Origin of the sequence: Microcoleus sp. K4-B3 (genome assembly GCF_036704615.1) — a bacterium.
Classification (GTDB): Bacteria; Cyanobacteriota; Cyanobacteriia; order Cyanobacteriales; family Microcoleaceae; genus Microcoleus.
The window spans coordinates 1-44623 of sequence record NZ_JAUBSF010000059.1; the positions used below are offsets into that span (position 1 = coordinate 1).

34 protein-coding genes, 1 other RNA gene and 1 pseudogene are annotated in these 44623 nt (G+C 44.0%); 25 read left to right on the plus strand and 11 right to left on the minus strand.

The annotated features are described in order from the left end of the window. Window positions 1–111 precede the first annotated feature (111 nt). Window positions 112–360 (minus strand): hypothetical protein, encoded by a 249-nt coding sequence (locus QUA78_RS21740; RefSeq protein ID WP_333301683.1) that lies wholly within the window; start codon window positions 358–360, stop codon window positions 112–114. Window positions 361–1079: 719 nt separating this feature from the next. Here QUA78_RS21740 and QUA78_RS21745 point away from each other — a divergent pair. Both QUA78_RS21745 and QUA78_RS21750 read left to right on the plus strand, forming a co-directional pair. Further along, window positions 1080–2345 (plus strand): alpha-amylase family glycosyl hydrolase, encoded by a 1266-nt coding sequence (locus QUA78_RS21745; RefSeq protein ID WP_333301682.1) that lies wholly within the window; start codon window positions 1080–1082, stop codon window positions 2343–2345. Window positions 2346–2375: 30 nt separating this feature from the next. Continuing rightward, window positions 2376–2615 carry an alpha amylase C-terminal domain-containing protein gene (locus QUA78_RS21750; RefSeq protein WP_333301685.1) on the plus strand — a complete coding sequence of 80 codons (240 nt, stop codon included), beginning with the start codon at window positions 2376–2378 and terminating at the stop codon, window positions 2613–2615. Window positions 2616–2677: 62 nt separating this feature from the next. Here the strand turns inward: QUA78_RS21750 and QUA78_RS21755 are convergent, their stop codons facing one another. After that, entirely contained in the window at window positions 2678–2830 is a 153-nt protein-coding gene (locus QUA78_RS21755) for a hypothetical protein (protein WP_333301681.1), read from the minus strand. 50 nt (window positions 2831–2880) lie between these two features. Between QUA78_RS21755 and QUA78_RS21760 the strand changes: the two genes are divergently transcribed. Next, window positions 2881–3258 (plus strand): BON domain-containing protein, encoded by a 378-nt coding sequence (locus QUA78_RS21760; protein ID WP_333301680.1) that lies wholly within the window; start codon window positions 2881–2883, stop codon window positions 3256–3258. A gap of 317 nt (window positions 3259–3575) precedes the next feature. After that, window positions 3576–4016 (plus strand): DUF2294 domain-containing protein, encoded by a 441-nt coding sequence (locus tag QUA78_RS21765; RefSeq protein WP_333301679.1) that lies wholly within the window; start codon window positions 3576–3578, stop codon window positions 4014–4016. On the opposite strand, the gene QUA78_RS21770 is transcribed toward QUA78_RS21765, so the two are convergent. Then, window positions 3985–4512 (minus strand): response regulator, encoded by a 528-nt coding sequence (locus tag QUA78_RS21770; protein ID WP_333399012.1) that lies wholly within the window; start codon window positions 4510–4512, stop codon window positions 3985–3987. The genes QUA78_RS21765 and QUA78_RS21770 overlap by 32 nt on opposite strands. A 490-nt stretch (window positions 4513–5002) precedes the next feature. On the opposite strand from QUA78_RS21770, the gene QUA78_RS21775 reads away from it, so the two are divergent. Next, window positions 5003–5809, plus strand: a complete 807-nt coding sequence (locus QUA78_RS21775; RefSeq protein WP_333301677.1) for a DUF2267 domain-containing protein — start codon at window positions 5003–5005, stop codon at window positions 5807–5809. Window positions 5810–6211: 402 nt separating this feature from the next. Next, on the plus strand, window positions 6212–8860 hold the full coding sequence (locus tag QUA78_RS21780; protein ID WP_445302346.1) for an EAL domain-containing protein: 2649 nt from the start codon (window positions 6212–6214) through the stop codon (window positions 8858–8860). Window positions 8861–9087: 227 nt separating this feature from the next. Here QUA78_RS21780 and QUA78_RS21785 read toward each other — a convergent pair whose 3' ends face one another. After that, window positions 9088–10740 (minus strand): alpha-amylase family glycosyl hydrolase, encoded by a 1653-nt coding sequence (locus tag QUA78_RS21785; RefSeq protein WP_333301674.1) that lies wholly within the window; start codon window positions 10738–10740, stop codon window positions 9088–9090. 486 nt (window positions 10741–11226) lie between these two features. After that, window positions 11227–11946, minus strand: a complete 720-nt coding sequence (locus QUA78_RS21790) for a response regulator transcription factor (protein ID WP_333301673.1) — start codon at window positions 11944–11946, stop codon at window positions 11227–11229. 398 nt (window positions 11947–12344) lie between these two features. Here QUA78_RS21790 and QUA78_RS21795 point away from each other — a divergent pair, with 398 nt between their 5' ends. Further along, the gene (locus QUA78_RS21795) at window positions 12345–14213 is read left to right on the plus strand and encodes an ATP-binding protein (RefSeq protein ID WP_333301672.1); all 1869 of its coding nucleotides are present in this window, start codon (window positions 12345–12347) and stop codon (window positions 14211–14213) included. Window positions 14214–14676: 463 nt separating this feature from the next. Here QUA78_RS21795 and QUA78_RS21800 read toward each other — a convergent pair whose 3' ends face one another. Further along, window positions 14677–15204 (minus strand): orange carotenoid protein N-terminal domain-containing protein, encoded by a 528-nt coding sequence (locus QUA78_RS21800; RefSeq protein ID WP_333301671.1) that lies wholly within the window; start codon window positions 15202–15204, stop codon window positions 14677–14679. 328 nt (window positions 15205–15532) lie between these two features. Here QUA78_RS21800 and QUA78_RS21805 point away from each other — a divergent pair, with 328 nt between their 5' ends. After that, window positions 15533–15898, plus strand: a complete 366-nt coding sequence (locus tag QUA78_RS21805; RefSeq protein ID WP_333301670.1) for a hypothetical protein — start codon at window positions 15533–15535, stop codon at window positions 15896–15898. 232 nt (window positions 15899–16130) lie between these two features. On the opposite strand, the gene QUA78_RS21810 is transcribed toward QUA78_RS21805, so the two are convergent. Together QUA78_RS21810 and QUA78_RS21815 are read right to left on the minus strand one after the other, a co-directional pair. Next, window positions 16131–17357 carry a glycerate kinase gene (locus tag QUA78_RS21810; protein ID WP_333301669.1) on the minus strand — a complete coding sequence of 409 codons (1227 nt, stop codon included), beginning with the start codon at window positions 17355–17357 and terminating at the stop codon, window positions 16131–16133. Window positions 17358–17453: 96 nt separating this feature from the next. Further along, window positions 17454–17786, minus strand: a complete 333-nt coding sequence (locus tag QUA78_RS21815; RefSeq protein ID WP_333301668.1) for a DUF565 domain-containing protein — start codon at window positions 17784–17786, stop codon at window positions 17454–17456. Between the two features lie 361 nt (window positions 17787–18147). Here QUA78_RS21815 and QUA78_RS21820 point away from each other — a divergent pair, with 361 nt between their 5' ends. The 13 genes from QUA78_RS21820 (at window position 18148) to nuoK (ending at window position 29514) form a co-directional block, all read left to right on the plus strand. Next, window positions 18148–18726: a hypothetical protein gene (locus QUA78_RS21820; protein ID WP_333301667.1), complete on the plus strand. Its 579-nt coding sequence runs from the start codon at window positions 18148–18150 to the stop codon at window positions 18724–18726. Between the two features lie 260 nt (window positions 18727–18986). Then, a complete protein-coding gene (locus QUA78_RS21825; RefSeq protein ID WP_333301666.1) occupies window positions 18987–20981 on the plus strand; it encodes a glycosyltransferase family 39 protein in 1995 nt (664 codons plus the stop codon). 42 nt (window positions 20982–21023) lie between these two features. Next, window positions 21024–21551, plus strand: a complete 528-nt coding sequence (locus QUA78_RS21830; protein ID WP_333301665.1) for a GNAT family N-acetyltransferase — start codon at window positions 21024–21026, stop codon at window positions 21549–21551. Window positions 21552–21688: 137 nt separating this feature from the next. Beyond that, complete coding sequence (locus QUA78_RS21835) at window positions 21689–21991, plus strand: hypothetical protein (RefSeq protein ID WP_333301664.1); 303 nt, start codon at window positions 21689–21691, stop codon at window positions 21989–21991. Window positions 21992–22150: 159 nt separating this feature from the next. Further along, window positions 22151–22810, plus strand: a complete 660-nt coding sequence (locus tag QUA78_RS21840; RefSeq protein ID WP_333301663.1) for a serine protease — start codon at window positions 22151–22153, stop codon at window positions 22808–22810. 2 nt (window positions 22811–22812) lie between these two features. Further along, the gene (locus tag QUA78_RS21845) at window positions 22813–23394 is read left to right on the plus strand and encodes a hypothetical protein (RefSeq protein WP_333301662.1); all 582 of its coding nucleotides are present in this window, start codon (window positions 22813–22815) and stop codon (window positions 23392–23394) included. After that, window positions 23391–23654, plus strand: coding sequence for a Txe/YoeB family addiction module toxin (locus QUA78_RS21850; RefSeq protein WP_006632711.1), 264 nt, complete (start codon window positions 23391–23393; stop codon window positions 23652–23654). The genes QUA78_RS21845 and QUA78_RS21850 overlap by 4 nt, the downstream gene beginning before the upstream one ends. A 117-nt stretch (window positions 23655–23771) precedes the next feature. Beyond that, window positions 23772–25562 carry a serine/threonine-protein kinase gene (locus QUA78_RS21855; RefSeq protein WP_333301661.1) on the plus strand — a complete coding sequence of 597 codons (1791 nt, stop codon included), beginning with the start codon at window positions 23772–23774 and terminating at the stop codon, window positions 25560–25562. 175 nt (window positions 25563–25737) lie between these two features. Next, window positions 25738–26129: a transfer-messenger RNA gene (gene ssrA / locus QUA78_RS21860) on the plus strand. A 381-nt stretch (window positions 26130–26510) separates the two neighbouring features. Beyond that, window positions 26511–27629, plus strand: coding sequence for an NADH-quinone oxidoreductase subunit NuoH (nuoH, locus tag QUA78_RS21865; RefSeq protein ID WP_333301660.1), 1119 nt, complete (start codon window positions 26511–26513; stop codon window positions 27627–27629). Between the two features lie 101 nt (window positions 27630–27730). Then, window positions 27731–28306, plus strand: a complete 576-nt coding sequence (ndhI, locus tag QUA78_RS21870) for an NAD(P)H-quinone oxidoreductase subunit I (protein ID WP_333192843.1) — start codon at window positions 27731–27733, stop codon at window positions 28304–28306. A 197-nt stretch (window positions 28307–28503) separates the two neighbouring features. Further along, the gene (locus QUA78_RS21875) at window positions 28504–29130 is read left to right on the plus strand and encodes an NADH-quinone oxidoreductase subunit J (protein WP_333301659.1); all 627 of its coding nucleotides are present in this window, start codon (window positions 28504–28506) and stop codon (window positions 29128–29130) included. Between the two features lie 78 nt (window positions 29131–29208). Beyond that, window positions 29209–29514, plus strand: coding sequence for an NADH-quinone oxidoreductase subunit NuoK (gene nuoK / locus QUA78_RS21880; RefSeq protein ID WP_333130637.1), 306 nt, complete (start codon window positions 29209–29211; stop codon window positions 29512–29514). A gap of 119 nt (window positions 29515–29633) precedes the next feature. On the opposite strand, the gene folB is transcribed toward nuoK, so the two are convergent. Both folB and QUA78_RS21890 read right to left on the minus strand, forming a co-directional pair. Then, on the minus strand, window positions 29634–29990 hold the full coding sequence (folB, locus tag QUA78_RS21885; protein ID WP_172190257.1) for a dihydroneopterin aldolase: 357 nt from the start codon (window positions 29988–29990) through the stop codon (window positions 29634–29636). Between the two features lie 152 nt (window positions 29991–30142). Further along, the gene (locus QUA78_RS21890; protein WP_333301658.1) at window positions 30143–31507 is read right to left on the minus strand and encodes a serine/threonine-protein kinase; all 1365 of its coding nucleotides are present in this window, start codon (window positions 31505–31507) and stop codon (window positions 30143–30145) included. 1127 nt (window positions 31508–32634) lie between these two features. Here QUA78_RS21890 and QUA78_RS21895 point away from each other — a divergent pair. Then, on the plus strand, window positions 32635–35529 hold the full coding sequence (locus tag QUA78_RS21895; protein ID WP_333301657.1) for an ATP-binding protein: 2895 nt from the start codon (window positions 32635–32637) through the stop codon (window positions 35527–35529). Next, the gene (locus QUA78_RS21900) at window positions 35526–37343 is read left to right on the plus strand and encodes an EAL domain-containing protein (RefSeq protein WP_333399013.1); all 1818 of its coding nucleotides are present in this window, start codon (window positions 35526–35528) and stop codon (window positions 37341–37343) included. Before QUA78_RS21895 ends, QUA78_RS21900 begins: the two co-directional genes overlap by 4 nt. Before the next feature lie 16 nt (window positions 37344–37359). Here the strand turns inward: QUA78_RS21900 and QUA78_RS21905 are convergent, their stop codons facing one another. Then, window positions 37360–40572 (minus strand): PAS domain-containing protein, encoded by a 3213-nt coding sequence (locus tag QUA78_RS21905; RefSeq protein WP_333301656.1) that lies wholly within the window; start codon window positions 40570–40572, stop codon window positions 37360–37362. Window positions 40573–40921: 349 nt separating this feature from the next. Between QUA78_RS21905 and QUA78_RS21910 the strand changes: the two genes are divergently transcribed. Together QUA78_RS21910 and QUA78_RS21915 are read left to right on the plus strand one after the other, a co-directional pair. Next, window positions 40922–42307: a response regulator gene (locus QUA78_RS21910; RefSeq protein ID WP_333301655.1), complete on the plus strand. Its 1386-nt coding sequence runs from the start codon at window positions 40922–40924 to the stop codon at window positions 42305–42307. An 847-nt stretch (window positions 42308–43154) separates the two neighbouring features. Next, window positions 43155–44249: pseudogene (locus QUA78_RS21915) on the plus strand (ISAs1 family transposase); the annotation flags it as partial. Window positions 44250–44623 lie beyond the last annotated feature (374 nt).

Below are 44623 nucleotides of genomic sequence, written 5' to 3' on the forward strand. Positions count from 1 at the left end.
TATTTAGTTATACTAACCAGTGGGTTAGGTTAACCGTCCCTGGATATTTCTATCCATTTAGATTAAACGAATCGCACTACCTCTTCTTTTATTCCTGCGGTTTCTGGTTTTTTAAGCACTTTTCTGTTCGCCAAAACTTGACTGCTGCCCTTCTTCAGTCGATATTAAATTCCACCCTTGAGTTTTCAGCTTCTGAAATGTTGCCCATCCGTTAGAACCGCCCGGTTCCCGGTAGTCGGGTGCAGCGTACTGCGGAAAAGCTGTATAAGGCCGCCACGCTTGACGGGCTTCGGTGCGCAAGTGCAATATCTTTTCTCCATTTCCTCCCAATCTGGGCAACCAACACATTTGTTTTAGCATTTTTAACACTCCAGAGTTTTACAGTAACGGTAATTTGCCAACATCCCCAATTAAACTTTTAGAACCCTAGAGACGCTGCTCGGAATATCTAACGGGTAACAGGGACGGATGAGATTTTCACCGATTACCAATTACTGAGGTAGCAGCAGTCATTAAAGCTGATTTTGGTTCTACAAAGTTTGCTAGTCAAAAACTACAAAACAAGAGCTGCCAAGACATAAGCAAAAATAATCCTTGCTATTCTCGGCTCAAACTTGACTGAAAGTCGATCGCGCGAAAATCCAGTTGAATAAAGCATTCATTTTTCTGGTTTCCCTTGCCTTCCAATTACAAGCCGATCCTCCCCTTTTCCGCCTAAAATGACATCTTTCTACAGTATTAGCTCTGTCAGCGAAAAAATGTTCCTTTAGTTACAAATATTAAATTTTTATCACAATTTATCTAGTTATCAAAAGTTAAATTACTTTTCATAAACAGCGCTTAATATTTTTTAGTTACTTTAACTACATTTTTGATTGATTTAAATCGGGCCTCCGGGTGCTTAGCGGCGCACCTTACTCAATCGCTAGGGTGCGTACTACTAAATCCTCGGGGTGCGCTCCTGGGCACCTTACAACATAAGAGTTACAGGTTTAACTCTTAAGAACGATTGCGACAGATTTGCAAAATGGTAAAAATGAATACTAATCACATTTATAAGTTCTGCAAACAAAGTATTCATGGCCGCTGCAATTGAATTTAAACTCTTCGCTCCCAACAACAAAGCAGCTACGCTGCTCGGCTCCTTTTCCTTATGGGAAGAAATTGCCTTAGAAAAAGATGACAGAGGTTATTTCCGCACTAAAATTCAGTTAGAAGACGGTATTTATCAATACAAATTCCGAGTTCAATCGCAAAGTCCCTGTTTTGAACCCGACGAATGGGTAGAAGTCAACGATCCCTACGCTACTGAAATTGACCGCACTACTCATACAAGTACAATTCGCATCAAAGCAGGCGCGCGAATTATTGATAGCTATGTTTGGCAGCACGACGACAAAAAGCTCCCAGAAAATGAAGAATTAGTTATTTACGAACTGCACGTTGCTGATTTTTCCGGCCCCGATGGTTCCGAAAGTGGCGGTAAATTCCAGCAGGCGATCGAGAAATTAGATTATCTGTGCGATTTGGGGATAAATGCGATCGAACTAATGCCAGTTAATGAATATCCGGGCGATTATAGCTGGGGCTACCAAGTCCGCGATTTCTTTGCCGTAGAGTCCAGCTACGGTGCAACCGCAGATTTGAAGCAATTGATTGACGAATGCCACGGACGGGGCATTCGGGTGATTCTGGACGAGATTTACAACCACTGCGATGAAGAATGTCCCTTATTGCTCATCGATCGCAATTATTGGTACTACCGCGACAAACACTATCCCGAAGATCCGGCTAACTACTGGGGCCCGAAGTTTAACTACGATAACTTCGACTCAAAACACTGGATAACTCGCGAAGCAAAAAAAACCGCCGGCGACAAGCCATTTTACAACATAGCAGAACACATTCCCGAACTTACCGAACTCGTGGCTGCGGACGGGCCGATGGACGGTTGCTGGCACGAAAGTTTTCGCATTTTTGCCATAGAAATTCTCGCGGGGGATCGTTTCGAGCTCGAAAAGCTCAAGCAAGCTCTGGATGCCAAACAACAAGGCTATCAAAAAACAACTAATGTTATCAATTATTTAGCCAGTCACCACCGCGACCACTTGCTGGCGGAAGCAAGCTTTCGGACTCTCGACCGAGAAGCTGCTTTTAAACGAGCTAAATTGGGAGCGGTTTTGTTAGTAACAGCAGTAGGAATACCGATGCTGTGGATGGGGGAAGAGTTTGGAGAGTCCACTCGGGAAACTCCCAACCAGCCGAATAAACTGCAATGGTCTTTGTTGGAAAATCAGCCAAATCATGAGTTGTTGGAATACTACAAACACATGATTCGGCTGTGACAAAAATTTCCGGCACTTTACACGGAAAATATTGAATTTTTCCACGAAAATGCCGAAGCCAAAGTCCTCGCTTACTACCGCTGGAGCGATGAGGGAACGCGAGCAGTAGTTGTGACCAATTTTTCGGATACTTATCTATCTGGTTACTGCATTCCTAACTTTCCGGCTGCGGGAACTTGGCACGAGTGGATGTACAACAAAATTGTAGAAGTTGGGGAAGAAGGGTTTAAGTTTGATTTGCCGGAATGGTCAGCGCAGGTATTTGTTTGAGCGCCGGAGAATTTATGTCTCCAGGCAGATGATCGGCGAAGTTGTACAACAGTAAATTGTATTTACGAGTTGCGCACCAAACTCAACAAACCGGGTTTTTCTACCGGGGCGGATGGCTGGAAGATAGTTTTTTGTAGAAAAATCCGCTTTCTGCGTCCCAGAGTGCGATCGTAATTCCTGGTATTGAGAATAACAATTGCACCGCGACGTGCCACCTGTCAATTAACACGTCAATTAACACAAACTTTGTGGGAGGACAAACTCTATGGGTTGGCTAAAAAGATTGTTTGGTTTAGAAAAACTTGAAAATCAAGAAACTGTTGACGCTCCTGCTTACCAAGCACCTGTAGCTCAAGCTCAAGCTCAAGCTCAACCTGCTGCGAGCGCTCAGACAATTCCGCCGGAACGCATGGGATTGAATGGAGAATACGATCAAAGCGGTTTAGCTAAACGGGTGGCTCAGGCTTTCGATGCAAATCCAGATGTTGCGGATATTGAGACTGTTTATGTGGCTCAACATGGCACTACGGTGGTTCTCAAAGGTACAGTTCCCGATCAGGGAATTGTCAACAAGTTGGTGACAATTGCTAAAGGTGTTAAGGGTGCAACTGGCGTGGAAACCGATCAAGTTACTGTAGGCTAGCGCGACGGTTGTTGCTAACAGTTAACAGTTAACTTATAGCAGTTAACTGTTAACTGTTATAAGCTGTTCTGCATCTTGTGTTGTATTTTTCGGGCGGGCGAGATACCCCACAATAATTTCATGTAACTTGACTGTAAAATTTAGATGCGCCTGGGCTTAGCAATCGTCCTGACGATTAGGACGTTCTTCATTGCTGAAACACGAGCTCTTATATTGCTTGTGACTTCTTCCATCCGTTACCTCCCGTACATTGCTCGTTGCCGAACTTCCTTCTTCTCTAACTGTTTTTTTGACTTATCTTGGTCTCACTAAAAAATATGACCCGGGAAACCTTAGAACCTACTCGCGGGAAATTAGAACGGAGTCTTTCGCAGGGGATTCAAGCTTTGTACCGTTCTCAACTCGGACAACAAACGAGCCAACCGCTATGCCATCTTTTGGATGACAAATTGATAATTGTGATCGAAAATGGGGTTACTCAACCAGAAAAACTGCTGGCTGAGAACGGTCAGCAAGATTTGGCTTTGCAGGTGCGAACGCAATTAGAATCAGTCCTAGAATGGCAACTGAAAGAATTAATCAAAGAGGTTTTGGGTGTGGGAGTAACTGATTTGCTCTGCGATGCGACCTTGGAGACTGGCCGCACCGGAAAGATCGCAATTTTGGAGTCTGCACCTAAAGTTCGCGATTCTAGTTCCCAGTCAAAAACTCAACCTAAAACTCAACCTAAAACTCAACCAGTAACATCTGAGAGTTGAGGTGCTGGCGGATAATTATTTCTAAATCCTTGATGTTAAAAGGTTTAGAAATGTATTCAACACAGCCGGCGTTGAGAATCCGATCGCGGTCTTCTGCTTTTGCTAGTGCTGTGACCGCCACAATCGGAATATGTCTGAGTTCCGGGTTTTGTTGGATGCGCTTTACTACTTCTATACCGTCTATATCCGGCAGGCAAATGTCGAGTACGATTAGGTCGGGAGGTCGATCGACTGCTGCTGAAATAGCTGCGTACCCATCCACGGCTCCCACGCACTCGCAGCCGAATAAATCGAGTATTTGTGTCAGCAGCTCTAAGTTGTCGTGATTGTCGTCTACAGCCAACACTAAAGGACGCTTGTCAACCGCCGATGGGTCGCTATCTAAAAACGAGGATTCCAAATTATTTGTCCAAGTAGGGTAGTTCATAAATGCCGATCGAAAAACGATCGAAAAAGGATCAAAAAACTTTTCCCCGAGGCATTCTTCAAGTGGCACTCGGGCACTTGAAACAGATTGGCTCGTATTTGTAGCTCTCAGATGGCTAGTTTCCGGTATAACCAGATTGTACAATATCGCTACAAGCTGGGGCAAAGACGGCCACAGTCGATCGAGCACATAGCATCTGCTTAATTGTACCTATCCCAGCGCCAATTACCAACTTAGGCGCTACAGGTACGTCAGCCTTGGTAACAACACGCAATAAATACGGAAAATATTACCAATAAAGCATCCTAGCTTAATAGCATTGAAGAGTGGCGGCAGCTTTTCAGGATACTCACAAGACTAAACCTGGGTTCCCCTACATGGATCTACCTAGAGGAAGATTCTAGCGGACACTTAAGTTTCACAACTTCCACCTGCTGAGAGATACTTATTACTCTAGTTTAGACTTCAATATTTTTAAGTAGTAATCATCACATTTTTAGCAAGTAAAAAAAATCAGTTTTTACTTGATCTTTACCGGATATTAACCTAGGAGGTTTTGATGACAATTGCAATTAGAGACGACCTGACTTACATTTTGCTCAAAAAAATTGCCAGCACCGAAGCCAGCAAGGGAGAGTCGGAAATTAGGAACGCAGCCGAAGAATATGTCGGTCGAGAGGTGCCGGAAGCGGAATTGCTCGGTCATTTGGACTACCTCAACCAAAGGGAATTTATCAAAGCGGAGTTTAGTGGAGAGCCTTACGGAGGACTTGAGTTATTGCCGCCTTTAGTGGCATTTCAAGAAGCTGATTTAACAGAAAAAGGCCGCAAACTGTTACAGAAAATGGAGACAAATCCTCCGAAGTCGCTCCACCAGGAAGGATCGGCAGTTCCTATCGCTTCAAAGGATATGCCGTTTTTGGAAAAAGTGATGGTAAAAGGTCACTTGGAGGATATTTTTGATGCCCGGGACATTACCGAATTGGTGTACCGGATCATGCGCGATGTGATGACAACAGAAGCCAGCGATCGCGTGGAAGCTGAACTGCACAAAGAAGTTTTGCCTACGGACGACAAAACCCTGCAAAAAGAAATAGCAGACCTCTGGAAAGATATGAATCCGCTGGTGGGATTGCTGAGCCGGGTGCGTCAACCTTTGACCGGCGAGCCTGCACCTTTGGGGATCGATGGCAATTTGTTTGCACGGAGGGTGGAACTAGAAGGCGCACTTCCTTCAGGAGTAAAACCGGAAACTGCGATCGCCGCTGTATTCTCGGCAACGAAGGATGAGCTGTCCGAGGAGCGAATTCAGGAAATAGCGGGCTTTTTGCCGGACAGAATTCGGGGAATTTGGGAGTCGGCTTAACGCAATATTTCCGGGTATAAATACTTACACGCCGGGTTGACCTAACAGCATTCTGCGCTCTTGAGCCAGAATGCTGTTAGGTCAACCCGGTTTCTCTAGATCTCTTGCCTTGTAATTCAGAAAGTATTTTGTAGTCAGGACTTCCGTCCCGATCCAACTCGATCGAGCTTTCGTCCTCACTACTTGTCCGATCGCTCATTCCTTCTCCTCTAACTGCTGTGAGAAACGCGGTTTCTCAGCGAAATATGTCGGGAAACCAGACATATCCCCACAAACCAAGTTTCTGGCTCCCGGGTTGGCTAAATCGAATAGATGTGGCGAAAGTGTTGTATTCTATAATACATGGCAAGTGAAGACTGTGGCTCGCAAAAATGCTGTCAACAGCCCTGGAGCTCAAAAGAGATGGCCCGCACAAAAGTTAGACAAATGTCACAATCGACTTTAGAACAAGAGATTTTACTGAATCGAATTACCAATCGCATCCGCAACTCTTTAGAACTGCAAGAGATTTTGACGACAACCACCCGAGAAATCCGCAGCTTTTTAGAGAGCGATCGGGTAAAAGTTTATCGCTTTGAGTCCGACGGTAGCGGTGAGGTCATTGCTGAGTCCATCAACGGCGACAGCTTGTCATCTCTGCTGGGTTTGCGCTTTCCACCAGGCGACATTCCCAATAGTGCCCGGGAAATGTTTCTTAAAGCGCGGCAGCGAGTGATTGTAGATGTGGAATTGAAGCATCAAATAATTAATCGCTTAGATTCTCTCGAAACCGGCAAAACTTTAGCAGTTGAAGATATTAGCTATCGTCCTGTAGACCCCTGTCACGCTGAATATCTGAAGGCTATGGGGGCACGTTCTTCTCTGACGGTGCCGATTTTGCATCAAAATCAGCTTTGGGGGCTGTTGGTTTCTCACCACAGCCAACCGAAACGGTTTAGCGATCGAGAATTGAAAATGGTGCAGTTGCTTGTGGATCAACTTTCAATTGCGATCGCCCAATCCTTTCTGCTCAGTCAAGCTCGACAGCAAGCGCGCGACGAAGCCGTTGTCAACCAAATTACCAGTTTGCTGCACTCTCCTCTAGAACTAACCGAAATTCGGCAAGCAGTTCTCGAACAAACTGTCAAGCATTTGCATGGTTCGGGAGGGCGACTGTACATTGCAGCCGAGTTTGGCGATCGGCCGGCTTTACTTTATACCTGCGGCCAGCAGCCCCGGGACATCGACCTTGAACTCAGCCCGTTTTGGCAGCAGATCATGGGGTGTGCCAACCAAGACGATCGAGCAACAACTCCTGATACCAGCCAATTAGGTTTTTTCCAAAATGTATATTCCCAGCATTACAGTTCAATTGACAAAAATATTTCCAGTTTAATTGTACCCCACTTGTACGCGATTTCCGATATTTCTAAAGAACCTCAAATCAAATTTTTATCTGCCAATTTTCTCGAAGCTTCCATTCACTCATTTTTGGCAGTACCGCTGCAATACGGTCAACAGTGCATCGGCTGTCTCACAATTTTTCGCAGCCCTATAGAAACCGAAATTATGTGGGCGGGCCGTTGCAGTTCCGACGCCCGGAGCGATCGTCCCCGACAGTCATTTGCAGCTTGGAAAGAAATCAAAACTGGCGAAACTAAAAATTGGAGCAGCGAGGAACAGAAGCTAGCAAAATCTTTAGGAACTCACCTGTACATGGCTGCAATGCAGAGGCGCGTCGAGGCGATGATCCGACATCAAGCTTCTCACGACTCATTAACCGGTTTACCTAATAGATTGCTGTTTAATGAAAGGCTGTCTTTAGCTTTAGCTAGCGCTCACCAAAACGCAGAAATGCTGGCGGTGATCTTTCTAGATTTGGATAGATTTAAAAATGTTAACGATACTCTCGGACACCCAGTGGGCGATTTGTTGCTGCAAAGTGTATCTCGGCGTTTGACTAACTGTTTGCGCGCGGGAGATTCCATTGCCCGTTGGGGCGGGGATGAATTTACTGTGCTGCTGTACAATCTCAACAGCCGTGAGGAAGCAACTAAGATTTGCCAGTTAATTATCCAGAGTTTAAGCAGTCCTTTTGATTTTGACGGTCTAGAACTTTATACTAAGGCTAGCTTGGGAATTGCTTTGGCTCCTTACGACGGAGAAGATGCAGAAACGTTGCTGAAAAATGCTGATGCTGCGATGTACAAAGCTAAACAGAAAGGTCGGAATAATTATCAGTTTTACACGCGGGCGATCGGCAGTAAAGTCTCCGAGGATCTTAACTTAGAAAATCATCTTTACAAAGCTCTGAAAAACTCTGAGTTTGTGCTGCACTATCAACCGCAAATAAACTTAAATACTGGCCAAATAGTCGGCATGGAAGCTCTGATTCGCTGGCAGCATCCCGAACGCGGTTTGATTTCTCCCGATCGATTTATTCCCTTAGCTGAGGAAACAGGATTAATCTGCCAAATGGACGAATGGGTGATGCGGACTGCTTGCTTGCAAAATCGAGCGTGGCAGTTACTGGGATTGCCACCGATGCGGATAGCTGTGAATTTATCAGCCCGGCAGTTTCTGCAAGCTAACACGGTAAAAACCATCGCTGAAATTTTATCAGAAACCAAGTTAAATCATGAGTATTTAGAAATAGAAATTACCGAAAGCATTGCCATGACAGATGTGAATTTTACGGTGTCGGTATTGCAGCAGTTGCAGGAAATGGGAATTCAAATTTCTCTGGACGATTTTGGCACCGGTTATTCTTCGCTGTGGTCTCTGAAAAACTTTCCGCTGAATAATTTAAAAATAGACAAATCCTTTGTGGCTGATTTGGTGAACGGCAGCAGCGGTGCTACTATTGTGAAACTGGCGATCGCCTTGGGACAGGGCCTGAATTTACAGGTGATTGCTGAGGGAGTAGAAACAGCAGAACAGTTGGCTTTTTTGCAGTCGCATCAATGCAATATGGGCCAGGGTTACTTCTTTAGCAAACCAATACCGGCGGCGGCTATAACTAAATTGTGCCTAGAAAATCAACCTGCTGGGAAAATAAGTAGTTTAAATTAACAATCAGGAAGCGGAACAAAAAAGAGTTTCTGTTTTGAGTTGTGAATTACATCAGAGCCTGTCAAATAACCCTTATAAGTTTGTAGTGAGGACATCCGTTCTAGGAGTTTGGGGGAATTAAGAAAAAACTCAAGTCCTTACTACAAACAGTTTTTTGAGGGTTGGTAGTTAGGACTTTAGTCCTCATATTTTTTAAGGGCGAATCTGTGCTTTCGACGCCTGAAAGCTTACTGCCAAACAAACACTTTTGCTTCGTATTCCGGCAAGTCGATCATAATATTATGATCGCCCGATTCAATATCATAATTGCCCGTCCATTCGTGCCAAGTTCCGTTTGCCGGGAAGTGGGGAACGCTGTAACCAGCTAGATAATTTTCAGACCAATTCACCACTACAACAACTCTCGAACCTTCATCGTTCCAGCGAGTGTAAGCAAAAACTTTCGAGTCGGGGTCTTCGTGGAAAAACTCGATGTTTTCTGTGTAAAGTGCTTGGTTATTTTTGCGCAGGTGAATCAAGCCTTTGTAGTATTCCCACAAACCTTTATTCATGTCATTTCCTAGCAGCGTCCAGTCAATTTTAGATTGCTCGATTGTTTTGGCTTTGTATTCGCCAAATTCTTCGCCCATCCAAATCAGCGGTACGCCAACTGCTGTCATTAACAGCACGGTTCCCAACTTCGCCCGCTTGAATGCTGCTTCATCCAAAATTCCGCGATCGCCCAATTCGGCAAAAACGCGATCGTGATCGTGATTACTCAAATAATTGACTACATTCGTAGCACCCAAGTAACCTTGCCGCTTGCAGTCGATTACCTCTTTGAGGCGTTCTAAATCAAAATTGTCCCCGCAGAGTTGTGGAATTATGGAGTGATAGAAACTGTCGTGCCAGCAGCCGTCCATCGGCCCGTCTAGATTGGTGATGCTGGGCTCGTCGGGAATGTATTCGGCAACGGTGTAAAACGGTTTGGGGCCGGCGGCATTTTTGGCTTCTTGAACTACCCAGTGCATGAAATCGTAGTTGGCAATTTGTCGCGCCGCGTCGAAACGAATGCCGTCGAGATGATATTCTTGAATCCAGAAGCGGACTGTATCGCCAGCAAATCTGCGCGCGGGGAAAGTTCCTAAGTTTTCGTCGTAGAATTCGTAGTTAAATTCCGGGCCCCAATTGTTGTCTGGATCGCGGGGTTCGTGGTGGTACCAATAATCGTGATCGATTTGAGTGAGGGGGCTCGAAGCTTCCGAGTGGTTGTAAATCCCGTCCATGATGACGCGAATCCCGCGCCCGTGACACTCGTCTATCAGGTTTTTGAGTTCTTCTGTGGTTCCGTAGCTGGACTCGGCAGCGAAGAAGTAGCGGGGGTTGTAGCCCCAACTGTAGTCGCCCGGGTATTCTTTGAGGGGCATGAGTTCGATCGCGTTGATGCCGAGTTCGACTAGGTAATCGAGTTTTTCGACAACGTGCTTGTACTGGCCGCGGGCCAGAGGATCGGCTTCACCGCCGGAAAAGTCGGCAACGTGCATTTCGTAAATCACTAATTCCCGATCGGCAGGCAGCGGTTTGTCGTCGTGTTTCCACACGTAGGTATCGACAATGCGATCGCCATCTTTGATCCGAACCAGGCCGTTTTGAGTGGGATCGTCGATGTCAGTAGCGTAAGGATCGACCACATCTACCCACTGATCGGCTTCCAGAAACCAGCTTTTGGACTGAACGCGGAATTTGTATTGATAAACGCCATCCTCCAACTCAACTCGCGTGCGAAAATAACCTTCTTCGTCCTTTTCCATCGGGATCTCTTCCCAATTAGAAAAAGAGCCAATCAAGGCAGCTCCTTTGTTGTAAGGAGCAAATAACTTGAATTCAATTGGAGCGACCATAGTACCTCTTTCTAGGATATTCCAGTAGCAGTTGATACTTTTAATCTCGCAAATTTAAGCGAACTCAGGCATCACTCTGCGGATATAATTTCTTTAACTGGTTAACTATTCCTAAAAGTATGAGTATCTGGCTCCAGCCGCTGCCTTTTATGAAGTGAAATCGCGCAATATCGGCAGTGCGATCGGAATGTATCTAACTTGTTATTACTTGACAATAACTAATACTAACCTGACAATTATTTCGCATCTATCTTAAGGTGTATTTACTCATACAAATATTATTTAAAATATCTGCACTGGGATAGATGCAATTTAAAATTATAGCCTTTCTTAACAGGAAGCAATTCGCCGATTGGTGCGCGCTGCGCACCTTACATTTTCGGCAACAATTAGTCAGCCGGTGCTCCGTGCGCCTCCTACATTTTCGGCGGTAAGGTGCGCACTGCGCACCCTACTTTTAACTTGATTTGGCCTGATGATAACGCTTCATCCAACCAAGCCAGAACGCAGGGCGAGAACGGCTGCTTGAGTGCGGTCATCAGCGCACAGCTTGTTCAGAATATTGCGGACATGAGTCTTGACTGTACCGACAGTAATGTACAGTTTTTCGGCGATTGCAGCATTGCTGTAACCCTGCACGATCAGTTCCAAAACCTCTAATTCCCGCTCGGTTAAAGGGTAAGTCTCAATAATGTGACTGAACTCGGGTTCGGCAGCCTTAATTGTGACTCTTTTGCCCTCAGCCTTCGGTTCTTCCGGCGCTGACTCCTTAGTGCGAGCTTGTTTCAGGACGATGCGGGCGATCGCCGGATCGATCCAAGAGTTACCTTCGTGAGTTACTTTTACTACATCCAACAACTGATCGAAGCTGATATCTTTCATGCAGTAAGAGTCAGCTCCGGCGGCAAAAGCTGCCAGAACTTCTTCTTCATTGTCCTGAAAAGTCAGAATCAAAATTTTGGTATCCGGATCGGACTCGGCTACCGATTTTTTAAACTTTTGTGTCAGTTCAATGCCGTCAAAATCCGGCAAGCCAATGTCTACAATTGCCACGTCAGGTTTTGAAGACTGAAGCAGTTTCAATCCGTCTGTAGCGTTAGCGGCATCCCCGACAACTTCTATCGTGTCACGCTGTTGTAAAGCTGTGCGGATGCCGACTCTTGTCAGGTCGTGGTCTTCTATCAAAGCAACGCGAATTTTACTCATCTTTTTTCCAATAGTCCGCTAAACTTTAAAAATATCGTCAATTGACTCAGCTTAACTGAGCAAATTTGAGAATGTGTCCGGATTTAGGGTTTGACAGGCCGCACATCATTTTTAAGCATACTCATGCAGCCGCCAAGAAAGCAAGTTAATTTTCAACTTATTTTGCGGCGATCGCCTGCACGAGTCCGATCGGGACAGGTAAGCTCTCAATGTTTTTATAGTTTAACTGAATAATGCCATTGTCCGCCCCTTGATAGAGGTAAAGAGATCCTTACCCAGATAGATTTAAAGTATAAAAAATTTTGATGCACTTGGGTCGTCAAAATCAATAAAGCTAGCAGCACGAGTCTTGAGCCGGTGTTAGGGCTCAAGTTCAATGCTTATTGATAAAACCTCTTATGAGTCACTCTCACGGCAATAACTTTTTTCGCTCGGAGTTTTCCGGCGCGGAAATATTAGAGGAAGTATCTGATATAATCTCCCCCCTAAAGCAAGTTGGCGACAGCGAAACTCAGGACGATCGCCTGTTACAGGCAATTCCTGACATTGTTTGGAAAGCAAATGCCAACGGCTGGGCGACTTATTTAGGTCAGCGCTGGGAGGAGTACACGGGGGTACCAGCAGCAGTAGCTTTGGGTTTCGGCTATTTGGCGCGTGTTCACCCTGAAGACCGCGCTCGTCTGTTGGCGCGAGCGCGCACTTCTGAGTTTCCGCCGGAAAGTTACGAAATTCTATTTCGCCTGCAAACGCGAGAGGGCACTTACCGCTGGAACCTAGCCAGAGGAGCGCCCGCTAACCCAGACAATCATGAAATTGTGGAGTGGGTGGGAACCTACATAGATATGGACGCGATCGAACAAACTCAAGCTGAGCCGCAAGCAGAACCAGAATTTTGGCGCCATCAAGCGGGATCGGAAGCTAAGTTCAAAGCAGAAAAGTTGTCCGAAGCCCAGACGCGAATGGAAGCTGGGCAGGATTTGCAGGCGATAGAGCGATTTATCAATGTGTTGAGCCAGCGCGCGGGTAACTTGTGCCAGTTGTTGCAAGGCATCGCGGACGCGACTGTGGAGGCGATCGCCGGAGCTGAATTTTGCCTGGTTGCCCTCCCGGAGAGCGATTGCAACGGCCTGAAACTCAGGGCTGTCGGGGGCGCGGAAAACTTTGCACGTGCCGGCAAAACTCCGCACGTGCAAAACAAGCTGCTGTGGAAAGCATTTGCGACGGGAGAGTCTCTACTGTGGCGGTCGGAGTCCGGCGGCTGGCTGCCGGCGGCGGTCTGTGCAGCGGCGATCGAGTCGGGGGAAAACGGGCGTTTGGGCGTGTTGGCGATCGGCAACGGGAAAGACAGCACGGCTATTGACGGGGAAACTCAGCAACTGCTGGCGGTGATGGGAAAACAAGCTGCGATCGCGATTAACAGCGCGCGGGCGATCGAAAAATTAAAAAAGCAGGAACAGCTTTTAGACTTGCAAAACGAGCTGCTAATTCGCCAGCAGGAAGAACTGGAAAATCAGGGTCGGCGCATTCAACAGCAAAAATTGCAACTGCTAGAAGCAGCCAAGTTAAAATCGCAATTTTTGGGCACCATGTCCCACGAATTGCTAACTCCCATGAATGGGATTATCGGCTTTTCCCAATTGCTGCTGCGCCAGCACAAACAACTGCTGACCCCCAAGCAAACAGATATGGTGGGGCGCATTTTACATAACGGCAAAAACCTGCTAGTGCTGATTAACGATATCCTCGACCTCTCCAAAATCGAGAGCGGCGGCACAGAATTAGAAATAGAAGAATTTGATTTAGCGCATTTAGTAATCAATGTCGCCCTGGAATTTGGAAATCAAGCCACGGACAAAAATGTGGCAATGTTTGTCAGCGTGTGCTTGGAGAATCAGCTTATAGTTAATGACAAGTGGCGGCTGCGGCAAGTTTTGGTCAATCTCATTTCCAACGCGGTTAAATTCACGCATCGGGGCAGCATTTTCATTGATGCGCGGGAATTAAAAGGCGATCGGCTAACTATCACCGTTCGGGATACAGGAATCGGCATCTGTGAAACCGAGCTGCCCCACATTTTCGACAAATTTCATCAAGCCGACCAAAGCACAACCCGTCAATATCCAGGCACCGGTTTAGGACTAGCGATTAGTGCCTCTTTACTCAAAATGATGAACGGCACAATTACGGTCGAAAGTCAACCCAAAAAAGGTTCGACATTTCGGATAGAATTTCCGCGAAAAATTAACCCTAATCCACTCCAGTCCTGACTGCAAACATTTTTTATACTAACATCTAAAAAATAGGGCAATATATAGATTCTACGCGAGCGACTGTAGGGAAACGACAACCCTTAAGTCCAGCGCGGGGTTCTGCGACTTTTAATAATTGGTATAAGATTGATAATTGTAGCAAGACTTTTTTAAACTGGTACTATATTTACAGCAGATTGGTGACCTCAAGAGTGATGTAATTGCTGCGAGCGATAGCAAAGCAATCGCGATCGCTGGCAATGACATACTACAGCCGTGCAAATAAAAAAAGCAAGTATTAAAACCGGATTTAGTATAGATACCTGCGGACATAATGAGGTTTATTTATGCCCGCTAATTATAGAAAATCTGGTTTTAATCCCTCCTTTATTCTTCAGTCTGCGGAGGACGATCGGCGAAGCTCAGTCGAGCCGCAGGCTGCGTTTGACTCTATGCAGCGGTTTGAACCGCCAAGTCCGATCTAAAGACTAGAAGTTTTCCCTACTTCTGCCTGAGTATCAATTGGTTTAACATCGGTGTAGCCCATATTATTAGCTACGTCGCGCAGCACCGAAATTTGCTGTTCAAACTCAAGACCTTCAATTTGACCCAACACGCCATTGACAGCCTCAGTTGCCTCATATCCTTCGGGGATATCGACAATTTTTTCCCCCATACCAATAGCCCAAGCATACCAAACAAGCAACTGATTGTTAGCAGTTAAAGCTCCGTAAGCGTGAGAATACGGCGTGTCGTCGCGGTTGACAATACCTCTCATTATATTCAGTTGTTGGTCGTGGGAAAGCTTGTAAAAATCATCGAGCAGCACGGGAGCTAATTCTGGTTCAGCGGCGGCGGGAGCGGCTGGTGTAATTGAATCTCCCATTTTTTCATAAACAAAGTAGAGCAGCGCCAGTTTTTCATCTGTACCCAACCCGTTGATTGTCTGAACGATGTTTTGAGTGTCGTTGGAAAGAGAGTGAGGATTGGTCGCGGCTGGTGAGTTCATAAATCAAATTCCTTAAAAGTGCTTCCAGAATATATGAATATCAATATTTGTAAGTGCAAGTCACCATCCCCGAGAGGTAATACGATTTGAGATTTGAGATTTGAGATTTGAGATTAAACAATGGAAAATAGCTGATTATGTATGGGTTTGGAGCTTGCCTAAAGTTGCATTTTTTTTCGGAAACTGATGTAATGTTGAGCCGCTACCCTAGAATAAATCATCCTTAAGATACAAGCCAGCGATACATCTGCGGGTAGATGAAAAAGCCTGGGATTTAAGTAAAGATAAATAAAGTAAATTGTTAAATAAAACTAGCAAGGAGTCGGCTATGTCTGAAATCAATACAGAACCAAATAACACTGAAAGCTTTGACGCTGCTCAGATCGCTGAAAGCGCGGAAGCTGGAGAACAAAAGTTGCCAACTGTTGATGTATCAGCAGACTACGAAGCTTCAAAAGAATTTACCGTTAGTGAAATAGATCGCACGGGTGCCGGCGCTGAAGCTGCCGCCGCTGCAACAGCACCTAAATTTGCTATTCCCGCTCCTAAAGAGATCGCAAAGCCGGCTGATTCCAGCAGCAATCCCGCTGATTTTCGTTCGATGGCTCAGGAAGTTAATCCCGCAGGTGTACCGGGCGAGGTAACCGACGATTTGATCCAGAAAGCGATCGATCTTGGTACTCCCGGCAGTTAATTTAGAAATTCTCCATCCTCGATGCAAAACCTCTGTATTGTAGAGTGCTTATGGCGCGCCTTACCCATATAATTCGCGCGTCAAACCACTTTTTTCATAAGTCCTGAATTCTCAATTGAATGCACGATAAGCTGCAATACAGTAGGGAGAGAACATTGCTGTGTCCTTAAAGGCTGCAATAAGGTAGGGACACAACAATGTTGTGTCCTTAAAGCGTTAATTTTAAGTCTTTCTAATCGCTTAATTTTAAGTCGATCGCCCGACTAATTTTGCCGACAGTGCGATCGCTCAAAACTTCAATTACTAAATCCACCCGATCGCTCTCCTCAACCATCGACTTAATAAATAACTCGGGATGCAGCGCTTTCCAGAAATATTCGACAAACCGATGAATTTCGGCCTCTGACATTCCCGACTTCCCCGCAGCCATCATTTCCTGTTCCGCCTGATTGCGCCACACTTGAGAAATGCGATAATCTTGGGGATACAAAACCATCAACCGATCTAATCGGTTCCACAGCGGCATATAGTCGTGCAGTTTCGCATTCATATCGCGCGCCAACTGACAGTCGCCCTCTGTGGAAATCGGAAACGGTGCACCCGCCAAAAACTCGTTCAATTTGGCATCAACCACCGGATTCACGCCGACAAACCAACCTTCAAAAAGTACAATATCCGCACCGGAAATTATTTCGGGTTGACTTCTATCTCCTGCACCTCCGCAGGCAGATTTGTCAAACCTGGGAATTTCTATTATATTTTTAATTAGATCCGGTTTTAGGAAATCAGATTTTGGATTGTCAACTGCTGCTAAATCGGGAGTTTGAGAACGGCGCAACTTGTCTAAAACTGCGATGCCCAAATCAATATCGTGAGTGCCGGGGGGGCCGCGCCAAATTAAACGCGGGTCGGCTTTTTGGAGTTTTTGGCGATCGGCATAAGTCTTGTAAAGATCGTCTAAAGAAAGGCTGACAGTAGAATATCCCAATTTTCCTAGAATCAGCCTCAAAACTTGGCATAAAGTAGTTTTTCCCGTTCCTTGCCCTCCTAAAATTCCTTGAATTAAAGGACGGTTTAAACTTTGTTTTTCAGTCGATAATTGCATTGCCAGCGGCAGCCAAAGATTCCACAAAGTTTCGAGAAAAACAGTTGATTTTAGCGACAAAGTATGCAGTTCATCAAGAAGAGAAAAGAATAAATCGGTTTTGCAGCGGACAACATCGGCTGCATTGTCGGAAGTAATGCCAAAAGCGCGCGATCGCACATCATCCGCAAGTTCCCAACTTGCCAGGATCTCGAAGTCGCGAGCAATCCTCTTCGAGGGCTTTCCTTCGGATCGCAACGCTTTCGCTAACGGGCGATCCTCTTCGTTGGCGTAGCCCCCGTAGGGGCGGGCTTCGCTAACGCCCGCTTGCCACCGGTGTAAAATGTCAACAGGGGTTACAGTCGATCGATTCATCAGCTCAAAACTCTCTAGGCGGGGGCTGGTTTTGTACAAATACTATCCGCAACTGACAAATATTTCATCCTAAACCCGCGCCGATTCAAAAAGTTTTTAAGATCCTAGTTTGAAAGCCTCCACAAATAAATTGTAAGTCAGGCCAATTTTCAGAGCATGGAGCATCTCCACCCAAAAAGAACGGGCTACAGGCCGCGGGCCGCCGTAAACCAGCCAGTTCGCCAACTCCGTCAACAACACCAACAGCCCGGCCGCGATAATATCCCAATCAGCAGCTTGTCCGGCGATCGTCGAAATAGCTGTTCCCAAAAAAGTGCCGAACAGCAGACTGATTAGCAGGAGGGAAATCCGCCGCCAAGGATTGCTCAGCCAGCCTCGGAATCGCTCGCCCAGAACATCAATCAATCTGTTAATTCGGGTATTCTGCATAAAAGTTATACAATTTGAGATTCGAGATTCGAGATTTTCGATTGGGAATGACTAATGACTATTGAGGTTTGGATCGCGGGTCTATAGTTGTATTTTGTTTTAAAACTGGTATTAAAAGTTATACCGATGAGTCAAAAAATGCCGTTCCCGACAAAATCCAAATCGTTACCGGGGTCAGTATGTCCCAATCTAAAATCTAAAATTTAACATCTAAAATGGTATTGAGCGATCGCCGAATTATAGCCGAGAACGGTCAATTACTTAAGTGTAACTGTATCTTGTTGTACAGCAGCCCCTGGTTCTACATTAAAAATAGTTATGACTAATTGGGCGTGCAGTCTATCCTTTAAGCCTAAAATTTATGAAACTTAAAATTTACCAGATCGTAATTGCAGTGTCGATCGTCCTATTTACAGGAATGTTTCTAGGACGTTTTGAAATCACGATCTCCAACGGTTCAAATCGGCCGAGCGATTTGCCCTCCCCAGCCACCGCACTCCCCCCAACACCCCCCGTTTCCCGAGTCGCGACAGCTTCGACAGACACAGCCAAAAAGCCCAAACCCGACTCAATACCAACCCCCCCAGAGTCAGAGGAGGAATTGCTGTCTTCAATCCCTGCAAATATTAATGCCACCGGCAGTCTGCGTGTCAGCAACCGCAGCGAACACCCAGTGCGAGTGGCGCTGCTGTCGAAACGGCAAGCCGAGAAATCCTACGGCAAACCGGCGCACTGGGATTTTGCGCCCGGGGAAGGCGGGGGCAAGGGACTGATGCTATCGCTGCCGGAGGGCAAGCTACAAATCAAACAGGGAGACATTTTGGTTGTTTTTGCTCAGGATGGTTCTCGCCGCTACTGGGGGCCTTACGTCGCCGGGGAGACAGCCTCGCCCGCTTGGAACAGCACAGCCGGAGAATGGCAATTAATTTTGCAGCCTTGAATCCTTAGCTGCAGGTGCGGAGATTTTGGTCGAGAAAGCCGATTGAGTCGGTCTTGTTGAGAATAGTGGCAGATTTGAGTTTAACCTGACATCTTGAACCGTTCTCGCTTAACGGGCTCTTCGGCCCGTTCCACAAAGAGTGAATTTTCTTGTGGGGTGGGCCCGAAAGCCTATTAAGGGAGAATGGTGCAAGATGTGAGTTGAACCCGATTCGATCGAATTGGGAGTTTCGAGAATGCGAATCTTTCGGTAGACTCTCTATGCGAGCTACAATTTTAAATCTAAAATCGCAGGAAGTTTGGGTGAAGGAAGTTATTAAAAATTTGTCAGAGTTTAGGAATCGCCCGTTAGCGAAGCCCTCGAAGAGGATCGCACCAAAGTTGCTGTCGCTGTTGTGGCTGTGCGCGATCGCCTCGGTGGCTTTTTTGTGGAATCTCGGCAACATCGGCTTAGTTGACGAAACCGAACCGTTGTTTGCCGAAGCCGCCCGTCAAATGACGGTGACAGGGGATTTCATCACTCCTTATTTCAACGGCGAAACCAGGTTTGACAAGCCGCCGTTGATTTACTGGCTGATGGCGGTGGCTTACCGCACTCTGGGCGTTAACGAATGGGCCGTGCGTCTTCCGTCGGCTTTGTGCGCGATCGGTCTGACTTGCCTCGGATTCTATACCCTACAACAGTTCACTCACTCGCAGGAAGAAAGAAGTTCGGCAACGGATTCTGCAACGGATTTAACGGATGTCAGTAAGAAGGAAGAAGTCCGATGGAAGCTGGAAGAAGAAACAGAGAATAACAACTCAAAACTCAAAACTCCCCGTCTCCCACTCTTTCTTTCTACTCCTTGGATTGGTGCGGCCGTAATAGCTTTAAATCCCCAAACTATTGCCTGGGGAAGGACTGGCGTTTCAGATATGCTTTTGAGCGGCTGTATGTGTTCGGCACTGCTCGCATTTTTCCTCGGTTACACCCTCGAAGAACAGAGAGAAAAAACAGAATTTTATACCGTTTCCGCTTCCCGATTTCCCAATAAGTGGTATCTGACTTTTTACGTACTAATTGCCTTAGCAATTCTGGCTAAGGGGCCTGTGGGAATTGTCGTGCCAGCGCTGATTGTTGGCTGCTTCGGGCTTTATTTGGGAAATTTTCGGCAACTTTGGCGCGAAATGCGTCCGGTGTCGGGAATCTTAATTATTCTGGCGATCGCCCTGCCCTGGTACATTTTGGTTATTTTAGCCAACGGTCAAACTTATATTGACAGCTTTTTTGGCTATCACAATTTCCAGCGTTTTACTGGGGTAGTCAACAAGCACTCGGCGCCTTGGTATTTTTACTTTTTTGTAGTGCTAGTTGGTTTTGCACCTTGGTCGATTTATTTGCCCGTGGCGATCGCCCGCACCCGTTTTTGGCAGCGCAGTTACTGGCGTCGTCAACCGCGATCGGCTCAGTTGAGTTTATTTGCCCTATTTTGGTTCGGCTGCATCTTTGGCTTTTTTACGATCGCCGTGACCAAATTGCCCAGTTATGTATTGCCTTTAATCCCCGCCGCTGCGATTTTGGTAACGCTGCTGTGGAGCGATATTATTGCAGGCAATGAACCCCAAAACAAGCGGATAAAGTTAGAAAAAAAACCTAATTATTTACCGCGAGGGCTGTTAGTTACATACATTGTCAATGTCGTATTTTTATTAATTGTAGCCGGAGCAACTTTCTACTGCTACAACTGGCTCGGAGACGACCCGGCAATGCCGAATTTTCCCCAAGCAATTCAGCAGTCGGGATTGCTGATAGTCGGCGGTGCAATTTGGATAACTACAGCGGTGGCGATCGCTATTTTACTCTGGCAACGGCAACAACGCTGGATTTTGGTTGCTAACCTCATCGGGTTAGTAGCATTTATCATCTTTGGTCTGACTCCCGCCTACAAAGTGGTTGATATCAACCGCCAGTTACCTCTGAGACAGTTAGCGCAGGTTGCGGTTCAACAAAAACTACCGGGGGAAGAGTTTATTATGGTTGGTTTCTGGAAACCAAGTCTGGTTTTTTATACCCAAGGGCCGGTGACTTACTACCGAGCTGTCACAAAGGCGATCGACTACATTAAGGAATCTAAAAACCCAACTTCTCCCTCTATTTTGTTGCTGGGATATCCAGAGAAATTTGTGCAATTAGGATTGCAGCCAAATCAATATCAATTGTTGGACAGTCGGGGCGCTTACCAACTCGCCAGGGTTCCGAGACAAGCGTTTCGATAGTGCCTATATTGCGATCTCATACTTGTTAAACAAGGTAGAAAAATGATTAAAACTAAGAATTTTCAACTACTTGCCGTCGAAAGGATTCACATAGAAGCTTTCTTGCGCAATAAAAGCGAGCTTGCAGCAATTTTAAATGTCGTAGTGCCTAATAGCTGGCCTCATTTCCCGGAAGCATTTTCCCTCCCTGCTGACGAATCTTGCGAATCCAATCCGCCTCCAACTGACTGGCGCAACTACTTCTTTATTCATCCAAAAAATGAAGTGCTTGTCGGCAATGGAGGTTTCAAAGGCTCACCTGATGAGTCGGGGACTATAGAGATAGGTTATGAAATTGCTTCCGAATATTGGAATCGCGGATTTGCAACTGAGGTGGCACAGGGAATGATCGATTATGCTTTCGCTCACGAGGAGGTGAAAGCAGTCATCGCTCACACTTTAGCTGAAAAAAATGCCTCGAATAGCGTCTTGCAAAAAGTGGGAATGAAGTTCATTGCAGAGGTGGACGATCCTGAAGAAGGCAAGATATGGCGATGGCAAATCAGCAGGGATGAATATCATCCGACTTGAACCGTAAGGCCGTTTGGCTGTTTAAGTCACTGGTTTTGGCGGTAATTTGAAGGTTCTCGGTTGGAGCATTAAATCTGCCAGATTGAATAAAAGCTATAATCTAGTCACTACCTAAAACCCGAAGATCGGAGCATACAATGGTTTCAAGTCTCAACAAACCCTCCTCGTTAATCCATGAGATTTGCATTGAAAAAGTCGATCGGTGGAAGTTGTTCAAATTTAGTGAATCGCTCCAACAGCGCATGGAACAATTGTTAGAGAAGAAAAAGGCAGATCAACTAATAGCAGAAGAGGCAGCGGAACTCGACGCCATTGGGGAATTAGATCGTATCTTTACCCACATCAATGCAATGATGGCGGCTCAAGATGTCAATCAGCGATCCCACGAGATAGAGGGTTCGAGAAAGAGCGAGCTATTGCTGCAGCAATTGATACTCTGATGAGGTATGATGTTGAAGTTGCGGTACGATTTACTCAACTTAGAAACATAACTTTGGCGAAAGTGCGGTATGATCTATCAATGAGAGTTTTATTATACTGCTCTTCTGGTATAATTAATAGTTATATGGCAAGTTCATACTTTAATCGTAAGAAGTCAAATGTCATACTCATCTTTCGGAAACATAGTATTTGCGGTCGGACGAACAGGAGCAAATGGTGTATCGCTGCTTGGTACAGCAACTCTACTAAATAGTCCTGGAAAGTTTGTGACGGCTGCCCATGTTACTCAAAAAGATGATCAGAATTTAGTCGTGGTTGTAAAACCTGATAATTCGAGCATCAATGACTATCAAGATACTTCTGATGATCGAGTTCTGGTATTTTCGGTTCGCATTACAGCTATTGATCCTTTCACAGATTTGTGTATTTTGTCGGCTGATATTGATGCGTTCTCTAATATATCGATGGGTAGCACAGATCTTCTAAATGTTGGTAGTGTTGTTGATATTTTTGGTTATCCTCATGCAGTTCATGGAAGATTGGTACTCACTCATCAACGAACTGAGATCGGTGCAAGAATCTTAATTAATAAAAATGGAATAGGCAAAACCAAGCTAGTCGTAGTGAACACTCTGGCTCGCCCAGGTCAATCTGGAAGCCCTATATTCTGTGCATACACTACATTCATGGTCGCTATCCTCATTGGGTCATATGCTCCAGGTGGTGGAGGTGGTCTGTTAGTGGCTGGAGTAGATCCGCATACCCTCCATCAGACTACTCATGCGGTCTCTGTTGAGTACGTTAGGGAAATGTTGTAGATATGGAAAATAAATTAGAACATTTATTTCAGGTTGATAATGAAGAGTGGCTCACAACGCTGCCTAGATACCAACAAAAAAGGATCAAGGAGCTAGTGGATTCCACTAACTCTTACGAAGAGGCAGCAAAACAGTGGCTGAATGCAATGCCAGAGAACACATTCCCATTTGGAGGCGCCGAACAAGCGAAAAATATATTTATTGAAAAAGTACGGGATGAAATTGAAAAATTCTTAAGTGGCGATGAAAAATACGCTGATGAACACAAACAGCTACTTTCTTCGTCAGAGGTACTACAAAAAACTCTTGTGAGTTCTGTTTCAGCCGCAATCGCCCCAGTAATAGGTACAGCAGGAGCCTACATCATGCCTGTTGTTGTTCTTGTATTCATGACAATGACTAAGATTGCGGATCAACCCATTGTTATTGCAGGACAGAGTAGCAATGCAGTGTTATTGTCTGAAGCTGACTCGGCATCGGTACAAGAGACACTGTATCTTCTCTCAGTGCCGGGAATGCGGGAATCAATTCGGGAAGGAATGGCAACGCCGATCGAGGATTGCGCTAGGGAGTTGGAGTGGTGAATTGGAATCTGGTATACACGAAACAGGCACAGAAAGATGCCAAAAAGCTGGCTTCTAGCAATTTACGAGACAAAGCGCAAGAGTTACTCGATATTATTCAAACCAATCCGTTTCAGAATCCGCCACCCTACGAGAAATTGGTGGGAGATTTGGAAGGTGCATATTCACGGCGAATCAACATTCAGCATCGTCTGGTGTACGAGGTGATTGAGTCCGAGAACACGGTAAAAATTTTGCGGATGTGGACGCATTATGAGTAGTGTTTCTAACAGGTTAACTAATACAGGGGTAAATCGATCGCTCTTTGGAGTGGTGAGGAGAACCCACTAGACGTGCCATAATCAGCGATATTATCTGGTACGCGATCGCCTGGACATATGGATGCGCTAATCGGCAAAACTTTACAGGGTGGAAAGTACACCCTCGAACAAGAACTGGGACGCGGCGGCTTTGGGATTACCTTCAGGGCAAATCACCGCTATTTAGGACAGCCTGTAGTCATTAAAACTCTCAACGAATCTCTGCGGCAGCAACCCAATTTTGCTGAGTTCGATCGCAAGTTTCAAGACGAAGCGAGGCGGTTGGCTTCCTGCGTCCATCCCAATATTGTCCGCGTCAGCGATTTCTTTGTGGAAGACGGGCAGCCTTACATGGTGATGGACTACATAGCCGGTCAGAATTTGGGCGATGTCGTACTCCCAAATCGGCCGCTGCCAGAAGAACTCGCTATTCTCTACATAACTCAAATTGGCGCTGCTTTAAAAGTTGTTCATCAAAAGGGTTTGCTGCACCGAGATATCAAGCCGCAAAACATTCTGCTGCGCCAAAACACCCAAGAAGTTGTGCTGATCGATTTTGGCATTGCCCGCGAGTTTACTCTGGGTGCAACTCAATCTCACACTAATATGGTGTCCGACGGCTATGCACCGCCAGAACAGTATTTTGCCCAAGGAAAATATACGCCCGCAACAGATGTTTACGGTCTGGCGGCGACGCTTTATACTTTGCTCACAGGACAAGTGCCGGTGGCTGCAATTTTGCGTACCAGCCAACCGATGCCTTCACCCCGCGACTTGCAGCCTCAGCTAAGTGCGGCTGTCAGCCAAGCGGTGATGCGGGGGATGACGGTAGAAGCTCAAAATCGCCCTGCTAGCGTGGATGAGTGGCTGTCGCTGCTGCACGGGCAGCCTCATGGTGCAGCGTCGCCGAGCACCGGGCCTACGGTGGCGGTGATTCCGGGACACGGGCCTCAGTCGCCTGCGGCTTCGAGAACTGCCCCTGCTGTGGTGTCTCCTGGGGAAGGCAACCGCAAGGTTTGGTGGATTTTGGGGTTGGTGGCGATCGCACTTATTGTTGCAGGTTTTATCGGTATTGCTAGGGTTTTCCTCAACCGGCCGTCTTCAGAACCCGCACCCGTGGCCCAGGACGATCGCACTTCGACCCCCGCAGATCCAGACGCGCGCTCAAACCCCACACCAATTCCCGCGCCGACACCAACGCCAGCCCCGACTCCCAGAGAAACTCCGCCGCCTGCTGCTGAAACTCCAGCGCCCGCTGCTGAAACTCCAGCGCCTGCTGCTGAAACTCCAGCGCCCGCGCCAACTCCAGCGCCCGCGCCAACTCCAGCGCCCGCGCCAACTCCAGCGCCAACTCCCGAGGCTGCCGAACCCACACCAACAGAAAAACTTGTTGACAAAGAGTTGCCGCCAGATCGATCGCCCGCACCCAGCCCCGAACAACAGGGAACCAGTTATCAGAAGACTCCCACAATCCCTGGGTTTGCCGTTGGTACCCCGGAAAGTCAGATTTTATCCCAATTGGGAGAACCGACTGACTCTCAAGCGCGGGGTTATTGGCCGAATACTCGCACCGCACTTTACGAAGTGCTGCCGAACCGGATTACTCTCGGCTACATTTACGATCGGGATTCAGGCCAGCTTGTGCAAACAGAGGGTTCTTTTGCCCCGTCGGTGGACGATTTGGTAGTGCGAACCGCGTTAAACGGCATGGTGGGCGGCGCCAACCGAGAGATTTGGCAGGGCTTGCGCGACGTGCAGCAGCGCCGGAGTAATCGGTTTACGTTTAGGAAGGGTTCCCTCGAAGGGACGATCGAACGCAACGAGCGCGATCGGATTTACATCGGCGTCTGGGACGACAATTTGCATTAATTAGCAATTACGCACGGGTGGTCAGAAACCGGGTTTTTGCTCCAAGACTTCGTTAAAGCAGACAAAAACCGCAAAAAACCCGGTTTCTTTAATCCCCAATCTAAAATCCAAAATCTAAAATCTAAAATCTAGTTGACGCAACACGAAATATTGTCTATGATTAAAGAACACACGAGGGGCTGTAATGGTTTCGACAGGGTGGCGAAAGCTGCTCCGTGATGCAGGTCGAGAGTGAGTCTCCTCTCGCAAATACCGGCTCAAACAAAAAAGTAAATGCGAACAACATCGTTCCTTTCGCTCGCAAAGCCGTCGCTGTAGCCTAAAAAACTTCTTGAGCACGGTTTAGAGTGTATGCAACCTAACTCCGTTAACGGTAGCATAACAACCCCCAACGGATGCCCTAGCTAAACGTTTCTAGTCGGCTAGCTAGGAAAGCAATCACTAGAAAATCCCCCCATTTGGGATAAAGATGGTTCCCGCCCTGAGGATTAGAAGGGATAAACCTGTGAACGATCGGAAGGTAAATACCCGCTTTGGACGGCAGTTCGATTCTGCCCAGTTCCATACAAGAAGTGACGTAAAATCAATGGTTTAAGCTAAGCCATTTGAAAGTTACTTTAAAGCATTAAAAGGGCAGAGAGTTAACTCTCTGCCCTTTTGTTTGGCGTTCCATGTTCATTAAATCTAAAATCTAAAATCTAAAATCTAAAATCTAAAATCGACTAAGCTTGTTGCCAGACTGAACATACATAAATTGCAAACCCATTAGCTAACCTGGACTCTGACATAAAAATAATTTCACCCTGCCTGTGCGTTCTTAGAGCCAGTCGGGCGATATACTATTAGGCGGTAAAGCATTAAAAATCTTTACAAAGACCCCGATTTCTAAGCCTACTCCTACGAAGGACGGGTGAAAAATTATATGCTGAGCGCTCAAAAGCTGGAAACATGAACCCAGGAATTGACTTACAAGGAAGTTTTGTAGATGCCCTGATCAATTTGGGCTTACCGGCGGACATCGCCCATCTGCTTTGGCTACCGCTGCCAATGGTGCTGATGATTGTCGGTGCTGTATTCGGGGTACTGACTAGCGTCTGGCTGGAACGGAAAATTTCTGCGGCGGCTCAACAGCGGATCGGCCCGGAATTTATCGGCCCTCTGGGAGTCCTAGCACCCGTTGCTGACGGGCTGAAGTTGGTATTCAAAGAAGACATTGTACCGGCAAAAGCTGACGCGCTGCTGTTTACGCTAGGGCCGGTCATTGTAGTGATTCCAGTTTTTCTGTCCTACTTAATCGTGCCCTTCGGAGAGCATATGCTGATCGCCGATATGGGGACAGCAATATTTCTGTGGATTGCTCTTTCTAGCATTCAGCCGATCGGCTTGCTGATGTCAGGCTATGCTTCAAACAACAAATACGCCCTCCTCGGCGGACTCAGAGCAGCCGCTCAATCCCTCAGCTACGAAATTCCCCTAGCTTTGGCAGTATTGGCAGTTGTGATGATGTCCAACAGCCTCAGTACGATCGACATCGTACACCAGCAAGCCGGCTACGGCATTGTCGGCTGGAATATCTGGCGGCAACCAGCAGGTTTCCTGATTTTCTGGATAGCAGCACTAGCAGAATGCGAACGGTTGCCCTTTGACCTCCCGGAAGCAGAAGAAGAATTGGTAGCAGGATATCAGACTGAGTACACGGGCATGAAATTTGCTTTGTACTACATCGCTTCCTACGTTAACCTCGTCCTTTCTTGCCTGCTAGTAGCCGTTCTGTACCTTGGCGGCTGGGAGTGCCCGATTCCTGTCGGAGTCATCACTAATGCCTTGGGATTGAGCGAGACGACTCCTTGGTTGCAGGTAATTACCGGCATGCTGGGCATTACGATGACCATGCTGAAAGCCTACTTTTTCCTGTTTCTGGCAGTTCTGCTCCGCTGGACTCTACCGCGAGTTCGGATCGACCAATTGCTAGATTTGGGATGGAAGTTTTTGCTGCCGGTTGCTTTAGTTAATTTGCTATTGACCGCAGCTTTGAAGCTTGCCTTTCCCTTTGCTTTTGGCGGTTAATTCATAATAGGTAAATGGCAACAGGGAAAAAAATAGCTGTTAACCAATTACCTATTATAAATTAGCAATTACCAAAAGCTCAAGTACAGAGAGAGAACACCATGCTAAAATTCCTCAATCAAGTAGGCGAATACGCCAAAGAAACTTTTCAAGCTGCTAAGTATATCGGTCAAGGGCTATCTGTAACTTTTGACCACATGAGACGCCGACCGATTACGGTTCAGTATCCTTACGAAAAATTAATTCCTTCCGAACGTTTTCGGGGCAGAATTCACTTTGAATTTGACAAGTGCATCTCGTGCGAAGTCTGCGTTCGGGTGTGTCCGATCAATTTGCCTGTGGTGGATTGGGAATTTAACAAAGAAACTAAGAAGAAACAACTCAAGCACTACAGTATCGATTTCGGAGTGTGTATCTTCTGTGGCAACTGCGTAGAATATTGTCCGACTAATTGTTTGTCGATGACAGAAGAGTACGAGTTAGCCACCTACGAACGTCATGAATTGAATTTTGACAACGTGGCCCTCGGACGTTTGCCCTACAAGGTTACAGATGACCCGATGGTGACACCGCTGCGGGAATTCGCTTATTTGCCGAAAGGTGCGATCGACCCTCATGGAGTTTCCAGCAGCGATCGGCGCGCAGGTCTCCCTCCAGAGGAAATTAGCGAAAAATAGGTAATGGGACATGGGGCATGGGGCATGGGGCATGGGGCATAGTTAGTAGTTAGTGGTTAATGGTTAATGATTACTTGTTAGTAGTTTTTCTAATAACAAATAACAAATTTCCAATGCCCAATCCCCAATGCCCAATCCCCAATGCCCAATCCCCAATGCCTAATCCCCAATGCCCAATTAACAGAGGATTAAAAATTGTGAATCTAGCCGAAGGGGTTCAAATTGTTTCGTTTGGCATACTGTCCGTAATGATGATTGCAGGAGCACTAGGAGTAGTGCTGTTCTCCAACATCGTTTACTCAGCTTTTTTGCTGTGCGGCGTATTTACCAGCATTGCGGGCTTGTACCTGTTGCTGAATGCCGACTTTGTAGCAGCAGCGCAGGTATTGATTTATGTTGGCGCTGTTAACGTCTTGATTTTGTTTGCGATTATGTTGGTGAACAAGCGCGAAGATTTCCGCACAATTCCCAACGCTTGGGTGCGTCAAGTAGCAACAGCAGTAGTTTGCGTAGGCTTGTTTGCGCTTTTGGGTACGATGGTGGTGTCTACTCCTTGGGCTATTGTGGCGACGACAGGAGCACCTGCAGAAAGTTCGATCGTGACGATCGCCAAACATTTCTTCACCGACTTTTTGCTGCCTTTCGAGTTAGCATCAGTGTTTTTGTTAATGGCAATGGTAGGAGCAATTGTGCTAGCACGTCGCGATTTCTTCCCCGATGAATTGTCGTCGAACAAGCTATCTGAAACACCCGCTTTTAGTTTGCAAGAAAGACCTCGCGAATTAGTTTCTGCCGGAGATGTTTCTTCGCCCGAATCTAAGTAACATTAGGGTGCGCAGTGCGCACCTATCTGTCTGTTTGGTAGTAATATTGATTGAGAGAAAATCGCAAAATTTATGCAACTGCAACTCCAGTATTTTCTGTTATTAGCCGCCGCACTTTTCTGCATTGGTGTTTATGGTTTGATTACTAGCCGCAATGCAGTGCGCGTGTTGATGTCGATCGAGTTGATGCTGAATGCTGTCAATCTCAATTTGATGGGTTTCTCCAATTATCTTGACCCCGTACAGATTAAAGGTCAAGTATTTACGGTGTTTGTAGTTACCGTAGCTGCTGCTGAGGCTGCCGTAGGTTTGGCAATTGTTTTGGCGATTTATCGCAACCGCAATACAGTAGACATGGAAGAATTTAATTTGCTGAAGTGGTAATTAGTCAATAGTCATCGGTCATCAGTCATCAGTCATTAGTGACAAACTAATGCAGATTAAAGACTGATGACTAAGGACTAAGGACTAAGGACTAAGAACTAAGAACTAATGACTAATTACTAATGACTTCTAGTAATTTCTAGAGTAATTCTGCCACCGAAATCAGGGATGGGGGCAGCAGGTTTCGAGAGTTGTAGTTTAACTTTCTCGACTAACGGTAGTTGTAAAAGCGCTTGAGCAATAGTATCTGCTAGGCGTTCGATTAATAAAAACTTCGAGTCTTTGACTAGCTTTTGAATCAGAGTAATTGCGCTGCGGTAATCAAGAGTATGTTGAATATCATCACTTTTTCCAGCTTGCGATAAATCCAGCCAGAGAGTAACATCCACTTCAAACCACTGCCCCAAAACTTGCTCTTCCGGCAGATAGCCTGTATATCCGTAGCAGCGAATTCCTGTAAGTTGAATAGAATCCATTTTGTAATAAACTAAAAGTGCGTTGCCTATACCAATTTGTATTAAACCAGATAAAGTTATCTTTCTCTTCCCTCTCTTTCCTTGCCCCCTGTTCCTCTTCCCTCAGCGCCCTCAGCGCCCTCAGCGGTTCAATCACTATGTTATCTTAAATTTCACAACTGTCCTCCTTTCTCCAACTTGTCCAGCAAATCCTCAGCAACTTCATACCATTTCCGCCTAATTTCTGCATCTTCAGGCTTTTCTGTCAAGCTGCGCCCTTGTAATTCAGGATATTTATTGTAATATAATTCATCAACTTTTTGATAGAAAATATCTCTATCAATGTTGAGATTTTTGCGTCGCTTGCCAATTTCTTCTTGCCTAGCTATTTCTGCATTTAATGATGTATCGCGAAGTTGCGGCAGTTCGGGAAACTTGGGAAGTTCAGGGACTTTGGGCAATGTAAAACCTGATTTGACTACACTAAAAGCTAACATTCCCGGCAACAAAACCACGCTTAAACTCGCGACTGCTTTCCAAGGAATTAATTTGAAAATGTTGGTTTTTTTAACAATTTGAGGGTTGTGGTTAACAGGAGTATGATTGCTGGTAGCAGTTTGAGTAATGTTTTTGAAAGGGCGGCCGACAAAGTTCATTGTCGCTATTTGGGAAATTATACTGCTAATTTGAGATAGTTTTGGATCTTTGAGTGCTTCGCGGACTGCTTTTGCAGATTGGTAGCGATCGCCCGGTTGTTCTGCTAGCATCTTATCCAACACAGTACCGAGATTTTGACTGACTGTGACGTGCGATCGCCAATCCCAAGTTTTATTATTGATATCGTACAATTTTTGAGGCTTTTTGCCAGTTAGCAAGACTAAAGCCGTGACGGCTAAAGCGTACAAATCGCTAGCAGCAGAAACTTTACCCAGCCGCATTTGTTCGGCTGGCGAATAACCCTGTTTGCCGATCGCCGTATCCGATTGTCCGTTAACCTGAAGTACGGCATTGGCTGCGATTTGCTTGACGGAACCGAAATCAATTAAAAATGGTAGTTTGTCAGCATCATGCTGAATAATATTATCCGGGGAAATATCGCGGTGAATTAAATTTTTTGAGTGGATGTATTCTAAAACTGGTAAAAGCTGAAATAGCAGTTGAGTAACTTCAGCTTCGGTAAAATTTTTACCTTGCTGCTGGCGCGATATCAATATTTCTTCGTAGGTTTGACCCTTGATATAATCTTGCACTAAAAATAAAGATGGATTTCCGCCCAAATCCGTTCGCAGGAGTTCTCGAAACCTGGGAATTTGCGGGTGTTGGAGGTTGTAAAGCATACTCGATTCGCGATCGAACAATTCGGCCGCTTTGGGGCTGTGAACCACCGGAGAAAACTCTTTGAGCACGCAGTGTTCGCCGTAGCGGTTGATATCTTCGGCGAGATAAGTGCGGCCGAAGCCACCGCGGCCTAATTCGCGGAGGATGCGGTAGCGTTTTTCGAGAGTCGAACCAGGGGTGAGGAGGGAGGAGTTAGACATAAACCACGGCAAATTGTTCGATTTGGGGAGTCGCCGAGCACAGTATAGCTTATTGTAGCTAAGTTTGTTTGAATGCGAGGGAAGGAAGGGCGATCGCCCCAGCAATATCAATCCTCTACTCAATAGCTTTAGCGATCGTTTGATGATGTACACTCTCCCTCATCATTATCAAAAAAACGACTAAACTAAGCCCTATTTCTGGACTAGCTTTTAACTAGAATTGCTTCTCATCCTGATGCTGTCGTCAAATCGAGGTGAAGTCAACTGGCTGTGCATATTCTGCACAATTGTGTCCCAGTAGGTGATTCAGCTTTTGGGGAGATGTCTAAGGTTTCTGGGCCCAATGACAACTTGAGTAATTTACTGAATTCTGTCTGCTCTGGAAATAGCGATCGCCTCTAGGGAATTTATACAAAATATAAACATTTTGTATATGCGCAAGTCCTAGAAGTAAGATACTGGGGAGCGGTCTTTTCTGAGGATTAGCAACAATTCTATACATAAACTTGTCAAAAAATGTATTACTATATGGTTTTAAAGAATAGAATGTTTACCAAAAAAAGGACTCTTCCGTAGAGAAGAGGATAGAATAGTTATAAAATTAGAGTCTTGTTTAGGAATTTTAATTAATGTAATGTAATAAAAATGACATGGATTAGCATCTTCGTTCAACTATAATACGTATTGCTAAGCCAAAGACAGCGTAATATTGATATTAACCAAGTACCTGGGCAAATTCTAAAAAAGCTTCAGCCAGTTAGTGGATGACTGCAACTCCCAAAGTTACGTTAGAGGACGTTTTAAAAGGGTAGTTTGACCTCATAGTTGGCACAAAGAAGCATCTAAGTAGGGGCCCAAACCTTGATTTATCGTCTCAGTTAAGCCCAATCAGAAAAGCTAAATTATACCTGAGCGGACTTTTAAAACATCCTCTTAGGTCTGCTCTTGTTTCCACCTTTTATCCTAAATATTTTTGTGGGTGTAGGAATAACGGGGTATGTCTCTTTACAGAATGGACAAACAGCTACTAAAGAAATTGTCAAACTCTACCATGAGGTTAGAGCGCAGATTGACAATCATCTTAATAGCTATTTCAACATAAATCATTATCCATTACTTATTAGATTATGAACAAACACCTACACCAGCGCCTCACAGAACCCATAAATTTAATTGCGTTGTTGTTGATTTTTGTATTTCCTTTTGCTCTGGTAGTTTATCAATTAATTGCTGAAATTGATAGCAAAATTGAATTTGCTCAAAAAGAAAAACTCGGCTTGGCTTATAACTATCCTTTGAAAAATTTGCTTGTCGCTGTTATTGAACAGCGCACGCAAGTTAATCAATATTTAAATGGGGACAAGTCTTTAGCACCTGCGATCGCCACGGCAACAGAAAAGATCGAAACGGCAATCCAAAACCTCAATGCAGTGGAAAAACAGCTATCGCCCCAATTTACAGCTAGCCGGCAATGGCTAGCGATCAAAACTTCCATTAATGGCAACTGGCAGCGATTAAACAAGCAAAAATTAAACTTATCTCCTACCCAAAGCTGGCAAGAATATACAACTCTTGTTAACGATATCCTCGCTTTAATTGCCCACGTCGGAGATGTTTCTAATCTCATTCTAGATCCATCTTTAGACAGTTATTATTTAATGGATACAGTGGTCACGCAGCTACCATTAACGATAGAGAATACGGCTCAAGCTAAAGATCTCGGTGCAAAGATCGTCGCTCAACAAGCTAAAAAAAAAATTGCCGACAGCGATCGAGCAAAACTTTTGATTATTCGGAGTTTAATTGCACCGCCTATACAAGCAGTGGAAAGAGGCTTGCAAATTTCTGCTAATGCTAATCCGCAAATTCAGCGGCAGCTATCCACTAGCGTGCGCGAAAATTTCAAGGATATCAAAAGATTTATTGACTTACTCGACAAAGATATCATTAATGCCAACAGCATCAACTTACAGCCATTCGTATATATAGCTACAGCCGAAACTGCCCTAGAGTCCCAATTAAAACTTTACGATACAGCTTTTCCACTTTTAGATCGTTTATTGGAACAGCGACTGAATCAGTTAGTTGGTAGAAAATATCAAATCATCGGGTTTGCACTGCTAGTATTAGCGGTAGTTACTTACGTTTTTATAGCTTTGGTCAGCAACCGCAAAAAGCGACTGCAATTTGAAAAAGAATTACAAGCTGCTGAAGCCAAATATCGCAGCATTTTTAACAATTCAATTAATGGAATTTTCCAAGTTACGCCAGCAGGGGAATATCTTAGCGCTAATCCAGCCTTGGCTGAAATTTATGGTTACAATTCTCCTGGCGAATTAATTGGCAAATTAACCAATATTAAACAACAACTTTATGTAGATCCCAACCACCGAGAAGAATTGGTAAAAATTATAAGCGATTGCGGCAGTGTTGCCGACTTTGAATCTCAAGTTTATTGCCGCGACGGTAGTATTATTTGGATTTCAGAAAATGCTCGCGCTATTTGTGATGAAAATGGCAATATTCTCTACTACGAAGGTACAGTAGAAGATATTACCGAATACAAACGTGCCGAACAAGAAATTTATGCCGCTAAAGAAGCCGCAGAAAATGCCAACCGCGCCAAAAGCGAGTTTCTGGCTAACATGAGTCACGAACTGCGAACCCCACTCAACGGGATCTTAGGCTATGCCCAAATCCTCAAACGTTCTGTAAAACTAGGAGAACACGAACAAAATAGCATTGAAATTATCTACCAGTGCGGTTCTCACCTGCTAACTTTGATTAACGATATTCTCGATCTGTCTAAAATAGAAGCTCAGAAAATGGAACTCTACCCTACAGAATTTCATTTTCCCGCTTTTCTGCAGGCCGTTGCCGAAATTTGTCGCATTCGCGCCGAACAAAAAAGTCTCAAATTTAGCTACCAACCCGATCCCGATTTACCCATTGCCATTCACGCCGACGAAAAACGCTTGCGACAAGCATTAATTAACCTTATTGGTAACGCCATCAAATTTACCAAAATAGGAGACATAAGTTTTAGTGTCAGTTTAATTGAAAAAAATATTACTTTTTCCCATCAAACTCGCTGTAAAATTCGCTTCAGTGTCAAAGATACAGGAGTAGGAATTAAACCCGAAGAAATCGCCAAAATATTTTTACCTTTTGAACAAGTTGGATCTCGCAAAAATCAAGCAGAAGGAACGGGATTAGGACTGGCAATCACTCAAAAAATTATTCAATTAATGGGTAGTACCATTCAAGTCACCAGTCAATTACAAATGGGCAGTATTTTTGGGTTTGATTTAGAGCTATTAGAAGCCACAGAATGGGTTAATACAAGTTCTCAAACTGACAAAGGTAAAATTATTGGATTTAAAGGAAATCCCCAAAAAATTCTCGTGATTGACGATCGTTGGGAAAATCGATCGGTCATTGTTAATTTACTGACTCCTCTAGGATTTGAAGTAATAGAAGCGACTAACGGTAAACAAGGATTGAACATAGCAACTCAGGCTAAACCAGATTTAGTGATTACAGATTTAATTATGCCAGAAATGGATGGATTTCAATTAATGGCATACTGGAAAACAAGCTTAGAATTAAAAGATATTAAAATAATTGTTTCTTCGGCGAGTGTTTTTGAAACCGACCAAAATCAAAGCTTACAAGCGGGAGCAGTTGATTTTTTAGCCAAACCCGTTCAAGCTGAAGAACTTTTAGAAAAGTTAGAACTTCATTTACAAATAGAGTGGATTTATGAAGCTGCATCATTGATGCCTTCAGGAAGGAAACCCAATTACGATAAAATTGTTCCTCCTCCTCCAGAAGCATTAGATAAACTGTTTAATTTGGCTTTGCGAGGTAATTTGAAAGAGATTATAAAACAGACAGAAACTATTGAAAAAACCGATCCAAAATATATGTCATTTGCGTCAAAATTGCGGCAGTTAGCTAAAGAGTTTCAAGAGAAAAAAATATTGGAAATGCTCACTCAATACAAGGAAATAAATTTATGAACAATTCAATGTCTTACTCAAATACAATTTTGGTAGTGGATGATGTCCCTGCTAATTTAGGAATCTTAGCGGATTTCCTCAGTGAAGCTAGTTTTGAGGTTTTGGTAGCTCAAGATGGAGAAAGTGCTATCCAAAAAATAAATTATGTGATTCCCGACCTAATTTTATTAGATATAATGATGCCCGGAATAGATGGATTTGAAACTTATGAACGCTTGAAAGAAAACCCTTTATGGAGTCAAATTCCTGTAATTTTTATTACGGCTCTTTCTGAAACAGATAATGTTGTCAAAGGTTTATCTTTAGGAGCCGTAGATTATATTATTAAACCTTTTCAAAAAGAAGAGGTTTTAGCGAGAATTAAAACTCATTTAGATCTGCGACATTTAACTACAACTATTGAAGCTAAAAATCAGCATTTATTGCAAGAAATTGGTGAACATGCTAAGGCTCGTGCAGACTTAAAACAGCTAAATCAAAAATTAGAAATCCGAGTCAAGGAACGAACAGCAGAACTTTCTCAAACGCTGCAAGACTTGTACAGAAGTCAAGCTCAATTAGAGCATAATGCCTTTTATGACTCCTTAACAGGTTTGCCAAATCGAGACTGGTTGATTAAGCGATTGCAGGAGCTAATTGCAGCAAATTCAAGTTATTCTGTTTTGTTTATTGACTTAGATCGCTTTAAAATTATTAATGATAGCCTGGGACATTTAGCAGGAGATGAGCTACTAAAGTGCGTAGCCAAGCGGATGCAAGGATGTTTAAAATCTTCCCAAACTGCAACGCGCATGGGTGGGGATGAATTTGTGATTTTAGTAGAAATAGAAACAGGGATTACAGTTGCTCAAGAACTATTAGAACAGTTCAAGTTACCCTTTAAGTTTAATGACTACGAAGCGATCGTAGAAGCGAGTATTGGTATAACTTCTAGTGCAATGGATTATCAACAACCGATGGATATCCTTAGAGATGTGGATATTGCGATGTATCGAGCCAAAAAGCAGGGAAGTGGTAACTATCAGGTTTTCGATCCGCAGATGCAAGCAGATGCGATCGCACGCCTCGAACTGGAGCAAGACTTGCGAAAAGCGATCGCTCAACAAGAATTTTGCTTGTACTATCAACCTATTGTTTCCCTCATTACTGAAGAAATTAAAGGTTTTGAAGCTTTAATCCGCTGGAATCATCCCAAAGGCATGATTTCACCAGATCAATTTATCCCTGTTGCTGAAGAAACAGGATTAATTAATCCTTTAGGTTGGTGGATTTTACGCGAAGCTTGCAACCAGTTACGACGTTGGCAAGAGGAATTGCCTGACTTGCCTTTGAAAATGAACGTTAACTTTTCTCCCATTCAATTCCAGCAAGTTAATTTATTTGAACAAATTGCAGAAATCTTACAACAAACTGGGATAAATAAAAACACTTTAAATATAGAAATCACTGAAAGTTGTCTATTAAAAACAACAAATTTAAACTTTGAATTTTTAAAAGCTATGGGTGTTGGTATATGTATCGATGATTTTTGTACTGGCTACTCTTCATTAAGTTTACTCAAAGATTTGCCAATTGATACTTTAAAAATCGATCGTTCCTTTTTGCAAAACCTGGCTCGAAATCCCAACGATACAAGTTTAATTCAAACAATTATATTATTAGGTAAAAAATTAAATATGGAAATTGTTGCTGAAGGATTGGAAACTCAAGAACAAATAGAAATTATTCGAGAACTAGGATGTATTTTCGGACAAGGTTACTTTTTTTCTCGCCCCTTAGATAGTCATAACGCCACGCGGTTTATAGGCTTATAATTGAATCGCGTTATTTTCAACCATCAATTTGATTTTTGTTATCGGCTTTGTAATCGTTGATAAATAACCGTAATTTTTTTTCCTGAAAGCTTGCAGCCAATTCACCTACCCGTTCGGCAAAGGGAATATATTTTGCATCCAATTTTTTTAACTGTTCAACTTGTTGAGTCACTGCTTTTAAATTACCTCTCATAACCAAATCGTATAAAATTACCAGTTCTTCATCTGGTGGAGGTACTAACGAAGAAGCTGAATCTAATTGTACGGATTGATTGACATTTTGATTGAGGTGAGGTGATTCTTGATATACCCAAGATATCCCTAAATGCTTTTGTAGCAATACCAATAACTCAGCCGCCTGTACGGGTTTGGGTAAAAAAGCATTTGCGCCGACATCTAAACTCTTATACTGGTCAGCTTCAAACGCGCTAGCTGAAGAAACGATAATGACTAAATCTTGAAATTTAGGTTGAGAGCGGAGACGGCTTACTAACTCGAAACCATCCATTTCTGGCATGACTAAATCAGTAATAATTGCATTGAATTGACCACAAATAACTTGTTTTAAAGCTTCTTTGGCATTAACAGCTTCTAGCACTTCAAAGCCAAGGGGTGTCAACAAATTAACCAGCACAGATCGATTTTCCCACTGATCGTCAACTGCGAGAATTTTCAATTTAGTTCCCTGATAGCCAGCGATCGCAGCTTGTAGCTGAATTGCCGATTCCCATTTACTAGCAGAAGGTAAATCTAAATCAAACCAAAATTGGCTGCCAGCATTTAACTGACTGGCCGCTCGAATACTACCCCCCATCATTTCGATAATTTTTAAGCTAATTGCCAATCCCAAACCTGTCCCTTCTGCCATTTTATTGGTATCACCTACCTGTTCAAAAGGTTTAAAAATTTTCTGCATTTGCTCTTCGCCGATCCCAACTCCAGTATCTTCAATTTGAAAGCGGATAGTGTTGATGGCGTTTAATTCCTTCGGGTTAGGTTCTAAGGCTACTGATTTTATGAGTTGAACTTTGAAAGTAACGCCCCCTCGATCGGTAAATTTTACAGCATTACCTAAGAGATTAATTAAAATCTGCCTTAAGCGTTTTTCATCCCCTTGCACGTTGGTGGGTAAGGAAGAGTCAAATTGACAAATAAAACTGATGGCTTTTTGTTCGGATCTGAGGCGAAAGATTTGGCTGACATCTTCTAAAAATGCCCAAAAATGAAATGGCGTCGGGTAAAGTTCTATTCTCCTAGCTTCGATTTTAGAAAAGTCGAGGATGTCATTAATTAAAGTGAGCAAATGAGAGCCACACTGATGAATAATTTTCAGACCGTTCAGATCTTGAGAGTCTAAATTTTTTGAACGCATGAGGATTTGAGCGTAGCCCAATATACCGTTGAGGGGTGTGCGAAGTTCGTGGCTCATGTTTGCCAAAAATTCGCTTTTGGCTTTGTTCGCAGCGTCGGCAGCTTCCTTGGCTATTTGCAATTCTATTTCCGTTTGTTTGCGATCGGTAAGATCGGTGTGAGAGCCGACTAAACGTAGGGGTTGGCCTTCCGCATCCCGCTCGACAACCCGACCTCGCGAAAGTATCCACCTGTAGCTACCGTTTTTGTGCCGCATCTGAAATTCCCAACTATAAGGTTCCTTAGTTCCACTTTTTAAATAGTCTTCTAAAGAGTCTAATATCGGCTGTAAATTATCGGGGTGAACCAGTGCTTCCCAAGAGCTAAATAGGTTAATAATTTCGTTGTCTTGATAGCCTAGCATGGCTTTCCATTGGGGTGAAAAATAGATGGTGTTTGTTTGGATTCGCCAGTCCCAGATGCCTTCATTAACGCTTTCTAGAGTTAATTGATACCTTTCTTCGCTTTGCCGGAGTGTCTCTTGTATCTGTTGGCGATCGCGCATTTCTTGCTCTAATGCTTGAGTTCTTTCTGCGACTTTTTGTTCTAAGGAGTGCGAATAATCTTCTAATTGTGCGTAGGACTGCTTGAGTTGCTGGCTCATTAAATTGAAAGAAGTCGCTAAAGCGCTGATTTCTTTAACCGAGGAAGCCGTTACTTTTTGCTCGAAGTCGCCGTCAGCGATCGCGCTTGTGGCTTTACCCAAACGCCGAATCGGTCGGGCTATCCATTCAGAAGTCACAATTCCCAAAACTGTTGCGAAAAATAGTGCCAAAAGACATAGTAAAATCGTCGTATGTCTACTCCTGTTAATTTGTTCCATAAAATCCTTTTCTGGAACCGCCATTACAATTAACCAATCAATCCCTTTACCATCTTGAAAAGGAACAACTTGTACGAATTGTTTTTGTCCGTTTAGTAAGAAATCTAACGGCTGAGAATTTTTAATATAATTGAAATTGTTAAATCGCTCTGTTAGATATTTTGCAGTCGCTTGGGTTAAAATATCTTTGCTGTCAGTGGCTGGAAATCTTTGCCTATTTCGGTATGGTTTTTCTGATGTGGAAGTTGCCACTAGCATTCCGCTTCGCTCGATAATAAAAGTTTGTCCTGTTTTTCCAACTTTTAAAGTTTGCAAAAAATTCCCAATTAGGGATAAACGTAGAGTAGTTAACAAGACACCAGTAGCTTTTCCATTTTTATCAAAAACTGGTTGCCCTGCTGTCATTATAGGGGTGATAATAAGTTCACCAAAATGTATTTTAGTCCAGGTGGGTTTACTAGCTTCCATGCTTTCTTTGTAAGCTGTAATTCTTCGGGGATCGAAATTTTTAACCACTTTGATTAATTTTCTTCTTTCTCCTTGACTACCAGCCAAATACATGAATACTTGGTTCGGCTTGGTTGGACTTGTTGCTTGAAGGACTCGCTTTCTTTCATCGTTACTAATAATAGATACACCTTGGCCTTTTTCATTGATAATTGTCAGGCCATCTACGCTATTAAAGCGATTTTTTTGTTGCCAAAAATGACGCTCCCATACTGTCAGGTTGTCTAGGCTAAATTGACCAAGACTAATAGCATCTGCATTAATTTGATTAACTAAATGGGGAACCGCTAGATAGGTATGCAAATTCTGCTCAATTCTGGTGGCAATTTCACGGCGCAACTGTGCGGCTACATCATTAACTGCTTTCTGTCCGTTTTGTAACGAAAAATATCCGGTTAACCCTACGGCTGTAAAGATTTGTAAAACAAAAGGAACAATTAAGACACGGCGTAGCGACATTTTCTGGAACTTAGCAACATTTGTACCCATAACTTTTTAGGAAAAATGTATTTGTCTATACTCTAGAGCAACAGACTATTCACCAGACGTAGGACTCTTCTGTAGAGAAAGGGATAGGAAAGCCATAAGACTAGAGTGCGTTACAAAAACTTTACGTTAAAATAAAAAAGATTACATTGGTTAGCATCCTCATTGAACTATAATATGATGATACACCAATGGGACAAGGTTAATTTTTTCCCGACCCCTAGATAGTCAGAACGTCACGCAGCTTATAATTGAAAAATCCTGCTGCAGATTGGCTCTGCAAACTGGCAGATTAGATAGTCAGGACGCTACGCGGCTTATAATTAAAAACCAAGGAGAAGGCTAAAGCTTTATGAATAATTTATCTTTCTCAAAAAACACCCTCTTAATTGTAGATGATAATCCTACAAACTTAGGTGTTATATTTAACGTTTTAGATGAGGCAGGACTAGAAGTTTTAGTAGCTCAAGATGGAGAAAGTGCGCTGCAAAAAATAGAATATGTCACCCCAGATTTAATTTTATTAGATATAATGATGCCGGGAATTGACGGATTTGAAACTTGTTCTAGACTGAAAAGTAACCCGTCAACTTCAGGAATCCCGATCATTTTTATGACGGCTCTTGGCAACACCGATCAAAAAGTCAAAGGTTTAAGCCTTGGGGCTGTAGATTATATCACTAAACCCTTTCAAAAAGAAGAAGTATTAGCTAGAATTCAAGTTCATTTAGAGTTGCGAAACTTGACCAAAGATCTGGCAAGCAAAAATCAATTGCTCCAAGAAAAAATTGAAGAAAAAACGACTTTAGAAAAAACTTTACAACAATTGAATCAAGAATTAGAAAAACGAGTTGAAGACCGAACCTCTGAACTAAAACAAGCTCTACAGACCATACAACAAGCTCAACTCCAATTAATCCAAAGCGAAAAAATGTCTACCCTCGGTCAATTAGTGGCTGGAGTGGCTCATGAAATTAATAATCCAGTAGGCTTTATCAAGGGAAACCTGACTCATGCTGAAACTTATATTCAAGATTTATTAGAAATTGTTCATCTTTATCAGCAACAGTTTCCCTCTCCAGGTGCAGTGATTGCAACTCGTGCCGAAGAAGTGGATTTAGAGTATCTCATACAAGACTTACCCGAGCTTATTTCATCCATGAAAGTGGGCGTAGAACGGATTCGTCAAATTAGTGTATCTTTAAGAACTTTTTCCCGCGCTGATAGTACATCAAAAGTAGAAGCTAACCTGCATGAAGGGATTGACAGTGCATTACTAATTCTACAACATCGATTAAAAGCAAATGATACACGTCCGAAAATAGAAGTCGTTAAAGTATATGGAAATTTACCTCTAGTACCGTGCTACCCCGGACAGATAAATCAGGTATTTATTAACATTATTGCTAATGCCATTGATGCTTTAGAAGATTCTCTTCTGAAGCAAAATTTGGAACAAATTCAAGCAAATCCCAGACAAATTATGATTTGCACTGAAGTTGACCGCCAGCGAAATATTGCCATTATTCACATTAAAGATAACGGTTTGGGAATGCCGGAAGAGGTATGCACTAAAATATTTGATTATCTATTTACAACCAAGCCAGCAGAAAAAGGTACGGGACTGGGTTTATCAATTAGTCATCAGATTGTTGTAGAAAAACATTGTGGTCAACTGAGTTGCTTTTCAGAACAGGGTGCTGGGACAGAGTTCATTATTGAAATTCCTTTAGCCTAAAGGGAGAGCCTAGGAATTAACGAATTTATGGGAGACTAAACCGACGTAGCAGGCAACGTCTCTACTCGGTCAATGAGACCCTTCATTTAGACGCGCTATATAGTGGCGGTTCAAAGCAGGATTTATCAACGCCCTTGGAGAAATGATGATTTTCATCCCCGCAGTTCCCCCAGCCAATCAATAAAAATTAAGAGAAGCCGCTAGGACTTACACATTGACAAAATGTTTATATTTTATATAACTGCCCCGAGAGGCGATCGCTATTTCCAGAGCAGACAGAATTCAGTAAAATTACTCAAGTTGTCATTGGGAGAGAAACATTAGACATCTCCCCAAAAGCTGAATCACCTACTGGGACACAATTGTGCAGAATATGCACAGCCAGTTGACTTCACCTCGATTTGACGACAGCATCAGGATGAGAAGCAACTCTACTTCTCAGGGTAAGCTCATCTAATTTGGTATAAATTGTACTTGACAAAAAGGGCAAGATATAAAAGAGCATCCTGTCAATAGCGGTTCTTTGAACCCATTTGAGAGCTTTTGACGAGCGACAGACAACGGACGAGCGACAGACAACGGGCGAGCGACAGACAACGGGCGAGCGACAGACAACGGACCATCGACAGACAACGGGCGAGCGACACGCAGCCTCAAAGATGTCAAATGGGTTCTATAATACTGCTTCATCTGTGTCACGAATGGTGAGGAAAAATCAATGGAGAAAGGATTCGATCGTGTTGTGAATGAGCCAAAATCATTAGCGAAGCCCGACAGTTCTCAACCCATCTCCATGCAACACTTACTGCGCCTTCAACTTATTTTGATGACATACCAGACCCTCCTAGTAGACCGAACCAAACAACATTTACTTAAAGACATTCTGGTCATTACCATATTAGCTACGATCGCAGGATCTGGCGGGGTGGGAAGACATCGAAAATTATGGACTCAGCAAGCAGCAATAGTTAGAAGAATTTTTAGAGTTACCCAATGGCATCCCCAGCGATGATACATTCCGCCCTTGTGTTTGAAAAGCTAGACCAGAAAGTTTTTTCTTCAGAAGTTATCACCATGGTTGCAACAAATTATGGGTTCAGTCTTCCAAGAAATTATCCCAATAGATGGCAAAAGTTGGCGAGGTTCTTACGAGCGACAGAAAGGTTTGAAAAACTTACATTTAGTGACAGCTTGGGCGAGCGAACAGCGTTTGGTACTCGGACAAGTCAAAGTAGAAGACCATTAATCATGAAATTACAGCAATTCCAGCCCTACTAGAACGCGCTCGACATTGCCGGGGCGATTATCACCATTGATGCGATGGGGACTCAAACAGAAATAGTCCGACTGATTCGTCAGAAAAAAGCCGATTATATCGTGGCACTAAAAAGCAATCATCCCACTCTTTACAATCAAGTTAAAGACTGGTTTGAGACTGCAAAAACTCAGGATTTCATAGGGATTGAAATGAGTTATGATTCCCGAACCGAAAAGGGACATCCGGAGCCTCGATAATCGAAAAGTTTGGGCGGTATCACTTGCCAAACTAGGAGGACTTTACAAGCAAGAGCAATCTTGCTGGCTTGCGCACTATTGTTATGGTCGAAAGAGTTCGTCATCTGTGGAACAAAACCACTCACGAGGTACAGTTTTACCTAAGTTCTTTACCAGTAGACGCTAAAGCGGAATGGTCGTGCTATTCGTCAACATTGGAGCATTGAAAACCAAGTGCATTGGAGTTTAGATGTGACTTTTAATGAAGATAAATCCCGGATTCGCTCGTTAAACAGTCCTCAGAACTTCGCTCTGGTAAGACGGCTCGCGCTGGCCGGCGGTTAACCAAGAAACAACTCTCCAGCGTAGCCTGCGACAAAAAATCAAACGGGCTGCGATGAACAATGACTATATGATGCAAATTCTCAAGTGCTTTTGTCAAGCATGATTGAGATGCTCTTACCCTGGGTCGTGTCCAGGTCAAAATGCAGGTGATTGGTGCGCTGATGAGAAAACTGGTGCATTTGCCTTTTGGGATTTTAAAATCCCAAAAGCCTTTCGACCCCAATTATTTGACTGCTACCCCTTGACAGGTCAAGACAGTATCTACAGGCTATTGGGTGGGTTTTACAAGCCATCTATGTCGGAACAAACAATAATATAACAGCGCACTCTTAAAATCATCCCAACTGCGATCGCCCTGATTCACCTGCTTTTTCTGCTAACTTATGCTTTTTGAAAGCTTCTAAGCTGTTTCGCATTTAAATTGTGATAATAGCATTTCCTTTGTTTTTAAGTTTCCGTCCCCATTTGATAACCAAT

Bases quoted from the DNA above. Each gene is read 5' to 3' on its own strand.
- QUA78_RS21740 (WP_333301683.1), bottom strand. From the start codon at position 360: ATGCTAAAACAAATGTGTTGGTTGCCCAGATTGGGAGGAAATGGAGAA.
- QUA78_RS21745 (WP_333301682.1), top strand. From the start codon at position 1,080: ATGGCCGCTGCAATTGAATTTAAACTCTTCGCTCCCAACAACAAAGCA.
- QUA78_RS21760 (WP_333301680.1), top strand. From the start codon at position 2,881: ATGGGTTGGCTAAAAAGATTGTTTGGTTTAGAAAAACTTGAAAATCAA.
- QUA78_RS21765 (WP_333301679.1), top strand. From the start codon at position 3,576: ATGACCCGGGAAACCTTAGAACCTACTCGCGGGAAATTAGAACGGAGT.
- QUA78_RS21775 (WP_333301677.1), top strand. From the start codon at position 5,003: ATGACAATTGCAATTAGAGACGACCTGACTTACATTTTGCTCAAAAAA.
- QUA78_RS21780 (WP_445302346.1), top strand. From the start codon at position 6,212: ATGGCCCGCACAAAAGTTAGACAAATGTCACAATCGACTTTAGAACAA.
- QUA78_RS21785 (WP_333301674.1), bottom strand. From the start codon at position 10,740: ATGGTCGCTCCAATTGAATTCAAGTTATTTGCTCCTTACAACAAAGGA.
- QUA78_RS21790 (WP_333301673.1), bottom strand. From the start codon at position 11,946: ATGAGTAAAATTCGCGTTGCTTTGATAGAAGACCACGACCTGACAAGA.
- QUA78_RS21795 (WP_333301672.1), top strand. From the start codon at position 12,345: ATGAGTCACTCTCACGGCAATAACTTTTTTCGCTCGGAGTTTTCCGGC.
- QUA78_RS21800 (WP_333301671.1), bottom strand. From the start codon at position 15,204: ATGAACTCACCAGCCGCGACCAATCCTCACTCTCTTTCCAACGACACT.
- QUA78_RS21805 (WP_333301670.1), top strand. From the start codon at position 15,533: ATGTCTGAAATCAATACAGAACCAAATAACACTGAAAGCTTTGACGCT.
- QUA78_RS21810 (WP_333301669.1), bottom strand. From the start codon at position 17,357: ATGAATCGATCGACTGTAACCCCTGTTGACATTTTACACCGGTGGCAA.
- QUA78_RS21815 (WP_333301668.1), bottom strand. From the start codon at position 17,786: ATGCAGAATACCCGAATTAACAGATTGATTGATGTTCTGGGCGAGCGA.
- QUA78_RS21820 (WP_333301667.1), top strand. From the start codon at position 18,148: ATGAAACTTAAAATTTACCAGATCGTAATTGCAGTGTCGATCGTCCTA.
- QUA78_RS21825 (WP_333301666.1), top strand. From the start codon at position 18,987: ATGCGAGCTACAATTTTAAATCTAAAATCGCAGGAAGTTTGGGTGAAG.
- QUA78_RS21830 (WP_333301665.1), top strand. From the start codon at position 21,024: ATGATTAAAACTAAGAATTTTCAACTACTTGCCGTCGAAAGGATTCAC.
- QUA78_RS21835 (WP_333301664.1), top strand. From the start codon at position 21,689: ATGGTTTCAAGTCTCAACAAACCCTCCTCGTTAATCCATGAGATTTGC.
- QUA78_RS21840 (WP_333301663.1), top strand. From the start codon at position 22,151: ATGTCATACTCATCTTTCGGAAACATAGTATTTGCGGTCGGACGAACA.
- QUA78_RS21845 (WP_333301662.1), top strand. From the start codon at position 22,813: ATGGAAAATAAATTAGAACATTTATTTCAGGTTGATAATGAAGAGTGG.
- QUA78_RS21855 (WP_333301661.1), top strand. From the start codon at position 23,772: ATGGATGCGCTAATCGGCAAAACTTTACAGGGTGGAAAGTACACCCTC.
- nuoH (WP_333301660.1), top strand. From the start codon at position 26,511: ATGAACCCAGGAATTGACTTACAAGGAAGTTTTGTAGATGCCCTGATC.
- ndhI (WP_333192843.1), top strand. From the start codon at position 27,731: ATGCTAAAATTCCTCAATCAAGTAGGCGAATACGCCAAAGAAACTTTT.
- folB (WP_172190257.1), bottom strand. From the start codon at position 29,990: ATGGATTCTATTCAACTTACAGGAATTCGCTGCTACGGATATACAGGC.
- QUA78_RS21890 (WP_333301658.1), bottom strand. From the start codon at position 31,507: ATGTCTAACTCCTCCCTCCTCACCCCTGGTTCGACTCTCGAAAAACGC.
- QUA78_RS21895 (WP_333301657.1), top strand. From the start codon at position 32,635: ATGAACAAACACCTACACCAGCGCCTCACAGAACCCATAAATTTAATT.
- QUA78_RS21900 (WP_333399013.1), top strand. From the start codon at position 35,526: ATGAACAATTCAATGTCTTACTCAAATACAATTTTGGTAGTGGATGAT.
- QUA78_RS21905 (WP_333301656.1), bottom strand. From the start codon at position 40,572: ATGGGTACAAATGTTGCTAAGTTCCAGAAAATGTCGCTACGCCGTGTC.
- QUA78_RS21910 (WP_333301655.1), top strand. From the start codon at position 40,922: ATGAATAATTTATCTTTCTCAAAAAACACCCTCTTAATTGTAGATGAT.